The sequence below is a fragment of the Chryseolinea soli genome (assembly GCF_003589925.1).
GTDB classification, from domain to species: domain Bacteria; phylum Bacteroidota; class Bacteroidia; order Cytophagales; family Cyclobacteriaceae; genus Chryseolinea; species Chryseolinea soli.
Window position 1 is genome coordinate 7,781,744 of sequence record NZ_CP032382.1, and the last position, 57,671, is coordinate 7,839,414.

The 57,671-nt window shown below is 52.0% G+C and carries 41 protein-coding genes, 1 pseudogene and 1 riboswitch (2 of these 43 running past the window's edge); of the genes and pseudogenes, 14 read left to right on the plus strand and 28 right to left on the minus strand.

Annotated features, from left to right (window positions below; translation table 11 throughout):
* On the minus strand, positions 1–2,694 hold the 5' portion of the coding sequence (locus D4L85_RS32440) for a ThuA domain-containing protein (protein WP_418219847.1). The gene continues 1,032 nt to the left of window position 1, outside the view; only the first 2,694 of its 3,726 coding nucleotides appear in the window; its start codon is at positions 2,692–2,694; its stop codon lies beyond the left edge, outside the window.
* Positions 2,695–2,793: 99 nt separating this feature from the next.
* Here D4L85_RS32440 and D4L85_RS32445 point away from each other — a divergent pair, with 99 nt between their 5' ends.
* A complete protein-coding gene (locus D4L85_RS32445) occupies positions 2,794–3,156 on the plus strand; it encodes a hypothetical protein (protein WP_119758257.1) in 363 nt (120 codons plus the stop codon).
* A 7-nt stretch (positions 3,157–3,163) separates the two neighbouring features.
* Here D4L85_RS32445 and D4L85_RS32450 read toward each other — a convergent pair whose 3' ends face one another.
* The 3 genes from D4L85_RS32450 to D4L85_RS32460 form a co-directional block, all read right to left on the minus strand.
* Positions 3,164–3,916, minus strand: coding sequence for an NUDIX hydrolase (locus D4L85_RS32450; protein WP_119758258.1), 753 nt, complete (start codon positions 3,914–3,916; stop codon positions 3,164–3,166).
* Positions 3,917–4,538: 622 nt separating this feature from the next.
* Positions 4,539–6,068 (minus strand): alpha-N-arabinofuranosidase, encoded by a 1,530-nt coding sequence (locus D4L85_RS32455; protein ID WP_119758259.1) that lies wholly within the window; start codon positions 6,066–6,068, stop codon positions 4,539–4,541.
* A 98-nt stretch (positions 6,069–6,166) separates the two neighbouring features.
* Positions 6,167–7,066 carry a hydroxypyruvate isomerase family protein gene (locus tag D4L85_RS32460; RefSeq protein ID WP_119758260.1) on the minus strand — a complete coding sequence of 300 codons (900 nt, stop codon included), beginning with the start codon at positions 7,064–7,066 and terminating at the stop codon, positions 6,167–6,169.
* A 471-nt stretch (positions 7,067–7,537) separates the two neighbouring features.
* Between D4L85_RS32460 and D4L85_RS32465 the strand changes: the two genes are divergently transcribed.
* Together D4L85_RS32465 and D4L85_RS32470 are read left to right on the plus strand one after the other, a co-directional pair.
* Positions 7,538–7,957 (plus strand): OsmC family protein, encoded by a 420-nt coding sequence (locus tag D4L85_RS32465; RefSeq protein ID WP_160144145.1) that lies wholly within the window; start codon positions 7,538–7,540, stop codon positions 7,955–7,957.
* A gap of 244 nt (positions 7,958–8,201) precedes the next feature.
* Positions 8,202–9,542 carry an AGE family epimerase/isomerase gene (locus D4L85_RS32470; RefSeq protein WP_119758261.1) on the plus strand — a complete coding sequence of 447 codons (1,341 nt, stop codon included), beginning with the start codon at positions 8,202–8,204 and terminating at the stop codon, positions 9,540–9,542.
* A 426-nt stretch (positions 9,543–9,968) separates the two neighbouring features.
* Here the strand turns inward: D4L85_RS32470 and D4L85_RS32475 are convergent, their stop codons facing one another.
* The 3 genes from D4L85_RS32475 to D4L85_RS32485 form a co-directional block, all read right to left on the minus strand.
* Positions 9,969–10,826 carry an alpha/beta hydrolase gene (locus D4L85_RS32475; RefSeq protein WP_119758262.1) on the minus strand — a complete coding sequence of 286 codons (858 nt, stop codon included), beginning with the start codon at positions 10,824–10,826 and terminating at the stop codon, positions 9,969–9,971.
* Positions 10,827–10,900: 74 nt separating this feature from the next.
* The gene (locus tag D4L85_RS32480) at positions 10,901–12,223 is read right to left on the minus strand and encodes a Gfo/Idh/MocA family protein (RefSeq protein WP_119758263.1); all 1,323 of its coding nucleotides are present in this window, start codon (positions 12,221–12,223) and stop codon (positions 10,901–10,903) included.
* Between the two features lie 78 nt (positions 12,224–12,301).
* Positions 12,302–12,958, minus strand: a complete 657-nt coding sequence (locus D4L85_RS32485; protein ID WP_119758264.1) for a GDSL-type esterase/lipase family protein — start codon at positions 12,956–12,958, stop codon at positions 12,302–12,304.
* Positions 12,959–13,105: 147 nt separating this feature from the next.
* Between D4L85_RS32485 and D4L85_RS32490 the strand changes: the two genes are divergently transcribed.
* A complete protein-coding gene (locus D4L85_RS32490; protein WP_119758265.1) occupies positions 13,106–14,032 on the plus strand; it encodes a polysaccharide deacetylase family protein in 927 nt (308 codons plus the stop codon).
* A 24-nt stretch (positions 14,033–14,056) separates the two neighbouring features.
* On the opposite strand, the gene D4L85_RS32495 is transcribed toward D4L85_RS32490, so the two are convergent.
* From D4L85_RS32495 to D4L85_RS34965, 13 genes and pseudogenes are all read right to left on the minus strand, one after another.
* Complete coding sequence (locus D4L85_RS32495; RefSeq protein WP_119758266.1) at positions 14,057–14,518, minus strand: hypothetical protein; 462 nt, start codon at positions 14,516–14,518, stop codon at positions 14,057–14,059.
* A 129-nt stretch (positions 14,519–14,647) separates the two neighbouring features.
* Complete coding sequence (locus D4L85_RS32500; protein ID WP_160144146.1) at positions 14,648–15,865, minus strand: hypothetical protein; 1,218 nt, start codon at positions 15,863–15,865, stop codon at positions 14,648–14,650.
* Positions 15,866–15,923: 58 nt separating this feature from the next.
* Positions 15,924–17,168, minus strand: a complete 1,245-nt coding sequence (locus D4L85_RS32505; RefSeq protein WP_119758268.1) for a glycoside hydrolase family 99 protein — start codon at positions 17,166–17,168, stop codon at positions 15,924–15,926.
* 11 nt (positions 17,169–17,179) lie between these two features.
* A complete protein-coding gene (locus D4L85_RS32510) occupies positions 17,180–18,736 on the minus strand; it encodes a RagB/SusD family nutrient uptake outer membrane protein (protein ID WP_119758269.1) in 1,557 nt (518 codons plus the stop codon).
* A 6-nt stretch (positions 18,737–18,742) separates the two neighbouring features.
* On the minus strand, positions 18,743–21,856 hold the full coding sequence (locus D4L85_RS32515; RefSeq protein WP_160144147.1) for a SusC/RagA family TonB-linked outer membrane protein: 3,114 nt from the start codon (positions 21,854–21,856) through the stop codon (positions 18,743–18,745).
* A gap of 40 nt (positions 21,857–21,896) precedes the next feature.
* Positions 21,897–23,897, minus strand: coding sequence for a glycoside hydrolase family 97 protein (locus D4L85_RS32520; protein WP_119758271.1), 2,001 nt, complete (start codon positions 23,895–23,897; stop codon positions 21,897–21,899).
* 220 nt (positions 23,898–24,117) lie between these two features.
* Positions 24,118–25,674, minus strand: a complete 1,557-nt coding sequence (locus D4L85_RS32525) for a DUF6377 domain-containing protein (protein WP_228450703.1) — start codon at positions 25,672–25,674, stop codon at positions 24,118–24,120.
* Between the two features lie 103 nt (positions 25,675–25,777).
* Positions 25,778–26,467, minus strand: a complete 690-nt coding sequence (locus D4L85_RS32530; protein WP_119758272.1) for an NUDIX hydrolase — start codon at positions 26,465–26,467, stop codon at positions 25,778–25,780.
* Positions 26,468–26,503: 36 nt separating this feature from the next.
* The gene (locus D4L85_RS32535) at positions 26,504–28,192 is read right to left on the minus strand and encodes a sodium:solute symporter family transporter (protein ID WP_119758273.1); all 1,689 of its coding nucleotides are present in this window, start codon (positions 28,190–28,192) and stop codon (positions 26,504–26,506) included.
* Between the two features lie 52 nt (positions 28,193–28,244).
* Positions 28,245–29,735 carry an L-arabinose isomerase gene (araA, locus tag D4L85_RS32540; protein WP_119758274.1) on the minus strand — a complete coding sequence of 497 codons (1,491 nt, stop codon included), beginning with the start codon at positions 29,733–29,735 and terminating at the stop codon, positions 28,245–28,247.
* Positions 29,736–29,781: 46 nt separating this feature from the next.
* Entirely contained in the window at positions 29,782–30,483 is a 702-nt protein-coding gene (locus D4L85_RS32545) for an L-ribulose-5-phosphate 4-epimerase (RefSeq protein ID WP_119758275.1), read from the minus strand.
* Between the two features lie 27 nt (positions 30,484–30,510).
* On the minus strand, positions 30,511–32,205 hold the full coding sequence (locus D4L85_RS32550; RefSeq protein WP_119758276.1) for a ribulokinase: 1,695 nt from the start codon (positions 32,203–32,205) through the stop codon (positions 30,511–30,513).
* Between the two features lie 147 nt (positions 32,206–32,352).
* Positions 32,353–33,011: pseudogene (locus D4L85_RS34965) on the minus strand (HAD family hydrolase).
* A 531-nt stretch (positions 33,012–33,542) separates the two neighbouring features.
* Between D4L85_RS34965 and D4L85_RS32565 the strand changes: the two are divergent.
* The 3 genes from D4L85_RS32565 to D4L85_RS32575 all read left to right on the plus strand — a co-directional run bounded on the left by D4L85_RS32565 (position 33,543) and on the right by D4L85_RS32575 (position 37,070).
* Entirely contained in the window at positions 33,543–33,929 is a 387-nt protein-coding gene (locus tag D4L85_RS32565; protein WP_119758278.1) for a hypothetical protein, read from the plus strand.
* Positions 33,930–34,125: 196 nt separating this feature from the next.
* The gene (locus D4L85_RS32570) at positions 34,126–34,464 is read left to right on the plus strand and encodes a PadR family transcriptional regulator (protein ID WP_119758279.1); all 339 of its coding nucleotides are present in this window, start codon (positions 34,126–34,128) and stop codon (positions 34,462–34,464) included.
* On the plus strand, positions 34,461–37,070 hold the full coding sequence (locus tag D4L85_RS32575; protein ID WP_228450704.1) for an ABC transporter permease: 2,610 nt from the start codon (positions 34,461–34,463) through the stop codon (positions 37,068–37,070). Before D4L85_RS32570 ends, D4L85_RS32575 begins: the two co-directional genes overlap by 4 nt.
* Positions 37,071–37,116: 46 nt before the next feature.
* Here D4L85_RS32575 and D4L85_RS32580 read toward each other — a convergent pair whose 3' ends face one another.
* The 4 genes from D4L85_RS32580 to D4L85_RS32595 form a co-directional block, all read right to left on the minus strand.
* Positions 37,117–39,102: an alpha-L-arabinofuranosidase C-terminal domain-containing protein gene (locus D4L85_RS32580; protein ID WP_119758280.1), complete on the minus strand. Its 1,986-nt coding sequence runs from the start codon at positions 39,100–39,102 to the stop codon at positions 37,117–37,119.
* A gap of 367 nt (positions 39,103–39,469) precedes the next feature.
* Complete coding sequence (locus tag D4L85_RS34595) at positions 39,470–39,940, minus strand: hypothetical protein (protein WP_160144148.1); 471 nt, start codon at positions 39,938–39,940, stop codon at positions 39,470–39,472.
* A gap of 128 nt (positions 39,941–40,068) precedes the next feature.
* Positions 40,069–40,178, minus strand: a riboswitch (SAM riboswitch).
* 155 nt (positions 40,179–40,333) lie between these two features.
* Positions 40,334–41,890: a hypothetical protein gene (locus D4L85_RS32590; RefSeq protein WP_119758282.1), complete on the minus strand. Its 1,557-nt coding sequence runs from the start codon at positions 41,888–41,890 to the stop codon at positions 40,334–40,336.
* Positions 41,891–42,146: 256 nt separating this feature from the next.
* Positions 42,147–43,040: a PIG-L deacetylase family protein gene (locus D4L85_RS32595; RefSeq protein WP_119758283.1), complete on the minus strand. Its 894-nt coding sequence runs from the start codon at positions 43,038–43,040 to the stop codon at positions 42,147–42,149.
* 284 nt (positions 43,041–43,324) lie between these two features.
* On the opposite strand from D4L85_RS32595, the gene D4L85_RS32600 reads away from it, so the two are divergent.
* Both D4L85_RS32600 and D4L85_RS32605 read left to right on the plus strand, forming a co-directional pair.
* Positions 43,325–45,754 carry an ABC transporter permease gene (locus tag D4L85_RS32600; RefSeq protein WP_119758284.1) on the plus strand — a complete coding sequence of 810 codons (2,430 nt, stop codon included), beginning with the start codon at positions 43,325–43,327 and terminating at the stop codon, positions 45,752–45,754.
* A gap of 88 nt (positions 45,755–45,842) precedes the next feature.
* Entirely contained in the window at positions 45,843–47,276 is a 1,434-nt protein-coding gene (locus tag D4L85_RS32605; RefSeq protein WP_119758285.1) for an arabinose isomerase, read from the plus strand.
* Positions 47,277–47,346: 70 nt separating this feature from the next.
* Here the strand turns inward: D4L85_RS32605 and D4L85_RS32610 are convergent, their stop codons facing one another.
* Positions 47,347–48,258, minus strand: a complete 912-nt coding sequence (locus D4L85_RS32610) for a pirin family protein (protein ID WP_119758286.1) — start codon at positions 48,256–48,258, stop codon at positions 47,347–47,349.
* A 213-nt stretch (positions 48,259–48,471) separates the two neighbouring features.
* On the opposite strand from D4L85_RS32610, the gene D4L85_RS32615 reads away from it, so the two are divergent.
* Positions 48,472–49,194 carry a CHAD domain-containing protein gene (locus D4L85_RS32615; protein ID WP_119758287.1) on the plus strand — a complete coding sequence of 241 codons (723 nt, stop codon included), beginning with the start codon at positions 48,472–48,474 and terminating at the stop codon, positions 49,192–49,194.
* A gap of 24 nt (positions 49,195–49,218) precedes the next feature.
* On the opposite strand, the gene D4L85_RS32620 is transcribed toward D4L85_RS32615, so the two are convergent.
* Positions 49,219–50,988, minus strand: coding sequence for a family 2A encapsulin nanocompartment cargo protein cysteine desulfurase (locus tag D4L85_RS32620; RefSeq protein ID WP_119758288.1), 1,770 nt, complete (start codon positions 50,986–50,988; stop codon positions 49,219–49,221).
* A gap of 53 nt (positions 50,989–51,041) precedes the next feature.
* Positions 51,042–51,962, minus strand: coding sequence for a family 2A encapsulin nanocompartment shell protein (locus D4L85_RS32625; RefSeq protein ID WP_119758289.1), 921 nt, complete (start codon positions 51,960–51,962; stop codon positions 51,042–51,044).
* Positions 51,963–52,382: 420 nt separating this feature from the next.
* On the opposite strand from D4L85_RS32625, the gene D4L85_RS32630 reads away from it, so the two are divergent.
* Genes D4L85_RS32630 through D4L85_RS32640 form a run of 3 tightly spaced genes read left to right on the plus strand, consistent with a single transcriptional unit; the run spans position 52,383 to position 54,853 of the window.
* Positions 52,383–53,267 (plus strand): SMP-30/gluconolactonase/LRE family protein, encoded by an 885-nt coding sequence (locus D4L85_RS32630; protein ID WP_119759038.1) that lies wholly within the window; start codon positions 52,383–52,385, stop codon positions 53,265–53,267.
* Between the two features lie 31 nt (positions 53,268–53,298).
* Entirely contained in the window at positions 53,299–54,051 is a 753-nt protein-coding gene (locus tag D4L85_RS32635; protein WP_119758290.1) for an SDR family NAD(P)-dependent oxidoreductase, read from the plus strand.
* A gap of 49 nt (positions 54,052–54,100) precedes the next feature.
* Positions 54,101–54,853, plus strand: coding sequence for an SDR family NAD(P)-dependent oxidoreductase (locus D4L85_RS32640; RefSeq protein WP_119758291.1), 753 nt, complete (start codon positions 54,101–54,103; stop codon positions 54,851–54,853).
* A gap of 6 nt (positions 54,854–54,859) precedes the next feature.
* Here the strand turns inward: D4L85_RS32640 and D4L85_RS32645 are convergent, their stop codons facing one another.
* Positions 54,860–57,316: an outer membrane beta-barrel family protein gene (locus D4L85_RS32645; protein WP_119758292.1), complete on the minus strand. Its 2,457-nt coding sequence runs from the start codon at positions 57,314–57,316 to the stop codon at positions 54,860–54,862.
* A gap of 293 nt (positions 57,317–57,609) precedes the next feature.
* On the opposite strand from D4L85_RS32645, the gene D4L85_RS32650 reads away from it, so the two are divergent.
* A protein-coding gene (locus tag D4L85_RS32650) for a sensor histidine kinase (RefSeq protein WP_119758293.1) crosses the window boundary here: on the plus strand, positions 57,610–57,671 show its 5' portion. The gene runs 1,126 nt beyond the window's last position; 62 of the gene's 1,188 nt are visible here — the first part of the coding sequence; it begins with the start codon at positions 57,610–57,612; the stop codon falls past the right edge of the window.

A 57,671-nucleotide genomic window follows, 5' to 3' on the forward strand; every position in this document is an offset into this window, starting at 1 on the left:
ATACGTTGGTCCAATAGATTTTTTGTCCACGCTATGGCAGGCCTTACAATCCGCTCCCTCAATCAACTTCATCCCCTTAACGACGTTCGCCGACGCATCCGCAGTCCGGTGCCCTTGCGCGATCTCGACTTTGTCGAATCCTTCCGCCAGGTAGTCAATGTTCACCACAACCTGGTCCGCCTTGATCTTACCATTGGCAATGCTTCCGTCCTCCTTGTCCTCAACCATGATTTTATAATGGTAGGTCCGATCAGGGAAATAGAATGATTTGTTTTCCTTCCCGATATCAAACTTCAAAACCGGAGGCTCGTTTCCTGCCGCTAATTCCAATGATTGCGTAGATACTCCGCCCTTGCCATCGATTACGGTTAATGTTGCTTTGTAAATGTCAGGTTTAGCCAGCGACAGTTTTGCAATGGGACCCGACAGTGTTTTATTATAGCCTGTCTTTGACGTGACCTTCCATGAGAAATTTAAGGAGTCGCCGTCCGCATCCTTTGTCCCTTCGGAACTGAGCGTTGTGGTAAATGGGATGGAGCCACCTAATTGATCAGCGGTTAACTTGATCTCAGGCTTTCTGTTTCCTCCATTGTATTCGATCTTCACCAGTCGCGCATCGTCATTGGCAGTGAACCAACCTGAACCATATTCGAGCATATAGAGATCTCCGTCAGCGGAAAATTCCATGTCCATGGGATTGCTGAACCGATAGCTGGGCATGAACCTTTCCATGGAAACATAGTTTCCCTCCTTGTCAAGCGTTACGGACATGATCCATCCTCGCATCCAGTCGTAGGTAAATAATTTCCCGTCGTAGTATTTCGGAAAGGATCGCTTGGCCAATTTGAAATGTTCGGAATAGAAAACCGGGCCGGCCATAGCATTCCGCCCACCTGTACCGACGAGTGGAAACTCCTGGGATTCTGCATACGGATACCAGATGAGCGCCTTTTGCGCGGGGGGAAGCTCACTGATCCCTGTGTTATTCGGAGATGTATTGATGGGTTTTGAAGGATCCCATTTTTCAAGGGACTTGTTCGCAGTGAAGTCGTATTTGTAATACGCTTTGTTATCTCCAACAAAATAGGGCCATCCGAAATTCCCAGCAGCTCTTGCCTGCCCTACTTCGTCCTGCCCTGCCGGACCTCGTGTAGCATCCGGATCATTGGCATCGGGGCCTACTTCACCCCAATAGACAAACCCGGTTTTCTGATCGATCGAAATCCGGAAAGGATTCCGATGTCCCATAGTATAGATCTCGGGTCTGGTTTTAGCCGTTCCTTTTGGAAAGAGATTCCCCTCAGGAATGGAATACGTCCCATCTGCCTTGGGTTTGATGCGAAGTATTTTCCCTCTCAGGTCATTACTATTGGAAGAAGATTTTTGCGCATCCCAGGGAGAGCGGTCGGGTCTTTCGTCACTTGGGCTATATCCGTTTGATCCATGTGGATTGGTATTATCCCCGGTTGATACGTAGAGATTACTTTCTTTATCAAATGCAATGGATCCCCCGGTATGACAACACTGCTCACGTTGCGTGGCGACGGCGAGTAACACTTTCTTTGAGTTTAAGTCCAGCACATCTCCAACAAGAGTATAGCGTGTCAAGATATTTTGTGATTTGACCGGATCAGAATAATAAAGATAGATCCAATGGTTCGTGGCAAAGTTGGGATCTTTACTTAAACCGAGCAGTCCGTCTTCCGACTCCGATACTTTGCCGTCACGGTCTTTATACTTTGTGCTGACGGGAATCGTAGCAATGGTCTTTAATTGTTTGGTTTGCGTATTATACAACCGCACCGCGCCATGACGCTCAATAAATAGTATCCTTCCGTTATTCAGCACACTCAACTCCATGGGTTCATTGAGCTTCTCTTTCAATATGACTTTCGAGAACCGGTTTTCCTCCGGTTTTGATTTTTCGTAATCTAACGTCAGCCCTTTTTCACCGATGGCGTACTGTAATCCCGCCCACAGGTGATCAAGAAACAAGGGTTCCGAAAACGTTTCATCCGTATGCCCCATGGCTGTATAGAATGACCGGCCTCCATCAAAATCATGATACCAGCTCATGGGATGATGATCACCATTCTTTCCACCTTTATAGGATTTTTCATCGATCCCGATCAATACTTTAATAGATGGATCGATTTGTTTGAAGCTGTAGAACTCATCCGTCCGTTCAAATTCATCCGGCATGCCCTTCGTTGCCCAATGATCTTTTTCCACCACATAAAATTTTCCCTTTTGCACGTTTTCGGGATTGGGGTGATCGAGAAAAAAAGCACCGGCTAAGCGACCGTACCAGTTCCACTCATATTCACAGTCCGTGGCCGCATGAATCCCCACATAACCACCGCCTGCCTGAATGTATCTTTCAAATTCAGTTTGCTGTTCAGGGTTCAACACGTCACCGGTGGTATTGAGCCAGACCACGGCGTTATATCGCTTTAGATTATTGGCAACAAACTGATGCGCGTCTTCCGTAAAGTCCACGTCAAACCCTTTTTCATCCGCCATTTTTTTTATCGCCACCTTCCCCGCCTCAATGGATGTGTGCCTGAATCCATCGGTTTTACTGAATACCAGGACTCTTGGCTTATCTTCCATTCTATCGCGAAATGAAAGCAGCAGTGCCATCATCGCCACCAGGGCCATGGGCAACAAGGATCGAAATCGGGTTATTTTCATGATGTTTAAAATTTCTTATCCGAAGACTTTGAAATACAAGTATAGCCTAATTATATTTATTGCGCAAATTGACGCAATACAAAACGTAAAAATTACACTATGAAAAACCCAGCGCTATTACTTTTCCTGTTGTTCGCCATCAACAGCCACATTGTTTATTCCCAGGACAAGCCTGATTATTTTCTAGGAAAATGGGATGTCCTTGTTCAGGGATTACCTCAAGGGGATGCAAAATTCACCATTACGTTTGAAGAGGCGGATGGGAAATGGTCTGGCAAAATGACGGATAAAGAAGCAAAAGAGACCCCCTTCACCTCAGTTGAGCTCGGTGAGAATTCAATCCGGGCAAACTTTACCGCTCAGGGATTTGATGTATTTATTAAGCTTGCGAAGGCAGAGAATGATACCCTAACGGGAACCATGATGGACATGTTCAATGCCTCCGGTACGCGGATTAAATAAAGGGGGGCTAAATAGCCCATACAATCCCCTCTTTCAACGCTCTGTCATAGTTCTTCTTATCGAATGAATACAGTTTGGGGGATCGGTGCTGACCGATCTTCCTCACTTCCTTCGTATCCTTAATCAATCCCAGGCTGACGAGCTTCCGGGGAAAATTCCTTCGGTCCAGTTTCCGCTTCAGGAGCGTCTCATACAGAAACAGGATCTCTGGCAACGTGAATTTCTTCTCCAGCAGTGTATAGCCTATCGGCTTGTGATATAGGTTAATGCGAAGATGATGCAGGGCCGTTTTAATGGTATCATTATGATCAAACAATAAAGGAGGAAGCCCCTCTACGTCATGCCATTCATAGCGATCAATTAAAATATCCGGCTCGAGCGTGACCTTTGAAAACTCTACCAGCGCATAATATCCTACCGAAATGGTTCGTCCGGACAGCCAGCTTTTTGCGATCGAAGGATGTATGGCGTTATTGTTCACACGATAAGGCGTATCGCCGAAAACATGAAACTGCTCAAGGTAAACATCATCCAACCCTGTTTTCTCTTTTAGGATCCGGAGGGCAGCCTGACTAATGGGTTCATTCTTCTTTATAAATCCACCCGGAAGTCCCAATCCGTTTAACCCTTTCCAGCTCCCCAGCAATATCTTTAACTGTCGCTCGTGGTACCCGAAAATGACACAATCAATCGTGATGTTTGACAGGTATTCTTTATCTCCCTGTTTTAAAAAGCGCAGCAGTTCTTTTTCTGTTTTCATTTTTACCAGTCAGCTTTTAAGCCATCGCAAAATCATTGGGTCACTCAAATTAATAAACTCAACGCGTTATCCAATGCGCAAATATGCCCAATTTATTGCGTTATAAACGCCAGAATAGTGTAATGCGGAAATTAACGAGTGGGACTTGGTGATGGGAACGCCGCTTCTTTGTTTATGCGTTTCTAAAAAGCTTCCCACACCTTCAGCACTTTTAGCCGAGCTAACCGAGGTTACGCGCCATGAACGCTCGCATTCCATATGACAATGTGCGGGTGGCGCAATTCTTTAGATGGTTGCCTATACCCCAGGCTAAAGCCTGGGGTTATTCAGCTTCGTTATCGGAAGTGCTCTTTACTCATGTGAACTTGCCCTTTAGATCCTTGCTGCGGAGCTTCATTGGCAATGGATTGTTGCCGCAAATCGGAGACCGGTATTGCTCTAAACGAAATAACCCCAGGCTTTAGCCTGGGGTTATTGAATTCCGCGAACATCAGCGTGTCACAGGAACGCCAAATCGATCTTCGCATTTCTTGACACGCCAGCTCGTAATTTCATCGGGAGCTGAGTTTTCTTAACGCTAGCGGATAATGTTCAGTAGTGGGAACACTCCCCCCGGTATGTCCTATTTCGCAAGCGTAATCACCACCAGCGACTTCGAAGGGATCTTCAACCCCACCGACTCGCCACTCTTCTTCACTCCCGCAAAAGCAACCGGCTTCAACGCCGAAGGCTTTTCGAACGTGTTGTGATCCGTGAACTTTTCCGAAGTTAGGATTTGTGCAGTAGCCTTCAGGCTTTGTGTTCCCGGAACATCCACCTGAAGATCGATCGCGTTTGTCGGGTCGATGTTTACGATGGTGAGGTGGATGTTGCCGTCCTTGTCACGGGAGGCGGAGGCGTTCAGGGCCGGTAGTTTTTCGGTACCGAAGACGTAGTCTTTAGTGTTGACCGCCAGCGGGATCAAGGCAGCATCCTGGTGTACCTGGTAAAGATCGAAGACGTGATACGTCGGAGTGAGCAGCATCTTTTCCTTGTCGGTGAGGATCAGGGCTTGCAGCACGTTCACGGTCTGGGCCAGGTTGGCCATGCGGACGCGGTCGCTGTGGTTGTTGAAGATGTTCAGGGTGGAGGCGGCGATGAGGGCGTCGCGTAAGCTGTTTTGCTGGAAGAGGAAGCCGGGGTTTGTGCCGGGTTCAACGTCCGTCCAGATGCCCCATTCGTCTACCGCCAGGGCTACACGTTTTTCGGGGTCGTAGCGGTCCATCACGGTGGAGTGCTTCGTCACCAGTTCGTCCATGCGCAGGCAGGCTTTCATGGCGGAGAAGTATTCGTTTTCACCAAAGGTTGTGGCTGAGCCCTTCTTGTCCCAACCGCCAGCGAGGGTGTAGTAGTGTAGCGAGACACCCCACATCATGTTGAGGGGAACGTTCTTCATGAGGGTTTCCGTCCAATGGTAGTCGAAGGAGTTGGCACCGCCGGCGATCTTCATCAGTTTGGCGTCGCCGTAGTTGCGGGCATAGGTGGCGTAGCGGCGATATTGGTCGGCATAGAATTCGGCAGTCATGTTGCCGCCGCAGCCCCAGTTCTCGTTGCCCACACCCCAGAACTGCACCTTCCATGGTTTTTCGTGGCCGTTTTGTTTACGCAGTTCCGCCATGGGACTCACGCCGTCGAAGTTGAGGTATTCCACCCACTTGGACATTTCTTCCACGGTGCCGCTGCCGAGGTTGCCGCAGATGTAGGGCTCGGTGCCCAGCATCTCGCAAAGGTCGAGGAATTCGTGGGTACCGAAGCTGTTGTCTTCAGTCACGCCACCCCAGTGGGTGTTGACCATCTTCGGCCGGTTGGCGCGCAGACCGATGCCATCGTTCCAGTGGTATTCATCGGCGAAACATCCGCCGGGCCAGCGCAGGTTTGGGATGTGGATCTTTTTCAGCGCATCCACGATGTCGGTACGGATACGGCGTGTGTTGGGGATAGTTGAATTTTCGTCCACAAAATATCCTCCATAAATACAATGTCCCAGGTGTTCTGAAAAATGACCGTAGATGTGGCGGCTGATGGTGTATTTGCTAAACTCCGGACTCGCGACGATCCGGTTTTCTTTCGCGCCTTGGGCGGCTGCGGTGAGGCCACAGCAAACCAATGCCATGAACGCGAGGGTGCGTAGAGTGCTCATAGAGGAAAAGTTGTTTTTTAAATAGTGATTACAATGATAATATGACGAAGTATACCCCTGGCGTTGCGTACTTACGCCACGTCGCAGATTTGCACCCCTTGACGCAAGGACGCGATCTTGTCTTCACGCTTGGGGATGAATTCCTGCGCCACATACCCTTTGAAGCCGGTTTCCAAAATGGCTTTCATAATGGCGGGATAGTTCAGCTCCTGTGTGTCGTCGATCTCGTTGCGTCCGGGAACGCCGCCGGTGTGGTAGTGGGCGATATACTTTTGATATTTTTTGATGGTGGCGATCACGTCGCCTTCCATGATCTGCATGTGATAGATGTCGTAGAGCAACTTGAAGCGATCGGAACCCACTTTATCGCAGAGGGCCACGCCCCACGGGGTGTGATCGCACTGGTAGTCGGGGTGGTTCACTTTGCTGTTGAGCAGTTCCATGACCATGGTCACTTTATATTTTTCGGCAATGGGCATGAGGCGTTGCAAGCCGATGGCGCAGTTCTCGATTCCTTTTTCGTCGTCAAGGCCATTGCGGTTGCCCGAGAAGCAGATGATCTGGGTGAGGCCTGCCGCGGCGGCTTTGGGAATGACCTCCGAATAGCTCTTCACAAGTTCGTCGTGTAAGGCGGGGTTGTTAAAGCCCTCAGCGATGCCTTTGCCGGCGCCCCACGGTAGGGCTGAGGTAAGACCGTATTTTTTCAGGACGGGCCATTCTTCCGGGCCGGTCAGTTCGATGGATGTGAGGCCGATGCTGTTGGCGGCTTTGCACAGGTCTTCGAGCGGAATATCGTTGTAGCACCAGCGGCAAACGGAGTGGTTCACTTTGCCTTTCAGGTTGCTGTCCAGTACGGCTTCGGCGGCCGACAAGCGGTGGGCCAGGGAAGCACCGGCTACGGCCATGGCGGTCGTGCCTGCCATCTTCTTCAAGGCACTGCGGCGGGAATAATTTTCTGCGTTGTTTTTCATAATGCTCTCTGGTCTGGTTCGATCTCTTTCTTATAAGTCGTATGGGTCGGCCTATCCCCTAACCACGCTTGAAAATAGGCCTTTCCGATTAGGTGTCAATTTTACACTATATTATAAAAAAATCCCTGGAAAACGATTGCAACCGTCAAAAAAAGCTTTGTGAACCGCTTTCCGGCACCGCATTACCCTTCTGATCGCCAGCGATTTGCCATCCTGCAACGCGTAAATGATATTTTGCGAAAATGTCGCAGACGACCGTATACCACCGGCCCTCGCGACACGCCGGTCGTGGATAACCCCTCCTGCTTGAACAAGGACGAATCTCGCGCGTCACATTTCTCCTGTGTTATTTTTCTCCCGTCAAATTTTCAGGCGAACTGAATTTGCTATCTTCGCCGACATTGAAACAGGCCGGTTATTATTCGCCGGTAAATATTCATCGCTCAACAAAACAAATAACCCCATACCGCTATGATCAAAAGAAGAGCAAACGCCGTCTGGAACGGCTCCGGCAAAGACGGCAAAGGAACGGTCAGCACGCAGAGCACCGTATTGAATAAGACACAGTACTCCTTCAACTCGCGCTTCGCCGAGGGCGTTGGTACCAACCCCGAAGAACTTCTCGCCGCTGCACACGCCGGATGTTTCACCATGAAACTCAGCTTTGTGCTCAACGAAGCCGGCTTCACCGCCGACGAACTGTCTACCGACTGCGTGATCACCCTCGATCCCAACACGGGCACCATCCCCACAGCGCAACTGACGTTGAAAGCGAAAGTACCCGGCATCAGCAAAGAGAAGTTCGACGCCGCCGTGCAAGACGCCAAAGCAAACTGCCCCGTGTCCAAACTTTTCAAAGCCGACATTACCATCGAGGCAACCTTGTTATAGACCGATTTTGCTTACGCCGAAAGGCCTCTGAAACCGTTCCGCGAAAACGCGACGTTTCAGAGGCCTTTGTCTTTTTTGATGGCGCTCCATTCATCACCGGACCGTTACAGCTTCAGCCCGCTTTCGCTCCATCAATCTGTCCCGACGTTCCGCTCGTGGAGTAATGGTCCGCCGAACGGTATGCCGGTCTCCCACAATACCGGAAAGTCGTGTATATTCACTTCCCCTAACCCGGAACTGACGCATGAAACCTATCATCGGAATTCTAGCCATCCTGTTGCTGGTGCGCTGTGGCACGCCAAAGCCATCGGACGACCGTGAAGCCATCGCCGCCGCCATGGAAAAATCACTGCGCACCGAAACGTTGGACAAATGGTATCCCCTGGCCGTCGACACTTCCTACGGCGGCTTTCTCAGCACCTTCACCTTCGACTTCAAACCCACCGGCGACCAGGACAAAATGATCGTGACCCAGGCGCGCCATGTGTGGACCAATTCAAAAGCCTCCGAGCGCTACCCGGATGTGAAACAATACAAAGAAAATGCGCGACACGGCTTTTTATTTTTGCACGATGTGATGTGGGATAAAACGTACGGCGGCTTTCATACACTGGTGGACCGCGCCGGTGCTGTGAAGTCAGGTCCTAACGAGGAGAAAACGGCGTATGGAAATGCTTTTGGTCTCTACGCCTTATCGGCCTATTATCATGCCTCGCGCGATACAGCGGCACTGGCATTAGCAAAGAAGTCGTTCGCCTGGCTGGAAGCCCATAGCCACGACCCCGCACGCAAGGGATATTATCAACACATGAAACGCGACGGCACCGTCATTCAACGCGATGCCTCCGTGCCCTCTACCGCCGAAACAGGTTATAAAGATCAAAACAGCTCCATTCACTTGTTGGAAGCGCTGACGGAACTATACTCCGTATGGCCCGACGCCCTGGTGCACGAACGCCTGCAGGAAATGCTCTACCTCATCCGCGACACCATCGTACAACCCAAGGGCTATCTCCAACTCTTCTTTCTCCCCGACTGGACCCCGGTGACCTTCCGCGACTCATCCGAAGCCAGCGTGCTCAAACACCACAACCTGGACCACGTTTCGGCGGGCCACGACATTGAGACCGCCTACCTCATGCTGGAAGCCTCCCACATTGCGGGCAACCAAAACGACACCACCACCTTGCGCATTGCCAAAAAGATGGTGGACCACGCCCTGCAAAACTGCTGGGATCCCAATGGCGGCTTCTACGACGAGGCCTACTACTTCAAAGACAAACCCGGCATCACCGTCACCCGCGACACCAAAAACTGGTGGGCCCAGGCCGAAGGCATGAACACCCTCCTGCTCATGGCCGATCTCTTTCCCGACGATGAACATCAGTATTACGAGAAATTCAAAACGCAGTGGAAATACAATGATACCTATCTCATCGACCACGAATACGGCGATTGGTATGAGGCTGGACTAGATAAGGAGCCCGATAGAAAGAAAGGATTGAAAGGGCATATTTGGAAAGCGACGTATCATCATTACCGGTCGATGGCGAATTGTATGGATCGGTTGCGGGGGAAGAGGTAGGAGTCAGGAGTCAGGAGCCAGGAGTCAGTAGCCAGTAGCCAGGAGTCAGTAGCCAGTAGCCAGTAGCCAGTAGTCAGTAGCTAGTAGCCAGTAGTCGGTACTTGACATTCGCGCTCACCGCCCGTCGCCCTTGTTGGTGTTCTTCACCAACAAGAATTCCTTCCACTCATCGCTCCCGAAGCAAACAATGCTTTTCCAATCATTCCGAAAATGAAGGAAGCAACAAGGGCGACGAGCTAAATATTAACCTCACCGCCCTTGTTGGTGTTCACCAACAAGAATTCTTCCACTCATCCCTCCCGAAGCAAACAATGCTTTTCCAATCATCCAAAAATGAAGGAAGCAACAAGGGGCAACGAGCTAAATATTAACCTCGCCCCTACTGACTACTAGCGCTACTGATTACCAGCTAGCTGGCTCCTTATCTCAATACTGATGAAACGAATCCGATACAAACGAAAGGACTGTCGGTAATGCTGCTCTCCAGTACGTCCACGTATGTCCGCCATCATGGATGCGGAACTCGTGGGGGATTTCTTTTTTGCGCATGGCGATGTGCACTAACGAGTTGCCTTCAAATAAAAAGTCATCATCGCCAATATCGATATACCAACGGACGGCTTTCTTCTGATCGTCGGGCATGGCTTTGATCAACTCCAATACACTTTGTCGCTTGTAGTACGCTTCGATCTCGGCGGCCGTACCGTTTAGATTATTCCGCTGCTCCAGATAAGCTTTCGTATCCTCCAGCGTCAACGGACCGGTTGCTGCGCTCAGTGGGCAGGCCGCCGCAAAAAGCTCCGGGTGGTGTAAGGCGTAGGTGAACGATCCCCCTCCTCCCATCGACAAACCCGCTACCGCGCGATAGTGTTTGTCTTTTTTGATCCGATAGGTCTTCTCGACATACGGCATCAATTCCTGGAAAAAGAAATCCTCATAACGCCACTCATTTTTCACGTCGTTGGCATAGCCACGCTGGCCGGTGTTGGCGTCGGGCATGACAATGATCATGGGCGTGGCCTTGCCTTCTGCGATGGCTTTGTCGGTGATGTTCTGTACTTCACCGAATTGAACCCATCCCGTTTGGTCGTCGCCGCCGCCGTGCAGGAGATACAGCACGGGGTAGCTGCGTTGGGATGATTCATAATCGGGGGGAAGGTAGATGGCAAACTTGCGATCGCCCTTCAGGATCTTGCTGGGGAACGAAAGGTTATCAAACACTTTGCCGGACTGTGCCAGGAGCAGGGTCGGTAGCAGTGCCAACAGGTAAAGGAGTTTTTTCATAGGGATCTGGTTTATGGAACGGAATATGCGCAACCGCTTTGGGTCCTACAACGCCAAAGGTTATGAGCGGCATATCACAACGTCATTTCCCAGCCCTTTTGATATTCCCGCTTCCAGAGTTGCAACGCCTTCGGATTGTCCTTGATGTGTCCGTTGGATGGGTCGCAATACAACGTCCCGCCCGTACGATAGGCGATGTTGCCCAATTGTGGCAGCAATGTCGATTTATGACCTTCGGAAATCGGTGCGTTCAGCTTCGTCTTGCCCCGCACGCTTTCAACAAAGTTTAGCAAGTGCATGCCATCCAGTCGCTCGCCCATACCCATGGTGTTGACCATGTCTGCCTGTTGCAGATCCGTCTTCACTTCTTTGACAAGTTTGTTTTCGGGGTCAAAGATCTTGTAGTCATCTCCACCGGGAATGACCATCGTTCCTTTTTCGCCATAGAAGATCACGCCGCGGCCTACGCCTTCTACGGGGAAGTTGTTGCAGCTGCGTCCCTCCCAGGTCATCGCCGTGTTGTTGGCAAATTCGAACGTGATGGTTTGTGTATCCGGTGTCTCCCAATCGTCTTTATACGCAAAGCGGCCACCGCCCGACACCACCTTCGTGGGATAGTCCACGCCCAGGCCCCAGCGCATCACGTCGATCTCGTGTGTGCCGTTGTTCAATGCCTCGCCGGTGCCCCAGTTCCAGAACCAATGCCAGTTGTAGTGCACGAGATTATCCTTGTAGGGTTTGCGTGGTGCGGGGCCTTGCCAGAGTTCAAAATCCAACGTAGTGGGTACGGGTACGACCTTTCCTACGCCGATCGGCTTTCTTCCGTTGGCATACCATCCTTTGGCAAAATATACGCGGCCGATCGCGCCATCGTGCAGGGCCTGCATGGCTTCCATCACCTTGGGAAACGAACGGCGCTGGCTGCCCATTTGCACGAGCTTGTTATATTTTGCCGCCCCAGCCACCAGCATCTCACCTTCGGCTGGGTTGTGTGCGCAGGGTTTTTCTACATATACGTTCTTCCCGGCCTTCAGGGCCAGCATCGCCGCAGGGGCATGCCAATGGTCAGGCGCTGCAATGACGACGGCGTCCACATCCTTTATTTCTAAAAGCTTGCGGAGGTCTTTTATGCCCTGGGGCTTTTTGCCGGAGATCTTTTCGATCTCGGCTTGGGTTTTGGCGATCACGTTGTCGTCTACGTCGCAGATGTAGGCTACGTCCACGTTGGGTAGTTTGGCCAGCATGGAGGATAGGGCCAGGCCGCGGCTGTTGGTGCCGATCATGCCGATCACCACTTTTTCGGCGGGCGATCCTTGAAAACTAAAGACACTGGGGGCGATAAAAATGCCGGCCCCCGCGAGGGTGGTTTGTTTGAGGAATTGTCGGCGGTTGGTCATGGTGAGATGCGTTTAAAATTTAATGTTGACTCGCACAAATCTTGTTGGTGAAGAACACCAACAAAGACGGGTGGAATTTTATCCTTTCAGTAAATAGGGGCCGAGTATCTTTTGCCAGATCGCATAGCCCTTGCTGTTCATGTGCAGCATGTCCTCCCGGAACAATTCTTTCATGGGAAGACCATCCTTGCCCAGCATCGCATCGTATACATTGACAAAGGATGCGTGTTTGTCCTTCTTTAGGTATTGACGTATCAATTTGTTCGCCTCCACTACAACGGGTTGAAATTTTTGCCGGCTCGGGCTGGGTTTTATGGAGACGAAGACGACAGACACATCGCCCAGCGTGGTGCGAATGTCGGTAAACAATTGTTGGAAACGCTTCAGCACCATCGGGGCCGTCACGGTGTCGGAAGCCGCGATATCATTTTCGCCGCAATAGATCACGATCTGTTTGGGTTGATAGGGAAAGATGATGTCTTTTTCATAGCGGATCACATCCGGCAGCGACGAACCGCCAAACCCCCGGTTCAGGATGGTGCGGCCCGGAAAATAGGTTTGTACATCTTGCCAAATGGTGAACGACGAACTTCCCACAAACAGGATCGGACGCGCCGGCGGAGCGCTCAGGCTGTCTTGTTTCTTAAAGTTGACGATATCGTCGTGGAAAGGCTGCGCATAAATAAAGCTCGTCAGGAGTAGTACATGGGCCAGCAGGGCTACGATTTTTTTCATGGGCGAAGAATAGGGGTTTATCCGTAATGAAGGTAGTGCATTCGCTACAGGTTTGCGAAAAAATTATGCAGACGGTTCCTCGTCCTTCTTCAAAAACCGGATTAAGCCTTACTTTTACCTTTACACAGATTCATTTAAATACCCCTCATGAAACTATACGTTCTGCTTTGCTTCCTGTTCCTCTCCACGGCTTGCGTTGCGCAAAAAGAAGTCGCCTTCACGCTGGACGATGTTCCGAACGCGGGCCTTTACAAACAAGACGGTTTCCGTTCGCGGCTGCTTGAAAAGATCGATGCGCTCGCGCTGCCGGTAGCCATCTTCAGCAATGAAGCCAACCTGTACAATACCGCGTTTGCGGCCGAGAATTTCAAAGGCCTGGAGAAATGGATCCTGGATAAAAATATCACGGCGGGCAATCACTCGTTCAACCACATCGGATACACCGCGTCAGGGGCTGCGGCGTTCGAAGAAAGTGTGTTGAAGGGCGAGGTCATCACCGCCAATGTTTTGAAGCGCCAAGGGAAGACCTTGAAGTATTTCCGTTTCCCGTTCAACGACATGGGACCCGACAGCGCCGCGCACCACCACATGCGCGCTTTCCTGGAAAACAAAGGCTACACGCTGACACCCTTCACCATCGAAAATTCTGACTGGGCCTACAGCGCCCTATACGAAGATGCTTTACAACACAACGACAAGGCGAAAGCCCAACAGATCGGCTCAACCTATGTCAGCACCACGCTGGCGCTGTTCGACTATTTTGAAACGCTTTGTCAGCAAAGGTTCGGGCGCCCCATCAAACACATCTACCTCTGCCACGACAACGCCCTCAACACCGACTACCTGCAGGCCTTGGTGGATGGCCTGCGCAAAAAAGGCTACACCTTCATCACCCTGGACAAAGCCCTCCAGGACGACGTGTATAAACAACCCGAATACTATTTTGGAAGCGCCGGTTTCAGCTGGATCTATCGCTGGGAGGCCGACCCCGAAAAACGCAAAGCCCTGCTCCGGGCTGAACCGGAAAATGAGGAAATGGTCAAAGCCTACGAGGCGTTGCAAAAGAAAAAATGAGCGCACTACGCGTCGCCCGAAGGATCAACCCGCATTCGCCACCATACGCGTCAGCTGCTCGATGCGGCCTGCGCCGGCAATGGAATAGTTGGTGAACACCGGGTTGTTGGTATACCACAAGACCGCTTCGTCCTGAATGTTGGCACGGCTGACCACCTTGGTGGGGCCGAGGATAATTTCCGACTTGCCCTTCACGGCAATGCAAACCGCTTCCTTACATTCGAGCTTGCTGAAATCCAGCACACAGTTGCCCTTCACATAATCGATCACGAGCCTGCGACAGGAACCGTGAAACGTGATGCACCCATCGCCCACCACCTGGAAGGTGACGGAGCTGCGGACGCAATAGATCATACCGCTCAGGTCAAACGATCCCTTCGCGATGAATTCAACATCGCCGAAATTGCCGATCAGCAACGAGTCGTTTTTGTGAACACCTTCGAATTGTATTCTTCTTGCAGGTAGTGGTTGTTGTTTTATGCGCATACATGCGGAGTTAAAAAAAGTTATTCTCAAGTTTATCCGGCAACATTTGAAGCCGGGACGCTCCCCTTTAGAGCATCCCGCTTCAAAGCGAATAAGCGGTTAACCTTATTCTGTTTCACACTTTCACGATCACTTCGTAACAATCGTAACCGTGTTGGTGTTGGTCTTTCCGTCTACCGAAAGCGTAATGTCATACTTGCCTTCGGTGGCGACATAAAAGTTGTGGTAGTCCTTGCCGGCGGCCGTGGCATCTTTCACTTTGCCATCGGTGATGGCAGAACCATTCGTCGTGGCCATACTAAAGTCGACCAGGTAAGAGCCCTCCCATTTTCCATTTTCCAGGAACACGAATTCGCGATCGCCGATGAGGCTTACGTCCGTCCATTTCCAGGTGTAGATGGTGCCGGACTTGGTTGGAGTCTTCAGGTCAAAGCCGTTGTCCCAGTTCGCTTCGACATCGCCAACTTTGTAGGCGTTTCCAAACAGACCCATTTTTGTAGCGCTGAAATCGGTGAGCTTGCTTTCCGACCAGGTGTCGGTGGCGGCCGTGTATTTCAGTTTCACCAGGATATTGCCACCGGCGTGGTTGGGTATATTGGAAAGGAAAAAGCCCAGGTCGTTCTTGCCCGAGGCCCAGGCAGCCGCATAGTCTTCCACCCCCAGGCTCGACATGACGGTGGTCACGCCGTCTTCATTGTAGGCGTGCCAGCCATCGTTGAAGCGATAGCGATAGCCGGCCGCGGCCTTCAGCTTGACCGTGCTTTCGAATACAGAAGAGTCTTTGGATACGGACTTCTGAGCCAGGTTGGTCGCCGTAGTCCAGTCGCCCGGTGTGGCGTCGCCAATCATGTTGGCTTTCACACGCATGATCACAAAATTCTTATTGTTGATGTCAACATAGGCATAATACAATCCTTCATCACCCACCGCGATCTCGGCAGCATCGGCCACCAATGTTCCGTGGATCACCATGTCGTTGATGGGCACATTTTCGATGTCTGTTCCCAGCTCTTTCTTGCCGCCGTTTTCAGCGCCATAGATCGTGCCCACGCCGCCTACCACCTGTGCAACTTTGATCTTCGCACCGGCGCCGATATACATGAATTTTCCGAATACGCCGTCCTCTGACTCCACGCCGGGAGCTTTGCCGGGATCAAGTTGCGCTACGTTCATGCGGGCCGCGGGCTCAACCGCCGAGGCAGCAACGGTATTGGTACCATAAATATAGACGCCATCCAACTTAGGGATCAGCTCTTCCGGCTCGGCGTCGTCTTTGCTACACGACACGATGATGAGCGGGAGGGCCAGCGTCAACATCAGTAAAAGTTTTAAGGATAATTTTTTCATAGGTGTTCAGTTTTAGTTTTGATCGTTAAGGTTCAAATCGTAGGTGCGGATAATGTTTTTATTCCAGCGAATCCAACAGCGCCCGCGCCTGATCTACTTCCAGGTTCACGAGGTGTTGAAAAGTCTGCTTCAGCGTGGCCAGCGCGGGTTTGTTGCCCTTGTATTTTATTTTTTTCAGATAGTAGGAATACACCAGCTCCAACTCGGCTTTTGTATACGACACGCCTGTGAAAGCCTGAAGGATCTCCAAGCATTTGAATTGATCCTCCACCGTGGGCTCGAGGATGGTGCCTTCGCCAAAGTCATTCCAGGTCACCAGCTGCAAATATTTCAGGTCATATTCCGTCGCTTTGTTCAAAGTGTTCTGAAGTGTTTGCCCGTTGTTGAAATCGACGTAACCATAGCTGGTGCCTGTGCCACCCTCCGAATAGAAATCGTGGAAGCGCGGATATGCCGAACCGAGTTTCAATTTTCCTCCCGATGCTTTTCCGTAGAAAGCCGTGAGCTGACTCAGCGATGTATTGAAGTCCACCCACGAAAATTCTCCGCCACCCGTCGAACCGGTCAGGGATGCATGATCCCACAAGGGCAGAAACACAGGCGCTTGTGTGCCTTTAAAGATTTCCGTCCACTGACTGGCTGTTTTAAAATAGCGGGGCCCGAACGTGAGCAACAAGGGCTTTCCGTCGATGGCGATGTGGTTTTTCCTTGGATAGTAGTTTTCGTTCAGATATTTCATGTCGGCTTGCGCCGCCTGCACCGCGGTGAGATCTGTTTTGGCTTCCACGTTCTGCGCGGTATAATCTTCATACACCACCCCAAACTGGAGGCCCACACTGTCGAGCTCCGCCACCACGGCATTCGTAGCGATGGCATTCACCTTGTAGTCATAGACACTGTGCGTGCCATACCAGTCGATCAGCAACCCGTCGACGCCCGCATATTTCATCAGCAGCAAATGATAGTCGATCACATCTTTGTCTCGCGAGTCATACGGGCCGATGAGCGGGTAGTAGTGCGACGCGATCTGTCGTTGGCCACCGGCTTCGATGATATCGGGGTTCTTGTTGGCCATCGTCCAGTGTGAGCCCCAATAGCCGGCAAAGGGCTTGCTTTGAAACCAGGGCATGTAGTGCATATACACTTTCATGTCGTTAGTTTTTTGTACCGATGGTGGTCCCGTCACTTCTTTTTCCGGTTCCGGATCGGACGAGCTGCAGGAGAACAGCATGGCCATCACCAGACTCATCGTTAGCATCACGTGGCGCAGGGGATATCTATATTTCAGTGTACTTCCAGTCATGATCGATATCGTCAATAGCCCGTGCTGGGCACCATTTTTGTATTGTTGTCCACCTCCTGCAGCGGTATGGGGTAGTAGTAGTCTTTGGCGTTGTACACGATCACGCCTTGGGTCTTATTCAGCGTGTTGTACTTGTTTACTTCCTGCTCCACGATCTTCCAGCGCACGATGTCGTACCAGCGATGGCCTTCGCCAAAAAGCTCGCGAAAGCGCTCCTCGCGTATGGAATCCTGGAGTTGCGTCCCTCCTAACCCAACGTAGTCCACACTCGGCTCCGAGGCATCGGGCGAGAAACCATAGGCACGGCGGCGCACTTTGTTCATGTATTCAGAAGCCTGGGCATCGTCTCCAAGTTTGTTCATCACCTCGGCGTACATGAGGTACACATCGGCGAGACGCATCAGGAGATAGTTGGTGCCGCTGTTCCGGTTGGTGGTGAGCACACAATAATCCTTGGGCACATATTTCCGGAAGCTGTGACCCGTGTAATTGAATTGGCTTATTCCCGCCGGGGTCATGGCGCCGGTCTCGTCAGCAGCAAGATCGTCGGGGGCATAGGTGCAGATCTTCAGGCGTGGGTCGTTGTGAAATCTGAAGATGTTCACACCATGCGGCGTGCAGTTGCTCCAGCCTCTGCCGGGAGGGGCCAGCACCAGCGCAATGCCGGAACCCAGGCCGTTCTCCCAAATATTTTGCTGCATATCGACGGTATAGTTCAGCTCGAACAGCGACTCCCGGCCAAATTCATTTTTGCCTTGAAACAAATCGTCGTAGCGTTCAAAGGGCACCAGCGCATATTTGTTGCTGGCAAACACCTGGTCGAAGTATTGTTTTGACTTTTCATAGTTCTCCATGTAGAGATACACCTGACCGAGGTAGCCCTCCACGGCAAACTTGGTGACGCGTGCAATGTTGTTGGCATCCCAACCCTCGGGCACCAGCGACTCTGCGGTTTCAAAATCCTTGATGATCTGCGTATATACTTTTCCCACGCTGGCCCGCGGGATCATCAATTCGTCCCGGGTCTTTGCCACCTTCAGGATCAACGGCACAGCAAGACGCGTACTGTCTACCGCATAAGACTCCTCACCCCAAAGGCGCACCATGTGGAAGTAGGCCAGCCCCCGGAGAAAATGTGCCTGGCCGACGATCCGCTTCAACTGTGCGAGTTGGTCTGGGGTGGCCTTGCCGCTGGTTTCATAGGCCGGGGCATTCCCGATGATATCGTTCGCGCGGGCCACAATGCGGAAGAATCCCCGCCACGCGATGTACACATTGCCGTCGATCGAGGTTACTTCGTTCCGGTTTTGTGCATTCCAATAATCGGACTCGTGTGGCAACGCCAGCAAGGTTTGCACATAGAAGGTTTGACCGAAAAGATCCAGGTTCTTCACCGCATCGTAGGTGGCATTGAGCGACAGGTCGAAGTTCTCGATCTTCGTATAAAAGTTGTCGGCGGTGAGTTCGTTCTGATTGGTTAGCTCCAGAAAATTATCCGAGCAGCCCGTTGCCATGGCGGCAAGACCGGCTAAAAAGAAAAAGTATACAATGACTTTCCTGCGTTTCATATCGTCTTAAAATTGGAGTTCAAAACCACCGGTAAACGTGCGCACCTGCGGGTAGTATCCGAAGTCAACACCACGGCTCAGGTTGGAGCCGGCAATTTCCGGATCGAGGCCCGAGTACTTGGTGAAGGTGAGCACGTTGTTGCCATTCACATAAAAGCGGAGCTTCTTCATGTGCCACTTCTCCAGCAGCCGCTGCGGCACATTGAAACCGATCTGGATGTTTCTCAACTTCAGGTATGATCCATTCTCCACGAAATAGCTGGAAGGTTTGCCCCAGTTCTGGTTCGGGTCGCTGGCAATGTTGCGCGGGTTGTTGGTGTGATGATCCGGGGTCCATGCTTCGAAGATGTCGGTGGTGGTGTTGTCGTCGCCAAAGAAGTTGCGCGTGTAGGCTTTGCTGGCGTTGAAGATGTCTACGCCCTGCACACCCTGAAACTGAAGGGCTACATCAACGATGCGGTTGTAGGTCACGCCGATGTTCAGCGCATAGGTCATCTTCGGCCAGGGATTTCCAATGAACGTGCGATCGTGCTCTGCGGTGACTTCACCATCCGGTCCCCCGTCCGGACCGCTCAGGTCTCGATACATAAAATCGCCGGCGCCAGTGCCCGCTTCCTGGTAGGTACCATCGGCTGCCCAGGAGTTCACGGCGTAGACATCGTTGGCAGAATTCAAGATCTGTTGCACCTGGTAGCCATAGAAACTCGACACAGGTTTGCCGGCTTGCGTGCGTGTCATCCCCCCGATCTGACCGCCGCCGCTACCGCTGATGAGCGCGCCGTTGCGATCGTCCGACAATTTTGTCAGCACGTTCTTCATGAACGAGGTATTGCCGGTCACATTGATATCAAACTTTTTAATGCTGGTGTTATATCCTAGATCAATGTCGAAGCCGGTATTGCGCATGGTCCCCACGTTGACCTCAGGGCTCACCGGATCGAAATTATGCACCGCGATACCTGACGAAGACGGTATTGGCACCTGGTACAACATGTCTTTGGTATCCTTGATGTAATAATCTACACTGATCGAAAACTTATTCTCAAAGGCTTTCAGATCCAGCGCCACGTCGTGCATGACCACCCGTTCCCAGGTCACATCGGCGTTGGTAAAGCGGCTGATAAAGAAGCCGGGGACTTTGTTGCTTCCGTTCAGATCGAATGCATAAGTAGAGAACTGCGACGTGTAGGTGGGCAGGTAAATAAAATCCCGGCTGTTGTTGGACCCGATCGATCCGCTGTTGGCACGCAGCTTTAGGTTGGTGATGTAGGGCACATTCTGAAAGAAACGCTCCTGCGAAATTCGCCAACCCGCCGACACCGATGGGAAGGTTCCCCAAATGTTCTTCATCGCAAAATTCGGCGCCGAGGCATCGTGGCGTATATTTGCCTCGAGCAAATACTTCTCATCATAACTATAGTTGAACCTCCCAAACTGCGAGACGAGCCGCGACTGATTCACGTTGGCTTTGTCTGTCGTGGCGATAGCGCCTGTCGCCAGGTTGATGCTGGAGGCCATGTCCACCGGGAAGCGGTTGCCGATCACGTTGAAGTGCCGTGAATCGTACTTCATGGCCTCATAGCCGCCCATGATCTTGAAGCTGTGTTTTTTTATCGACCGCGCATAGGTGGCCACTAGGTTACCGGTGATGGTCTGGTCGTTTCCTGAACTATAGATTAGCGCCGCGATCGGGTTGGAGAACGATCCGTAGTTAAAGGCTTCATCAAATTTCTGCCCTAAATAATTGTAATAGTTATAACCTACCGTGCCCCGGACCGTCAATCCGTTTAACGGATTTGCTTCCAGGTACACGTTTCCGTCTACACGGCTATACGTGCGCGTCTCGTGTTGTTGATACTGGGTTGCCACCGGATTAGGGCCTTGAAAATAAACGGGACCTTTTCCCCATCCCCCAAATTCATTGGTCGCATCATAGATCGGCATGATGGGAATAGAGCGATAGGGAACGCCTCCTGTAACGTTCTCGTTGTTGTTACCGATGGGATTCTCGATCACGCGCGAAAGCAGCACGCTTTCTCCCATCTTCAACCACTTGGTCAGCTTCATGTCGGAATTCAACCGCATACTATAGCGCTTGTAGTTGTTGTCGATGAGAATGCCATCTTCGGTGTCATGTCCGAACGACAGGAAGAAATTACTTTTGTCATCCCCCTTCGACACCGAAAGGTCATAGGTCTTCACCACCCCGCTGCCGCCATAAAACGCCTTGACCCAATCGGTGTCGTCCTGGTAGTTGTCCCAGGCCGGTTCCGGATTCTGGCCCGCATTGAGGCGGCTCTCCTTTTTGTATCTCACAAAATCCGCGCTGTTGAGTAAGGTCGGAAGGTGAATGGGGCTGCGCTTGCCCAGGGAAGTTTTGAAGTTCACCTGGAGACTGCCCTTACCGCGCTTGGTCGTTACCAGGATGACGCCGTGTGCTGCGCGAATCCCATAGATCGCTGAGGCAGCGGCATCTTTTAATATCTCAATGGATTCCACATCGTCCACATCAAACTGGTTGCCCGGGCTCATGCGAATGCCATCGACGATCCACAACGGCTCTGTATTCCCAATAGAACCCACACCGCGAATGTGAATGGTGGGGGCCGCTCCTGGAGCTCCCCCGTCGCGTGTCACGTTCACGCCGGCGGCCATGCCTTGCAACGCCTGGTCCAGGCGCAGAACGGATTTGTTTTCCATGTTATCGACGTTCACCGACGAGATCGCGCCGGTAACATTCGAACGCTTCTGCTCGCCATACCCCACAACGATCACCTCATCCAAAGCCCGCACATCCTCCGCCATCGCGATGTTGACGACCGTCTGTGTGCCCAGCGGAACTTCTTGCGTTACGTATCCAATGGAACTAAACACCAGCACGGCTTCCGTATTCACGGTGAGGGTGAAGCGGCCGTCGGCGTCGCTTAGCGTGCCGGTAGTGGTTCCTTTTTCATAGACACTCACTCCGGGAATGGGCTCTTTGTTTGGTGCCGTCACCCGGCCGGATAGGGTCCGCTTTCCTTCCGCATCCTGCGATTGCGCCGGAAGGATGATGAGTGACAACACCAGCGTCATAAAAAGCACGGCTGCGTCGCGTATACTTTGTAAAGGTCTTTTCATAGGCTCGTCGTTTTTTATGGTCGTGCAAGTCATGTTATCATCAATTCTTCTCCTGGAAGCGAATGGCCGTACCACCGCCCGGGGCCAGGATTAGGGTGAGCGTTGACGCGGCATCCACCTCCTTTTGGAAAATGTCGATGGGAAGCGGGTTTGAGGTCATGTCCGCATCTTTGCCATCCTGGTAGATCGTGGCGACGTATTTCTGCTCGGGTTTGAGGAAATCCAGTTTCACTTCCAGCGTTCGTTTGTCTTCGTTGGTAATGCTGCCCAGGTACCAATCGCTGCTGTTGCGGTCCTTGCGCACTGTGGTCACGTATTTGCCGATCTCGGCGTTCAACACGCGGGTCTCCTCCCAGTCCGTGGACACATCTTCGATAAATTTCAAAGCGGGTTTGCCTTCATAGTTGGCCGGCAGGTCGGCGGCCATTTGCATGGGGCTGTAGATCACGACATACAAGGCAAGTTGTTTGGCGAGCGTGGTGTGCACACGGTGGGAGCCGTCATTCTTGAAGGTGATGTCGAAGATACCGGGCGTGTAATCCAACGGCCCGCCTAGACAACGCGTAAAAGGGAGTATCGTCGTGTGCGAGGGCGGATTGCCTGTACTCCACGCCTCGTATTCCGTGCCCCGCGCGCCTTCGCGGGTCATCATGTTCGGATAGGTCCGGCGAAGGCCGGTGTCTTTGATGGGTTCGTGAACATCCAGCATGATGTGATACTGGGCGGCCAGCGTCATCACCTTGTGATAGTGACGCACCATGAATTGGCTTTGATGACGTTCACCCGATGGCGTGCGGTTCACATAGCCCGTCTTCACCCGGTGGATGTCATACGTCTGGCAAAGTTTGAACGCATCTTCCAACTGGCGCTCATAGTTGGCCACGTTGCCCCCGGTTTCGTGGTGCGCAATGAGGCCGATGTTTTTCTCTTTGGCATAACGGCTCACCTCCTCCAGGTCATAGTCCGCATAGGGCTTGGTAAAGTTGAAATTGCCCGACTTGGTCCAGTCGCCTTCCCAGCCCTCGTTCCAACCTTCCGCCAGGGAAGCCGAGAGATGATGCGCGGCGGCAAAGTCAATGAGCGCCTTCATGTTTGCCGTAGTGGCTCCGTGGTGAGGTCCTCCCTCCCAGGTCTGCGTTTTCAGGTGCATGCCCCACCAGATCCCGTTGTACTTGCCGGGTTTTATCCACGAAACATCGCCGATGACGTTGGGTTCGTTCAGGTTTAGGATGAGGTAGGACGTGGCGAGGTCGCCGGGTTTGTCGGCCAATTGCACGGTGCGCCACGGCGTTTGCAGGGGCGCCGTCGCCTCCACGCGGTTGCCATTGGCCCACGGCACGAGGTCGCATTTCAGGGTGAGGTTGCCTTTGTTCAGCAACGTCATCGAAGCGTAATCCACCAGGGCGGCTTCGTGAATGCTCACATACAGGTCTTTGCCCGCCATGGTCAGCGGCGTGTGCACGGCCTCCTTCAGCTCGCTCACCTTGTTGTTTTTGAACAGGTACTCGCTGTCCATGTCGTCGCCAATGGCCGGGATCCACCAGGCCGACAAGTCGTCGTGGAGGGCGAACTCGGTGAGTTCATCCAGGATGACAAAGCTTTTCAGGTTGGGTTGCTCGGGGATCACGTAGCGAAAACCAAGACCGTCGTTGAAGACCCGGAAGACGATGTCGAGTTTGCGTTTGAGTCCTGTGGTTTCTTCCAGCGAAAGGGTCAGGCTGTTGTATTGGTTTCGGATGGTCTTCACCTCACCCCAAGCCTGCGTCCAGGTCTCGTCGAACGAACCGGTTTTGGCGGAAACGATCTTGAAATCCTTGTTCAAGGCGGGCAGGTCTTTGAGCACAAACCCCAGGGCAGAGGGTTTTATGATCGCAACTTTATGGCGGAAGACGCTATAGAACGGGACGCCATGCTTCAATTCGAATTGAACCGTTAACTGGCCGTTGGGGGAAGCGACCTCCACCGGGCGGTCTTTGCTGTGGCCGGTCAGGGCCAGCAAGGCGAACAAAAAGATCAGTAATACGACGTAGAATGCCTTCATGGGTTGAGCGTTAGGGTTTGTGCAACGAGCGAAAAAATGACTCCCGCTATCGTTTGCGTCAGCTCAACAAAGCACGCGTCCGGAAAAGGATGGATGAATTATTCCACTAAAAATGTAAATAAAAGTGGATGCTATAAATCGCTACAAAATTGAATATCAATCGTTTGCAAAAAACTTCGTGCGATCAAAATATAAACCTATGTGAGTGTTTTGGAGGGCGCTAAACCGTTTGGATCTCCATGATCTTCTGCTCAAACTTCTCGTTGGGCACGATCGACTTGCTCTTGACCCGGGCTTTGTAGTTGTAGATGGTATTTATGGAGTAGTCGAGGATCTTCGCAATTTTTTCGGTGTCGTGGATGCCCATGCGGATCAGGGCAAAGATCCGCAACTCCGTGTTCATCAACTGCCCTTCTTTCAACACGATCCTGTCCTCCTCTTTAAAATAGGAGTTGAACACCGTTATAAAATCCGGGAACAGCTTTAGAAAAACTTTGTCGAAACTGAAGTACAGCTCCTCCCGCTCCTTCTTCACGTTGATATTGTTGACAATGAACTTGATGTCTTCCAGCTTTTTGGTGATCAACTTCATTTCCACGGCCTTTTTAAACGCCTCGATCTTGCCCAGGTATTCCGAGTTGATATTAAAATAATAGCCGATGTACTCCTCCTTGATGGTATTAGCTTCCAGCAGCGCCTTTTCCGTCCGCTTCAATTTTTCCAGCTGCTTGTAAATCACCACCGCGAAAACAATCACCAGGATGGCCAGCACGGTCAAGGCCGTGGAGTAGATCAGCCAACGCCGGCGTTGCTCGTCTACGTTGTGAACCTTGGCCGCCGCGATCACGGGCAAGATAGAACCCACCTGCACTTTGCGCTGGCGGGCGCCATAAAAAATGGCGTCGTCCATGGCTTGCTGAATGAACGTGTAGGCATTCATCAGGTCTCCCCGGTTGTAGAGTTGCTCGGCCAGGCTCGACATGGCTGCCGTTTCTTTTGTGGCCGATATGATGTCGGCAATGGCGGCCTGTGCCAACAGGTGGATAGCCTGGTCGGGTTCGTTGCGGGAAATGTAGAAGTAACTGAGCGTGGAGGCCGTTACGGCCAGTTGGTGTGGGGTGAGCTTGTACTCGTTCAACAACTGATTCAGGTTGGCCAGTGCCTCGCGGGTATTTTCGTTCTTCAGGTTTTTCAACCCGCTCAAATACACAAAATTGTAATCCGTGGGACGGCACAAGGCCTTGGCCGAATCAACATACTTGTTTCCCAGCGCGGTATAGCGCTGCGTGTAGTACCCGTCGCGGTCGAAGTCTCCCAAATCATAATACGTCCGGGCTAGGATGGCGTAATAGTCCACCCGGATGCTGTCGGGCAACCCTTGCACCCGCATCCGGCTCAGGGTGTCGATGGTTTCCTTGAACATGCCCGACGAAAGCAGGATAAATCCCAACTTGACCCGGGCATAGGAGATCCGCACGGGATCATTCATTTTGTAGGCGAGCCGTTGCAGCTTCTGGATGTTGATGAAGGCCGAGTCGTAAATGAAGGCCTTATATTCTTCGGAAATTTCCTGCAGCAGGTGAAACCGGGTCTCATCATCCCGGGTTGGGGTGCGGTTTAATTGTTGGTGGAGTTCTTCCAGGCGGGTCAGTTTGGTTTTGGTGTACTCCTCCTTCCGGTCGATCGTCTTGTTCAGCCGGGTCAACAGGCTGTCGGAAGGGGCCGCCATCGCTACCGTTGTCAACAGCATCCACCCCATGAGAAACCACACTTTCATAAACGGAAAACTTTACCAATCTAAAATATAACAAAAAATTGCACGACGGTATAACCCGGCAGGGAGGACTTTTAAAATTGCCCCGCGAGAAGCGAGGGTGAGGCTACACGAATTTTACGCCTTCACGGTGGAGCTTGCGGTACTTGCTCTTGTCGAACACATAGTAGAACGCTCCTTTTTTGGATGACACTTTTTCTTTTTCGTCCAGCTTGTTCAGGATGCTGAGCGAAAGGATCTTCTTGGTGAAGTTGCGTTTGTCCAGTTTGCTTTCGTAGATGGCTTCGTAGAGATTTTGCAATTGGGGCAGGGTGAACTTCTCGGGCAACAATTCAAAACCGATGGGGTGATTGGCGACCTTGGACTGCAACCGGTCCTTTGCCGTGGCCACCATTTCTTTGTGATCGAACACCAGGGTCGGGATCTTATCTAACGGAAACCACCGTGCCTCGTGTTCGTTCTGCAACTGCTCATTGTAGTCGGCAATGTTGATGAGGGCAAAGTAGGCGATGGAGATGACGCGCCCTGCCGTGTCGCGGTTCACCTCGCTGAAGCAATAGAGCTGCTCCATGTAGATGTTCTCGATACCGGTGAGCTGCCGCAACACCCGGGTGGCGGCTTCGTCCGTGCTCTCGTCCTGATTCACAAAGCCGCCCATCAGCGACCACTTGCCTTTTTCAGGCTGAAGGCTCCGCTTGATCAACAAAGCCTTTAGGGCCTCGCCGTCGAAGCCAAAGATGATGCAGTCTACGGCGACCAGTATTCTATCGTTGCTCTTGTACTTTCCAATATCCATTCGCCAAAATTTGAATAGGCACTAATATCCTGAATATTACCAAAACTTGACGTACAATGCCATCAATATTAAAATGGTGACCAGGATCAGGACTTGGGTGGACGTTTTCACCTTGAACATCTCCCAGTCGATGGCAAAGGCTTTCGGGTTCACCTTCGGGCCGGCAAGGCTCATGAGGATCATCACGATCATGGTAAAGAGAAATGACAGTCCCATGGCAATCAGGAAGGGGATCTCAAAGCCTCCGCGGCCGTTCGGATAGGCGGTATAAAACAGGGTCTCGTTGCCCAACACCTGGGGCGCAAACTGGTTGAAGAACACCGACAACAGGAATCCCGTGATCACACCGGCCACCGCCGCGGCACCCGTTGTGCGTTTCCAAAACATGCCCAGGATGAACATGGCAAACACCCCCGGGCTAATGAACCCGGTATATTTCTGGATGAAGGTGAACCCCCCTTCCCCGCCAATGCCCAGCAGGTCTTTCCAGGTAAAGATCAGCGCCAGCAACATGGCGCCCAGCACCGTGAGCCGCCCAACCCAAACCATACCCTGCTCGTTGGCATCCGTGCGGATGTATTTCTTATAGATGTCGAGCGTGAAAATGGTGGAAATGCTATTGAGCTTTCCGGCCAGCGACGCTACGATCGCCGCCGTGAGGGCCGCGATGGACAACCCTTTCAAGCCACTGGGAAGAAAACCGAGGATGGCCGAATAGGCTCCGTCTTTGCTCCCGCCTTCCAGTTGGGGAAGGTGGCCGTTCTTATACAACACAAACGCGGCGATGCCTGGCAACATCACAATGACCGGCATCATCAGTTTGAGAAGACCCGCGAAAAGAATCCCCGTGCGCGCCGTCTGGAGGTCGGCTCCCAATGCGCGTTGTGTGATGTATTGATTGCATCCCCAGTAGTTCAAGTTCACGATCCACTGCCCCGCAAAATACATAGCAATACCCGGCAACACGAGATACTTGTTGATGTACTCCTGTGAGGCATCGGGGCCTGGCTTGGACAGGATCATATGAAAATGATCCGGAGCCTCTTTCATCAATACTTTAAAACCTTCTATCGCGCTGGATCCCACGCCAAATTTTTCACTCACCATTACCAGGGCGAGATAGATCGTGGCCAACCCGCCAATAATGAGCACCCCCACCTGGATCACATCGGTATAGCCGATCACCTTCATGCCGCCGAGCGTGATCACCAACGCAAAAATCGCCAGCCCGATCATCAGCATGTGCAACGACTCGCCGCCCACCAAACCGTTGATGGCCACCGCGCCGAGGTACAAAATAGACGTGAGGTTGACAAAGACATACAAGAACAACCAGAACACCGCCATGATCAGCGCCACCGTTTCGTTGTAGCGCGTCTTCAAAAACTGCGGCATGGTGTAGATCTTATTTTTCAGGTAGATCGGGATGAACCACACGGCAATAATGATCAACGCGATCGCGGCAATCCATTCATACGCCGCCACGGCAATGCCCACAAAATATCCCTCACCGCTCATGCCGATGAATTGTTCCGCCGAAATGTTGGAAGCGATCAACGACGCGCCGATGGCCCACCACGTGAGCGAGCCTTCGGCCAGGAAAAAGTCCTTGGTGTCGGTGACGGCTTTCTTCTTTCGCTGGTATACCCAATACCCATACCCGGCAACGATCAAAAAGTAGATGACAAAAACAAGATAGTCTTCAAATACGAGTGCTTTGTTCATGCGGTCGGGAATTAGGGTGATGGTTTGGGATGATCAACTGGGGATTTTGATTTTAGCGGTAATACACTTCGTTCCAGCGAAGCATATTTTTGAAATCGTACAGGTTTGTATTTTTTCCGATCAGCACAAACTCGATGCCCGCCATCTCGGCAAAGTCCTGGAGATGTTCCGATGTCAGGTTTTGGCTGTAGCAGGTATGGTGGGCGCCGCCGGCCAGGATCCAGGCCGCACAACCGGTTGGCATATCCGGGAAGGGTTTCCACAACACGCGGGCCACGGGAAGTTTTGGCAAGTCATGGGGCGGCTTCACGGCCTCCACATCGTTGACGAGCAACCTGAACCGATTGCCCATGTCGATGATCGACGCATTGAGTGCAGCACCCGGTGCACTGTTGAACACGAGGCGAACCGGGTCGGCCTTGCCACCGATGCCCAGTGGATGAATCTCGCACGAAGGCTTTCCGTCGGCGATCGACTCGCAGATCTCCAGCATGTGGGCGCCCAGCACCAGTTGCTGTGCGGGATCAAAATGATAGGTATAGTCTTCCATAAAGGAGTTGCCGCCTTTCAAGCCGGTGGCCATCACTTTCATGGCACGCACGAGGGCAGCCGTTTTCCAGTCGCCTTCCGCGCCAAAGCCATAGCCTTCGGCCATGAGGCGTTGCATCGCGATGCCCGGCAATTGCACGAGGCCATGCAGGTCTTCAAAGGTGTCGGTGAATCCTTTGAAATCACCTTGTTTCAGGAACGCACGCAACCCGCATTCGATCCGGGCGGCATCGCGCAGGGAGGCATGTTTGCCGCCTGCTTTTTGCAACGTATCGGCCAGTGTATATTTCGAAGCATATTCGTCCAGCAGGGCATTGATCTCGCCTTCCGGAACGGCGTTGATCACGCTCACCAGGTCGCCAATGCCATAACCATTCACGGCATAACCGAATTTGATCTCCGCCTCTACTTTATCGCCATCCGTCACGGCCACTTGGCGCATGTTGTCACCAAAACGGCAAAACTTGGCACCCTGCAGATCATGCCATCCGCACGCGGCGCGCATCCACACGTTCAGCTTTTGCTGCACGCCTTTGTCTTCCCAGTGGCCCACTACCACCTTGCGTTCCAGGCGCATCCGCGACATGATGAAGCCAAACTCGCGGTCGCCGTGGGCGCTTTGGTTCAGGTTCATGAAGTCCATATCGATCGTGCCCCAGGGAATGTCGCGGTTGAATTGCGTGTGCAGGTGCAGCAAAGGCTTGTTCAGTATTTTCAAACCACCGATCCACATTTTGGCCGGCGAGAACGTATGCATCCAGGCTACGATGCCGATGCAGTTTGGGGCGGCATTGGCTTCCTGGCAAAGTCTGTAAATTTCTTCCGATGATTTCAATACGGGTTTGAAAACAACTTTCACGGGAATGTCTTTTGCCGCATCCAACGCTTTGGCTATTTGCTGGGAATGCTCCGCTACTTTTTTCAGCGTTTCTTCGCCATATAAATGCTGGCTGCCGGTAACAAACCAGGCTTCAAATGTCTTCAGGTCCTTCATGACGGGCGGTTTATTTTCTATTGTTTGAATTTTAAATTGAATGGTATCAGGACTGACCGTAGTAGGAGTCGGGTCCGTGTTTGCGTTCGAAATGTTTTCTAATGAGCGAATCCTTGAGCCGGGGTGCCTTTGGATTGATCTGTTCTGTGTAAAGGGCCATTTGAGCGATGGATTCCAATACGGCACTGTTGTAGACGGCCTTTTCGGGCGTTTTTCCCCAGGTGAACGGCGCGTGGTTACCCACCAGCATCATTTCAATTTCTTCATAACTCAGCTTGCGCTCGTTCAGGCATTTCATGATCTGATAACCCGTTTCGAATTCATAGTCTCCTTTGATCATGTCGTCGGCCATCGGTGGTGCACAGGGAATATCCACCGTGTTGTGATCGGCGTGGGTGGTGCCAAAGATGGGGATGTCGCGCTGCGCCTGGGCCCAGGCCGTGGCATACGTGGAGTGCGTGTGCACAATGCCCCCGATGTTTTCCCAATGTTTGTACAACACAGCGTGTGTTTTTGTATCCGACGAAGGTCGAAGTTTTCCTTCCACGGTCTTCCCATTAAAATCGACGATCACCATACTCTCCGGTCGCAGATCTTCATAGGGCACACCGCTGGGCTTGATAGCAAAAACACCCAACGCCCGGTCTACCGCACTCACATTTCCAAACGTAAAGATCACCAGTCCCAGCTTGGGCAGCTGCAGGTTGGCCCGGTAGGCCGATTCTTTTATGTGGTCGTATTGACTCATGCTTTAAAAAACTAAATTTTAACGGATCTATTTTTTGTATTCTACCGCTAATGGAAGCTCTTTGTTTTCCAATACGGCACCCAGATCCAGATACTGTTGATAGCGCTTGGCGTATAATGCTGCCGCTGTTGCATTCGGTTTATACTCCTGGTCAAACCCTTGCCCCATGGCGTGCATGGCATCTTCCACTTTGGGATACAGCCCGGCAGCCGTGGCAGCAAACATGGCGGCTCCGGCAGCGCAGGTTTGCTCCGACCGGTGGATGCGCAACGGCATGTTCATCACGTCGGCCATGACTTGCATAATATAGGGTGATCGCCTGGCGACACCTCCTAAACCAATGAGACCTCTTACGGGTACATGCTCATCATTGAAGCGATCCACAATTGCCTTGGCTCCAAAACATGTCGCCTCCACCCAAGCCCGGAAAAGCCGGGGTGCGTCCGTGCCCAGGTTCAGGCCGGTCATGGCGCCTTTCAGCAATTGGTTGGCATCGGGTGTTCGCCGGCCGTTCAGCCAATCGACACCCAGCTCACCGGTTTCATCCAACGGCAAGGCTAGGGCCTGGCGTGAAAGCTCGGGGATGATCTTGCCGGAGAGCTCTTCGCTAAGCTTGTCGGCGAGCTCGGGAGAGATCAACGACGATGACTTCAACAAGGCTTCCAAGGGCCAGAGCAATAGATCTTTAAACCATGCATAGGTGTCACCGAATGCGGATTGTCCAGCTTCCAATCCCATCATGCCGGGAATAATGGAACCGCTCACCTGTCCGCAAATGCCGCGCACGAGTTTGTCTTCCATGTCCTGCAGAGGAACAACCATCATGTCGCAGGTCGATGTGCCCATCACTTTGCTGAGGTGGTAGGGTTCTATTTGTCCACCGACCGCACCCATGTGGCAATCGAAAGCGCCAACGCTCACCACGATGTCCGCATTCAAACCGAGACGTATGGCCCATTCTGCGCTGAGCCTTCCTGCAGGCTTGTCGGCTGTATAGGTTTCTTTAAAGAGACGATCGGTAAATCCTTTCAACAAGGGATCGAGGGAAGAGAAAAATACATCCGGGGGAAGTCCGTTGTATTCGGCTGACCATAGCGCTTTGTGCCCTGCGGAGCAAACGCCGCGCTTCAAGGCGTGGACGTTGTTGCCGCCCGTGAGCAGGAAGGGAATCCAGTCGCAATGCTCCACCCAGGAATAGAGGGCGCCTCTCACCGCGGTGTCGGCACGCAACACGTGAAGAAGTTTTGCCCAAAACCATTCGGAAGAATAGATGCCGCCCACGAACTGGAGATAGTTCACATCGAAGCCCAGAGCATGTTGGTTGATCTCGGCGGCTTCTTTAACGCTGGTGTGGTCTTTCCACAACACGAACATGGCGTTGGGATTGTTTTCAAACCCCGGTGTCAGCGCCAGCGGTGTTCCAATTTTGTTTACCGCCACAGGTGTCGAACCGGTGGTGTCCACCGCGATGGCCTTGACGTTGGCCCGCACCGTGGGACCGGCCTGTTGCAGACACGCTTTGACGGTGGCCTCCAGTCCTTCTATATAATCTTGCGGGTGCTGACGGAATTGGTTTCGCGAGGGATCGCAGAAAAGTCCATCGCGCCAGCGAGGGTATGCATACACAGAGGAGGCCATCTCTTCGCCTGTCCGTGCGTCGGCGATCATGGCGCGAACCGAGTCCGTTCCATAATCCAGCCCAATAACATATGCCTGGTTCATTGTCATTCAATCGTTTGAATGACGAAAGATACACTAATTTTATAAGTGTAAAACAAACAATTAATAAAAAAATGAAAAGGAATGGGCTTTTGCCGGTCCCTACCCGCTTCCTAACAACCGGCAAAAAGGGCCGGAAATAACTGGACGTTACGGGTTTAGGTCGGTCAGTCGCGGGTCGGTATAGTCCTTAATGACGAGCAGCACGTTGGGATATTGTTTAAAATCCTCCCCCTCGTGGATGGTGGTGATGGCCACGGCTTTCATGCCGGCATTCAGAGCAGCCTCCACACCTTTTGGAGCATCTTCGAACACGACACAATTTTCGGGTGCCACGCCTAACTGCCGCGCTACCTTTAAGAAGACCTCGGGATCCGGCTTGCTTTTTTGCACGTCGGCTGCGCTTACGATCGCTCCAAAAATTTGACGGATCTTCAGATTGTCCAACGCGAAGTCAACATTGACCGGCGGCGCCGCCGAACCGATGCCCATTTGATGTTGTTCTTTTGCGCGCGCTCCAGAAATTGAGGTAGGCCTTGGATCAATTTAAGATGCGGCTTATAGACGGTTTGATATTCACGTTCTTTCTCCACGGTGATGGCCTCCACTTGTTCCGGTGTGAAGTGCCCCACACCAAAAATGCGACCGAGAAATTCGGGATTTGTACCGTACATCTGCAGCTTTACTTGCTCCCGGCTAAGTTGGGCACCGAGTTGGTTCACTACGCTGTGCCAGACGTCGAGGTGGAAATGCATGTCGTCAATCATAGTGCCGTTGAGATCGAAGAGGATGGCCTGGGGAATTTTCATGCGGCAAAATTATCATTTTTCACCGCAAAGAAAGACCCTCCTTCACTAAAGCTTCGGCGGGCAAGCGCTAGTCAGCGCAAAGGGTTTCGGAATGAGGTTGGCACATTTTTTTGATACTTCATTTTGTTGAAAGGTGAAAACAATGATGCAACTATGCTAACCATGAGGTTTAATCGGATGGACAAACCGGGCGAAGTACCGGTGCCGGGGAAAGAGCCGGAAATAAAACCGGGAAAAGAGCCCGAACCGAACGTATGGCCCCGCAAGGAGCCGGAGATAAAACCGGAACACGAGCCTTTGACAACACCTCCGCCGGCTCCGAACGAAATACCGAAGCGTCCGGATGTATGAACGCGTGTTGTCGAAATTCCTCACAAGACAACAGTTTGTGAAATACTCGCTCACGCACAATGCAAGCGTGGCGGATTTTTTATCCTATACACTCGTTCGCGGACCTTCCAGTATACTTTTCTGCTGGCATGATTTTACTGTGATGTTTAGAAAAACAACTTCATCAAAAACAAACACGTCATGAAAAAGATAATGTTAATCGCCGCCGGTGCTTTGCTGTTTAGCATCACGGCCACCTATGCGCAGAACGACACAACCGGCACAAAGCGGAACGCCACGCCTCCGGCCGCTTCACCCCAACCCAGCCCAACGCAGCAGCCGCAACCAGCAGCCACGCCACAGCCAGGACAGAACTATCAGAAGGATATGACCCCGATCAAACCTGCAGACATTCCATCGGGCATGCGGCAAACCTTGCAAGATCCGCAATACAAAGGCTGGGAGAATTCCCCGATCTATAAAAGCAATTCCAACGATGGCTACATACTCCAAATGAATACAGGGGGACAACCACAGTCTTATCATTTTGATTCCGAAGGAAAACTTGTTCCAAATCCAAAACCATAACACAACGTTGTATCACCAGCATCGGCGCATACGGATAAGCCCGTATGCGCTTTTATTTTAGATCCCCACCGGTTGTCCGCTATTCGTCCGCAACCGAACAACCTCTCTCCTGCCGTCATCGCTTTTTGGTCTGAATTCGCATCCGGCAAATTCTGGCATCATTATTATTCCTACATTTAGGAAAATAACTTTTTCCATGAAGAAATATCAACTGGGCGAATTTGAAGAGATCGTCATGCTTACGGTTGGCATTCTGTATAACGAAGCCTATGGCGTATCCATAAAAAAAGATATCGAGACGCGGCTGTCGCGAAATGTGAGCATGGGTGCACTCCACACCGCGCTTACGCGTTTGGAAGACAAAGGCTATCTGAAAACGTTCGACGGCGAAGCCACCGAAGAGCGGGCCGGCCGGCCGCGAAAATATTACCAGATCACGGCGCTTGGCAAAAGAGCCATGGAGTATTCGCGGAACACGCGCGAAGAACTGTGGCGTGCGATCCCGAAAATAGCGCTGCAAGTAAAGATCGTATGAGCCGCCCGCGCCCACCCCAACTCTTCCTTCGGTTCTTCCGCTGGTACTGCAAGCCCCGGCTGTGCAATCACCTCGAAGGCGACCTGATGGAATTATATAACGAGCGCTGTGCAGCTTGGGGGAAGCGCAAGGCTGATCGGAAATTTGTCGTGGATGTGCTGCAGATGTTCAGGCCCGGCATCATCCGTCCACTGCGCGATCATCAACCCATAAATCATTACAGCATGTATAAAAGTTACTTCAAGATCGGGTGGCGAAACCTGGTAAAAAACAAAGGCTATTCCTTTATTAACATTGGCGGCCTGGCGATGGGGCTCATGGTGGCGATGCTCATCGGGTTGTGGATCTACGACGAATTGTCGTTCGACACCTATCACGAAAACTACAACGACATCGTGCAGGTCATGCAACACCAAACCGTTGATGGCGCCGTGATCACACAACCTGCCATTCCCTGGCCGTTGGAAACCGAGCTGCGAAACACCTACGGTGCCGATTTCAAATACATCGTGTTGGCCACGTGGATCAATTATCACGCGCTCAGCCACGACGAAGAAAAGATCACGAAGTTGGGCATTTACGTTCAGCCCGATTTCCCCGAAATGATCTCCCTGCACATGATCGCCGGCACGCGCGACGGCCTCCGCGATGCGAACTCGGTTTTGGTTTCCGCTTCCACCGCCCGCGCGTTGTTCGGCACAAGCGACCCGCTCAATCAAACCATTCGCATCGACGGCCGCCATGATGCGAAAATCACCGGCGTCTACGAAGACCTTCCGCACAATACTACTTTCCGCGACTTTCAATTCATCAGCACGTGGGATCTTTATGTGACCACCGAACCGTGGATAAAGCCCTCGGCCACCAACTGGGGGAACAACTCGTTCCAACTGTTTGCCCAACTCAATCCGCATGCCGACATCCATGATGTGTCGAAGAAAATTGAAAATGCAAAGGCCAAAAACTCAAAAGAAGAAGCCGTGCTGCATCCCCGCATCTTTCTTCATCCCATGCGCGATTGGCGCCTGCATTCCGAATGGAAGAATGGCGTTCACAGCGGCGGACGGATCCAAATGGTTTTGTTGTTTGGCGCTATTGGTGTCTTCGTATTGTTACTCGCCTGCATCAACTTCATGAACCTGAGCACAGCCCGTTCTGAAAAACGCGCCAAGGAAGTCGGCATTCGTATGACGATGGGCTCTGTGCGCCGTCAATTGGTCTATCAATTTCTGAGCGAATCGTTCCTGGTGGTGACGCTTGCCTTCGCCATCGCGCTGGCGCTTGCGGGCGCGTCACTTTCGTGGTTCAATGAACTGGCCGATAAACACATTGTCATCACGTGGCTCAACCCGGTGTTCTGGTTGATCAGTGCGGGGTTCATTTTTGTTACCAGCTTATTGGCGGGCTCCTATCCCTCGCTGTACCTGTCATCGTTTCAGCCGGTCAAAGTGCTCAAGGGGACTTTCAAAACCGGGCCGCGGGCTTCGCTGCCGCGCAAGGTGTTGGTCGTGGTGCAGTTCACGGTGTCGGTTGCCCTCATCATTGGCACTACGCTGGTGTATCAGCAAATTCAATTTACAAAGAGCCGGCCGGCGGGCTACACGCGCGAAGGACTTGTTTCGATCCAAATGAGTGGTCCGGAATTCTTTGGCAAATTCGATGCCCTCCGGACGGCGCTCAAACAAGCGGGGACCATCGAAGACATGGCCGAATCGTCAAGCCCCATCACCGACGTATGGTTGAACAGCAACGGTTTTACGTGGAGCGGCAAGGATCCCGGTCTCGCCGAAGATTTCGGGGCCATCTTTATCACCGCGGAGTACGGGCCCACCATTGGCTGGAAAATGAAAGAGGGAAGAAATTTTTCACGCGATTTTCCCGCGGACTCCTCCGCGGTGATCATCAACGAAGCGGCGGCAAAATATATGGGGATAAAAGATCCCATCGGCATGGAAGTCACCTGGGGCAGCGACCGGTTGCATGTGATCGGGATTGTAAAAGACATGATCACTGAGTCGCCGTATAAGCCCGTGCGCCAGACCATTTACTTCATGAACGATCGCTACACGAACTGGATGCTGCTCAAGCTCAACCCCGCACGAAGCGCCCACGAGACCCTGGCCGAAACAGAGGCCATCTTCAAAAAGATCATTCCCAGCACACCGTTCGAATACAAATTCGTGGACGATACGTATGCCGCCAAGTTCGACGCCGAAGAACGCATCGGCAAGCTGGCGTCGTTCTTCACCGTATTTGCCATCTTTATCAGCTGCCTGGGTTTGTTCGGTCTCGCGTCGTTTGTGGCAGAGCAACGCACCAAGGAGATCGGCATCCGCAAAGTGCTGGGTGCCTCCGTGGCCAACTTGTGGCGGATGCTTTCGCTTGACTTTGTTGCCCTGGTGGTGGTGGCGTGCGTCCTCGCGATTCCGGTTGCTTATTATTTTCTACAGGAGTGGCTGCTCAGTTTCCCCTACCACACCGAGTTAAATTGGTGGGTCTTCGCGGTTTCGGCCGGTGGCGCGATCGCGTTGACGTTGATCACAGTCAGCTATCAAGCCATTCGCGCCGCGGTGGCCAACCCGGTGAAGTCTTTGCGATCGGAATAATACTTTCCTATAACCCCAGGCTAAAGCCTGGGGTTATTATGAATACCTAGAGTGTTGGAATCTTCAGCACGGAAAACGAACGCGGTGGCAGAACCGTCTTCACATCCTTGCCTTTCCACTTCAGGGGTTGTTCTTCGGGATGGATTTGTGTGGGGTGCTCCAGGTTATTCACTTCGTCGGGATTTCCTTTCAACACCGTCAAAGTCCCGGCTTGTGAAATTTTTCGTACGCCGGAGAGTTGAAGCGTAACGGTCTGTGGTTCGTCGCCTGCGTTCACCAGTTTGACTAAAATGGTCTTGGCGTTTACATCGGTCGCGGCCGATGCATAGAGTCCATTCTTGCCGGCCACGGTTTCTCCTTGTGCGGTCACCGGCAACACGTGCGTGCCTTTGTTGGTGGAGAAAAGTTTTTGGACATAATAGTTGGGTGTGCCATAGGCGTTGAGGTTGTCGAACCAGATCAGGTCGGGCGTCCATTGCCAGGCTTCCACGTGGGCGAACAGCGGCGCATACGAAGCCATGTGCACGAGGTCGGCGTTGCGTTCGAGGCCGGTCATGAAGGCCGCTTCGGATAGGGCGCAGCGCCAGTTGTTTTCATTTTTCGGGCTCACAGTCGCGACACTTTGTGCGGCATATTCGCCGGCAAATATTTTTGGTCCCTTGCGGTCGTAGGCATCATAGCGGTTGGCGTTTTTCAAAAACCATTCGGGACTGCTGTAGTAATGCTCGTCTACGAGGTCTGCTTTCAGATCTCTCAATTCCTTTGAGGCATAGTCGAAAAGTTCACCGGAAGGTGCAGGGCCGGCGGCGGAAACAATTTGAATGTCGGGGTACTTGGCTTTGATGATCGCCGAGAACACGGCGTAGCGCTCGATATACTGCGGACCCCACTGTTCATTGCCCACCCCAATGTATTTCAGGTGGAACGGCGCTTCGTGCCCCATGGTCTTGCGCAGTTTTCCCCACGGCGAATCGGGGCTTCCATTGGCAAACTCGATCAGGTCGAGAGCATCTTGCACATAGGTATCCAGTTGGTTGATGGGCACGACTTCGGCGGAGTTGAATTGGCACGCCATGCCGCAGTTGAGAATGGGCAAAGGTTCGGCACCCACATCTTCGGCCAATTGAAAATATTCAAAGAAGCCGAGGCCGAACGTTTGAAAGTAGTCGGGCGCAGGACGGTGCGTGAATTCTGTATTCCAGCGGTTCACGATCATTTCGCGTTGCTCGATATCGCCTACCGTCTTTTTCCATTGGTAGCGCGTGGTCAGCTCGCGGCCTTCCACGATGCAGCCGCCGGGGAATCGGATGAAGCCGGGCTTCATGTCGGCCAGCAACTGCACAAGGTCTTTGCGCAAACCACCCGGGCGATTTTTCCAGGTGTCGGTTGGAAACAAGGAGACCATGTCGATGTCGACGACGCCTTTGCCTTCGAACCAGATGTTCAGCAGCGCTTTGGGTTCTGTTTCAGAAGCCACGATCGTTGCTGTGTATTTCTTCCATTCGCCACCGGCTGGGCTAATACTGGTCGTCCCCAAAATTTTGCCACTGGCATCCACGAGTTCCACCCGCAACGCGGGGCTTCCCTGCTGTTGACGGGCCTGCACCGAAAATGTGTAGGTCGCACCTTTCTTTATGCCCATGCCGCGAAAGCCTTCGTTGGTGAGGCCATAGCCTTTGTCGGCCAGAACGTTTACGCGGGCGATCCGCGGGTTGGTGTCGCCGCCTTCATGCAGGATGAGCACGCTCCCGGCGTTGGTGGCAATGGCGAACTTGTTGCTATTTTGCTCCTTCCATCCCATCAGCGGCTGGGCGAATTCAAACGAGCGGTTCTTCACCAGTTCGGCATAGAGTCCGCCATCGGCCGCAAAATTGATGTCTTCGAAAAATATTCCCCACATGGTGGGCTCAATTTTCGAGAGTGGTTGATCGACTTTTACATTCAGTACCGTCTGTGCTTGCAGGGATAAAAATGAAAAGCCTGATAAAAACAGAAATGCCGATAGCCGGAGGAGCGCCTGGGATCGTCTCATATCATTTTTTTTTAGCGTATGAATCTTTTGAATACGATCTCGAATTTAAAAATACATTTGATAAAATGTATCATTTACACTTATTTATTTACAAATGTTCAGGATAGGGTGTCAATGGAGCGTGTTGGCTCGGAACTCATGTTGAATCGCCTCACCTTCGCTAAAGCTTCGGCGAGCAAAGAAAAGGCCCTCCTACGCTAAAGCTTCGGCGGGCAAGCAAAAGTTTCTTTCTGCGTTGACTTTGCTTGCCCGCCGAGATTTAGCATAGGAAGGTGAAAATTGAAGAATAGAACATGGACATTCGGGTGATCGCCTCGCCGTCACCGGTATCAACATCCATAAGAAAGAGTTGGAAACTTCAGCCGGGCTAGATCACGGCTTGTTGCTCGGCATACACTTCATCGCGAAGTGCTTTGTAGTGATTTTCGAAGGCGATCACTTTCTTCAACACGGCTTTGAATTGAATTTCTTTTTGAAGCAATGCGTGGATATGGGCCAGGAAAGTATTCAACGTGTCAAGTTGTGCGGCTTCAAGATCGATCTCGAAAGATCTTTCATCGCGGTTAAACACAAACTTCAGCTCCTTGGAGCGGTTGAATTCTATCAACCCCTTGATCAAAATAAAGTGGGCGGCAAACGCTTCTTTCACCTGAAAGGCCAGGCTCACCCGGTCGTTGTACCCAAAGGCGGTCGAGGGAATATAAAAACCATTCTCTTCGAAAACGAAATTCAGGTTTGTTGAAACGGCTTCAACACGTTTAGCAGGAGCAAAAGAAACTTCTGCTGTGGAGATATACAAAGATTGTTCGGATGACAATACCGATGCGGTCTGTGACATGGTCGTAAGATTTTTTTGTTGTTGTGAATCGATTGAATAAAGCGGAGGTGGACTGGCCGTCAACAACAGCAACAACACGTTTGTGAGAGGAAGGAGAGATTTTGAATGTTTTTCATGGCTTTTGTACTTATTTATATTCCCTAATCATTTAGGCAGAATTTAGCACCTTTTCCCCGGTGATGAGGCGAGGTTGCAATAGGTTCAACGAGTCTGCTCTCTCCCCTATTCTTTATAAATATGAAACAAATGTAGGCTATAAATCTATTAAGTCAATAGAGTTTGTGGAATTATTTAAAAATTATTTTTCCGCGTCCCAAAAGGGCTATTTATCAGTATGTTACAAAAACGAACGCGCTTTAAAAACCTGGAAAGCAGTCGACTTTTTTGTTGGGCTTACGATTTTGAGGGCTTCGCTTCCTTCGCGGTCTTTGGCTTTTTCTTGATGGGGAACTCAAATCCAAAACGCACATTCAGCACATCGGCATAGGGACTTTTGTGATGGGGATCGAAAAGGCGCACCATGATCAAGGCTGTGCCCTTCACATTTTTGATGAAGCGATATTCCTTCTTCATCCCCGTGAACACACCCCACACCCACTCGCGGCTGCCCGCATCGGGAATGGCAACGCGTGTCAGGGGCGGCACAAAGGTGTTCATGGTCTCCACTTCGAGGCGGGGAGAAAATCCTTTCCAGAGTTTGAACTCGCCATAGACGCGCGGACCATATACGCGGGCGGAGTGATCGAAGTAATTTCGTTTGGTGTTGTAGGCAACCCGTTGGTTCCACCCCGCGCCGGCCGTGATACGACCGGTGAAGCGGTAGCCTGCATACGGATTGAAATCTACCATCAAGTCCTCACCCTTCTTTTGCATTTGCATGGCAATGCCGGGGAGCACGCGCTCATACCAGGGTTTGCCACGCATTTCGTTCGGGCGCTTTTTGGGAATGTCGCTGAGGCTGTTCAGGCTGCCGTATTTCTGTTTGTATTTGGACACCATATCCATGGCCTCCTGGAGTTGCTTCTCCTTGCCGGCGAAATGGTTCACGGCTACCTGTTTCACTTTGGTAACGGCCTCTTCTTTCATGGCGTCGGGGTCGCCGGCCTTGCCTGCCATATCTTTGTATTGGTCGAGTGCCTTCGTTTGTCCTTCGAGATCTTTTATACCCGACAGCTCTGCGGCCTTTGTCTCGGCGGTCTTCGACAATTCCGCGGTGTTGCTCAAGTCGCCGCCGGCCACAGCCTTTACTTCCTTCAATTGGGTAGCATACTCACCGGCCTGGCCAGTCACCTTCGACACTTCACCCATTTGGCTCGTCACGTTCTGCAACTCGCCCACTTTGGCGGCGTCTTGGATGCTTCCCAGTCCTCCGGTTTGAGGAAGGTCCACGCCGCTGATCTTGTTCAGTCCATCGATCTTGCCCAGCGAGGTGCCCCCCACAGCAGGCAGGCCAAGTTCAGAACCAGGAATTTGAAAACCATCTACCTTCCCGGTCACCGCCGACACTTTGCCTTTCAGTTCGGGTGGGAGATCGAGTTGCTTGAGCTTGCCGGTGGTCTTTCCTTTTAAGGCATTCAATTTTTCGTTGAAGCCGGCTACGGTCTTTTCGCGCAGTTGGTTTACGCTATCCAGCGCATGGGTTACTTTGCCCGTGGGGAGATTCAGTGTGGTGAGACTATCCAGCCGGTGTTGCAATTTGTTCTGTACAGAATCCAGCTTGCTGATGGGGCGTTGATAAATGCCTTTCAAACTGTCGGCACCGTGATAGAATGACGATTGTATGGAATCTACTTTATGATGGGATTTTTGAAGCAGTGTGTCTTTGGGAAGAAACTCCCGGAGGCTGTCGGTGGAGGGAATGCGGTTTAGCAAACTGTCTACGGACGCTTGCTGTCCATACCCAACCGTTAGTCCCAGGCAGGTAAAGATTAAAATAATGCACAACCTCATCGGAAATAAAATAATTCGAAAAATCAGGAATTTTAGGGAGGATTCCTAAGTGAAAATGGGGTGAAATCATACTTGTATTCGCGACCGTTAGAAAACTGTTTAAACAGGGTTTTCACTTTGGTTGTCGCTGGAAAATGAATGGAAATGGCTGCCCTTTATTGATATGGCTCGAAGGAATGCTTGTTGGTGGGACACCAACAAGCGGGTGTTACCCCTTCTTTTGGGAGAACACCAAAATGATGGGACTGCGGGCCGGCTAGGGCATTTTGATCATGGGAAATAGGCGGCGTATTTCTTCGGGGGTTGGTTGGGTGCCGTATTCGCATATTTCGAATGATTCGGCGTGTTGGGCGGCTTGGGCTTTTTCTTTTCCGTAGCCGGTCTCCAGGGTTTTGCGCGCTTCGGGGGTTATTTTCCGGGTGTAGCGTGTGGCCAGCCATTTGATTCGTCCGGGCCCTTCGGCGGGTACTTCGGTGGCGTAGTTGCCAATCCAGGGAAGCCATTCGTATACCTGGGATCTATGGGCATCGAGGGCGTTTACTTTTTTGTCGAACACCGCGGTGATGTCCACAGAGATGTCGGGGCGGAAGGGATTGGGGCGTTGGAAGTAATCTTCAAAATAGAGGAACACGGGGTTCTTGCGCAGCGCCGGTACATCAGAGGCTACGTTGGGCACGCCTACCATGAAAGCGGCGTCTTGCACCAACACACCCGTGTAGCGATGGTCGGGGTGATAGTCGTTCGGACGGGGACTGATCACTACATCAGCGTTCCACTCGCGGATCTCGCGGATGATCTCTAGTCGCACGTTCAGCGTGGGCAACAGCTCGCCGTCGTGGTTGGGCAGTATGTGATAGGCCGCGATCCCCAATCGACGGGCCGACTCTTGTGCTTCTTCGTAGCGGCGTTTCGCCAGCGGGCCGCCACCGGTCGTTTGATGACCAGCATCGCCGTTGGTCACGGCCACAAATTTCACGGCATAACCCATCGCAGCAAAGAGCGCTGCGGTGCCACCACCCTTGATATCACAATCGTCGGGGTGCGCACCAATCATGACGATTCTTATAGGTTGCGGGGTCTGTGCGAAACCGGTGATGGTGATCAGTAGGAACACCGGTACGATGAGGAAGTTAAGTCTGTGACGTTTCATACGGAAGGGGGTTATCAATACCTGTTCGTAAGTAATGTTACAAAAGAATTGCCTCGTATCCTTCGGTGCTGTGCCTTATTTTATGTTCGGTCTGGAAAACCTTCGAACGCACTTTTTACCACACGGCCTATCCAGGCATAAGGTTGTTCCGCGCCCTGTGCGAAAGATACCCGTCGCGACGTTGTGGTTGACAGAACGGATGTGTACCTGCTAATTCGCTATCTTTACTTAACAGGTCATTGCACCTGAAAAGAGGAATATTTTTCAGACCAATCCGAACCTCCATGATCCGATTTTACATCACCCTGGCGTATCGCAATCTGCGCAAGCATATGGGATACTCATTCATTACGATTTTTGGGTTTGCCCTGGGTATTGCCGGATGTCTCATGATCTGGAAATACGTTGCGTTCGAGCTCAGCTATGACCGGTTCCACAAACATGCCGACAACATCTACCGGACGACGTTCACAGAATATGGAAAAAATCAAAAAGACGATTGGTTTGCAACATTCGGTTATGGATTGGGGCCCGCTCTCCTGAACGAAATACCGGAGGTAGAAAATTATGTGCGCATCCATCCGCTGTATGGAAGCGCTGCGTTGATCAACTTTAAAACTCCGTCGGGTGAGTCGGCGCTCTTCCAGGAGAAGAGCGCCTATTTTGTGGACTCTTCCTTTCTGGACGTATTCACCTATGACGTGCTGCTGGGCGACGCATCCCACGCGCTGGACAACCCCTCTTCCATGGTGATTACCGAATCTCTCGCCGCGCGTTATTTTGGCAAACAAACAAACCCCGTTGGGCAAACGGTGCATGTTCGCATGAAAGATTGGGGTGACGGCGATTTTGTCGTGACCGCTGTCATAAAAGACGTGCCCCAAAATTCGCAACTGCAGTTCAACATGCTGCTTTCCATGCATAACCTATTGCAAATAGAATACTACAGAGACCCCAGCGCCGCATGGACTGCTACGGATTTCGTTACGTATGTAAAATTGACAGACAACACGGATGTGAAATCCCTGGAAGCCAAAACAAAACGCTTCATGGACAAGCATACGGGCACAGAACCGCTGGGCGTGACACTCTCCTACCAGCCGCTTGTCGATGTGAATTTTTCACCCGACCTGAATCAAGCCCATGGCCACTTGAACACGCTCTATTTTTTTCTGCTGATATCACTCTTCATTCTTTTCATTGCCTGGATCAACTACGTCAATCTCTCCACGGCCCGCGCCACCGAAAGAGCGAAGGAAGTAGGCATCAAAAAAGCCATGGGTGTGTTAAAAAGTCAACTGGTCACCCAGTTCATGTTCGAATCCTTGCTCATCAATTTCATCAGCGTCGCACTGGCGCTAGGTTTGGCGGTGCTCCTGCTACCCGTGTTGAGCACGATCGTGGGCAAGGACATTTCGTTCGATTTCACTCGCCCGTCGCTGTGGGTCATGCTTTTTGGATTGTTCTTCTTTGGGTCTTTTATCTCTGGCGTCTATCCCGCGTTTATGCTGTCGTCGTTTAGGATCACGGACGTGCTAAAGGGTAAAACAACAAAACCCGGACGAAGCTTGTCCTTGCGTCAGGCCCTGGTCGTCTTTCAATTTACGGCCTCGCTTCTTTTGATCGCCGGAACCTTTATCATCTACCGCCAGATGAACTTCATGTTAACACGCGACAAGGGATTGAACATGGATCAGATGTTGATCGTGAACGGGCCTCAGATCTGTTGCGACGAAGCAAGCGATCAGCGAATGCTCTCCTTTAAAAATGAACTGCTGAAAATTGCCGCTATAAAAAGCGTCACCTCTTCCGGGGCCGTACCGGGAGGAGGATTTAGCTTTACCACGGGCATGGTTGTCGTGGGAAAGGAACACGAAAAAGAAGTTCGTGAGGCGATCCATGTGATTTGGGTCGACACTGACTTTATCCAGACCTATGGCATGCAAGTGATCGCCGGTAGACCCTGGAATCCCGATGCCGTTTCCGATCTGAGCGCTGTGTTTATAAACGAAGCTGTCCTCGATCGTTTCGGATTGGGCACTGCCGAACAAGCCCTTCACGAAAAGCTGGTCCTTGGAGACGGTCCTCCATTTTCCATTCAGGGTGTTATCAAAAATTTTCATTGGAATTCGCTCAAAACCGGATACGTGCCCATCCTCTTCCGGCCCCAGCAAGCCAACTACAATTTGTTCTCCATACAACTGCATGCAAACCCACACGAGGCCATCGCGCAAGTGCAAAGCATTTATCAGGATTACTTCCCTGGAAATCCGTTTGAATATTATTTTCTAGACGATTTTTTCAACCAACAATACAAGGACGAAAAGCAGTTTGAAAGTATCTTCATCTTGTTTTCAATACTCGCCGTGAGCATAGCTTGTCTGGGCTTGTGGGGGCTGGCGTCGTTTACCATGGCACAACGGTCGAAAGAGATCAGCATCCGAAAAGTATTGGGGGCCACCGTCGCCAGCATTCTGTCATTGCTGTCCGGTCAGTTTGTCAAGCTCCTTTTCATCGCCAGTTTGATCGCGCTACCCATCGTCTGGTACGGAGCCACTGAATGGATCGATCATTTCGCGTTCAAGATCGGTTTGACGTTTGATTTGTTCTTTGTACCCTTCCTGGTTTTATCAATCGTTGCCCTTGGCACGGTGAGCTTTCAAATCGTGCGCGGAGCAAATACCAATCCGGCGAATGTGCTCCGGTCAGAATAGACAAGGATTTTATTGCCATCCTTTTCAAGAAAATATTCAATCGGCTATAAGAGTAAAGTAAAGCATTCACGAGTCAAACATTCACCACATGACCACTAAAAGCTATCACTTAAAAATTGGATTGTTCGGAATAGGCCTGCAAGCCTACTGGGAACAATTTGAAGGCCTGCAGCAACGGCTGGAGGGCTATGTGTCGGTCGTGCATAAAAATATCTCGTCCACCCGCCATGAGGTGATCAATCTGGGGTTGATCGACACACCCGAGAAAGCGCTGGAGGCCGGCCATACTTTTCGCGAAAAAGATGTGGACATCATTTTCTTGTACGTCACCACCTATGCGCTCTCGTCGACCGTGTTGCCCGTCGTGCAGCGCGCCAAGGTGCCGGTGGTCATTCTCAATCTCGTTCCCGAGGCCTCGATCGACTATCATCGCTTTAACCACCTGACCGACCGGACGCAGATGACCGGCGAGTGGCTCGCGTATTGCTCACCGTGTCCCGTGCCGGAGATTGCGAGCGTCTTTCAACGGGCCAGGATCCCGTTCTATCAAGTGACGGGCACGCTCCATGATCCGGCGATCTGGGAGGAAGTAACGGACTGGGTAGATGCCGCACGGGTGGCCCACATCCTGTTTCACAACCGGCTGGGCTTGATGGGCAATTACTATGGCGGCATGCTCGACATCTACTCCAACCTTACCCTGCACTGCGCCACCTTTGGCGGACACCTGGAGATCATTGAAGTGGACGAGCTTTCGTCGCTCCGCGAATCCATTGGCCCGGACCTGATAGAGCGGCGGGTCGCTGATTTCAACAGCGCTTTCGATGTCCAACCCGATTGTTCAAAAGACGAATTGATTCGCGCGGCCCGGACCTCGGTGGCCCTGGATCTCCTGGTGGAACAACATCAGTTGGGGTCCCTCGCCTATTATCACAAAGGCACGGGCAACGCCGCCAATGCGGATACAATGAGTTCGATCATCCTGGGAACCTCGCTGCTCACGGGCCGTGGCATTCCCGTTGCTGGGGAATACGAAGTGAAAAATGCACAAGCCATGAAGATCATGGACAGCTTTGGCGTGGGCGGTTCGTTCACGGAATATTATGCCATGGACTATGTCGACGATGTGGTGTTGATGGGGCACGATGGCCCGGGCCACATTGCCATTGCCCAGGGAAAGACAAAAGTGAAACCGCTGCACGTATATCATGGGAAAGTGGGTAGCGGGTTGTCAGTGGAAATGCGTGTAAAGCAGGGACCGGTAACGCTGCTGTCGGTGGTTGAGAAAGTGGATGGGACGCTTATGCTCTTGTGTGCCGAGGGAGAATCGGTGGATGGTCCGATACTGGAGATCGGCAACACCAATAGTCGCTATCGTTTTTCTATCGGTGCGCGGGATTTTGCTGAAAATTGGAATCGTCATGGTCCCGCGCATCATTGTGTGGTGGGGGTAACACATATTGCCGATAAGCTAAAAAAATTGGGTGCGTTGTGGGGTATTGAGGTCGTCCAGGTGTGTTGAATTTTAATAGATAACCGGATAGCATCCGATTATCTATTCATAAAACGACATCAAATAAATTGATATTTCATTATGACAGCGCCTGGGGCGGCGGACTACCGGCGGCCTTGGATTTGTCTTCGGGAAGGGGCACAAATTCATGGTTGTCGTTTGGAGGGAGAACGATTCTTCCCGCGGTCCAGTCGGCTTTCGCTTGCTCGATGCGCTCCTTTCGCGACGAAACAAAATTCCACCAGATGAACCGGTCCCCCACGGGCTCACCGCCCAAGAGCATGAGCGTGCTCGCTTCCTTGGCGATCAGTGTGGGATCGACACCTTTGGTGAAAACCAGCATCTGGCCGGCCGTGTAGGCGCGTCCTGAAACTTCGATACTGCCTTTCACGATATAGACGGCGCGTTCAGTGTGTTCTTTCGGTAGCCCAAACGTTGCGCCAGGTTGCAACACGGCATGCAGGTAAAGCAATGGCGAGTGGGTCTTTACATTGTTGTTCAATCCGTAGGCGTCGCCGGCGATCAATCGCATCCATACGCCCGTGTCGGTATAGATCGGCAACTGTTCAGGCTTGTAGTTATCGAAGGTGGGATTGGATTCTTCGTCTTTTTCCGGCAGGGCCACCCACGTCTGGATCATCTCGAAGCCACCGACGAGGACGGAGGGATCTTCAAATCTTTCGGAGTGCGCAATTCCCTTTCCGGCCGTCATCCAATTCACTTCGCCGGGGCGGATCACTTGCTGCACGCCGAGACTGTCGCGGTGGGTGACCTCGCCATTAAACAAGTAGCTGACCGTGGATAGACCGATGTGCGGGTGGGGCAACACGTCCATCTTGGCGACCGACTGCGGTTGAATGCTCACCGGGCCGGCGTGGTCCATGAAAATGAAAGGGCCCACCATCCGTCGCATTCGAAAGGGAAGAATTCTTTTGACCTCCATTCCGGGAGCGATAGCGGCTTTGCGGGCTTCAATGACGATGTCGAGCATGATGGATTCGGGTTCTGATTTTTCGAAGGAAATTTATTTGCCTTTCAAAGATACCGTTTTAAGTAGATACCGCTCAAGCGCTAACGATTTGTGTTTCCACGCATACTGCGGAGATTTTCTTTTTGAATACATGAACCCGTGAACAAACTCTTTTTGTAACTTGTTATTGCCCAAGACACAGGGACCCGCCCAACGGTCCGCCGAGCAAAACCCATGAAACGGTTAAAAAAATTTGCTTACAAGCCCTTCCGCGCCCTTACGGAACATCTGAAAACCGTGCCGGTCAATCACGACACCGAAACCCTGCACCAGGTCCGTATCGACATAAAAAAGATAAAGGCGGTCCTGAACTTGATCCATGAGACCCGGAAGAAATTCAGGAATCATAAACGTTTTCTTCCCTTCCGCGCCATTTTTCGAAAGGCCGATGCCATCCGGCAATCCGAGGTACTTACTTCGCTCCTGACAAAGTATCCCGAGGAAGGTCTACAACTTCCTCCCACGGAGCATCCACCGCTGGAAACTTTTGAATCGAAAGTCCCCAACTACTTGCAAACCGTAAAGGCGCAATCCGAAAAACTCAAACCTTATCTAAAAAAAATCAAGGACCGCGACATCGGTCGTTATCTCAAACATCAATACAAGAAAATACAAAGCAAGCTCTATCCTCATCTCGCGTTAAAAGACATTCACAAAACCCGAAAATCCATAAAGGCGGCTTTATTTATTGCCGGGTCCACCGATCACTTAAAAAAGAAAAAAGAAAAATTTTACGACACGTTGCAGGAAGCCATCGGCAATCTTCATGACAAACAACTCTTACTGCAGTTGCTAAAGAAAAATGACAACGACCGTCATCATCACCGTGCCCTCCGCACGGCCTGTGCACACGACATACGCCAGATCCGGGGTCTTGCCGCCGGTTTCTATGGTTAACCCCACATCGATTTGATACCTGTATTACCTTCTTTTGGCGGACCTCAGTTTGTGTAGCACGGCGACTAACGCGTCGACGTCGGCGCAGGTGTTATAAAACGCCAGCGAAGGACGAACGGTGCTCTCCACCCCAAACCTGCGCAAAATGGGCTGTGCGCAATGGTGGCCGGTTCTCACGGCGATGCCTTCTTTGTTCAACGCCTGCCCTACTTCGTCGTTCGTATAGCCGTCGAGCACGAACGACATGACACTGGCTTTGTCGGGGGCCGTGCCGATCAGACGCAAACCCGGAACCTGTTTTAACAGTTGTGTCCCATAAAGCAAAAGAGCGTGTTCGTATTGGTTGATGAGGTCCATGCCGATGCGGCTCACATAGTCGAGGGCAGCGCCCAGGCCCACCGCGTCGGCGATGTTGCCCGTGCCGGCTTCGAATCGTCCGGGGGCCTTGTGAAACTCGGTGTGCTCGAAGGTCACGTCCTTGATCATGTTGCCTCCGCCCTGCCAGGGTTGCATCTGGTTTAGGATCTCTTCCTTTCCATAGACTGCACCGATGCCGGTGGGTCCAAATATTTTGTGACCCGAGAAAACAAAAAAATCGGGGTTCAACTGTTGCAGGTCGACTCGCATGTGCGACACCGACTGGGCACCGTCGAGCAAAACCTTCGCGCCTGCTGTGTGCGCCATGTCGATGATGACCTGGGCCGGTGTTACGGTCCCCAGCGCGTTGGATACCTGCGTGAACGACACCAGTTTCGTTTTGCTGTTGAGTAGCTTGCCGTATTCGTCCAACCGGATCTGTCCATCGTCGTCGACGGGGATCACGCGGATCTTAAAGCCCTTTTTTTCGGCGAGCAATTGCCAGGGCACAATGTTGGCGTGGTGTTCGAGATGACTGAGAATGATCTCGTCGCCGGCATTCAGGTTTTGATCGCCCCAGCTTTGCGCAATGAGGTTGATCCCCTCGGTTGTGCCACGGACAAAGATGATCTCGTTGGGCGAGCCTGCATTGAGGAAGCGCTGTACTTTTTTACGCGCCCCTTCAAACGCATCCGTAGCACGGGCCGCCAACTCGTGGGCGGCGCGGTGGATGTTGGAGTTTTCGTGTTCGTAAAATTCGCTGATGCGATCGATGACGAACTTTGGCTTTTGCGTGGTGGCCGCATTGTCGAGCCAGACCAATGATTTTCCGTTGACCCGTTCCTTTAAAATCGGAAAATCACCTTTGACGCGATTGATGTCGAAAGGAGGCCGCACGATGCCGACATCGCCAGGCATGGGCGTTGGCGTGCTGTCGTTTAGAAAATAAAATGACGTCGGATGCATGCCCGGGAAAGGATTAACGGGCAACTGCGGTGTGGCCATGAAAGAATTGATCTGGCGAAGCACCTGGTTCAATTCCTGCTCGAAGGGTTGTTCCGATTGAAAAGGCAAGCGGTGCGATGATTTGTTGCTTGCCGATTCCGTGCTATAGTTTCCGCTGGGGTTCTGCAAAGACGGCGACCGGCCACTACCGGCAACTGACTTTGGGATCTCGCCATTGTAAAAATGGGGATCGGGCAAACTGGTTTGCGGATCCTTGATGTCAAAACTTTCCGGGTGATTGATCTGGGAATTGGACGTTCCTGCCGCCGGCGAAAAATCGCTCACTTGGTTTTCGGCTACCGGGTTCGCCTGGGCAAACCGTTGTGCCGACTCCATGGACGGGTCGCCCGCCGGTGCAGCTTTAAAATACTGATTGGCCAGCCGCTCCAGTTCCCGGACGTCGGGCAGATTATCTTGATTGAAATTGTTCATGACCGTGTGTTAAGAAATGGGACAAACGCCATTCACCAGGGACAAAAATTCCCTCAATATTTGTATTCGTGGTACTTGGTGATGTCCACGTCTTCCAGCACGGCGATGGCATCGTCTACCAGCACAGCGATGGAACAATACAAGGCGATCAGGTAAGAGGCAATAGCCTTATCGTTGATGCCCATGAATCGCACCGACAATCCCGGGGTTTGCTCGCCGGGCAGGTTGGGCTGATACAGGCCGACCACACCCTGACGTGCTTCGCCCGTGCGGAGCAATATTATTTTTGACTTGCCATTGGTGATCGGGAGTTTGTCGCTCGGGATCAGCGGAATGCCGCGCCACGTGATGAATTGTGAGCCAAACAACGAGACGGTTGGCGGCGGAACACCTCTGCGTGTACACTCGCGACCAAAGGCAGCAATGGTCAGTGGATGAAGCAAAAAGAAGCCCGGCTCTTTCCACACTTTGGCCAGCAATTCGTCCAGGTCGTCGGGCGTGGGGGCGCCGGTGCGGGTTTTGATGGTCTGACTTGCCGGCGTACTGCTGATCAAGCCATACTCTTTATTATTGATGAGCTCGCTTTCCTGGCGCTCTTTGATGGCTTCGATGGCCAGCCGGAGTTGTTCACTGATTTGATTGTAGGGCCGGCTATACAGATCGGACACACGCGTGTGCACATCCACCAGGGTGTTGACGGCGCTGAGGTTATATTCACGCGGGTTGGCATCGTAGTCCACGTACGTGTGAGGAAGCACGTGCTCGTCGCGCGTGGAGCAATCCACCTCGATGTTTTGGGCGTCCTTCACTTTGTTGAGCCGGTACACGCCCGACTCCACAGGAACCCAGCTCATGAGGTGCGTCAACCAGCGCGGTGTGATCGTTACCATTTGAGGCACGGTGCGGGTGGCAATGGCCAACTGTCGTGCGGCTACATCATCGAGGGCGGTTTGATTTTTGATTTTCTCTGCCATATGCTTTTCAAGTTTTCGGAGGTATTGCTTTTTTATTTATGGGATGATTTGTTTTTCAATACACAGTCTTGCGTCCACTAAAAATACTCTACGATCGATCTCCTAAAGAATCAACAAGCCTTTTACGGTTCATGCTCCCTTGATGAAAATGTGCGGTGTGCACGTCATTCGTCAAGCGGCATTACGAAGAACAAAATGAAATTTGATGGTACCCGTTTTCAATAGGATCAAATAGGTGGGACTTGATCCTGACATTGAAGCGGCGGGAATTAGTATGCACTAATTCTCCAGTAAGGTAAATATTAAATGGCGGATAAAACAAGGGTTTGCTCAAATTCAAATCATCGCGTTGAAAAGCAAATTTCTAAGGCGATGGAAAACCTCGCCACCGATTATGAAAAATGGGCTATATTACCATTCATGAACTCCCCCGCCCCTAAAGTTGTCATTGCGCACACCTGCCTGCTGGGTGAGGGGCCGGTTTGGGATGCTTTGCGAAAGACGGTTTGCTGGGTTGACATTCTCAACGGCGAGGTGCACGAATTTTCGACCGTCACGCAACAGCATCGAAAGATCGATGTGAAAGACATGGTGGGTTCCATCGCCCTGTGCAACAACGGCGAATACATCGCCGCCCTGAAAACGGGGTTGGCCTTTGTTCATCGGGACAGCGGCCGCATCCGGATGCTGCATCATCCCGAGGTGCATTTGCCCGGCAATCGTTTTAACGACGGCAAGTGCGATCCCGCGGGCAGGTTTTGGGTGGGCACCATGGCCCTTTCCGAAGCGCCCGGCGCCGGCAGTCTCTATATGATCGATAAAAACCTGGCGCATACAAAAAAGATCAGCGGCGTCACCATTTCGAATGGGATGGCGTGGACCGGCGATCATCAAACATTTTATTATATCGACACCCCCACCTATGAAGTGGTGGCCTATCGATACCATCATCCGTCGGGGGAGATCACGGACCGCAGGGTAGTCATCAAAATCCCCAAGGACGATGGCTTTCCGGATGGCATGACCATTGACGCAGAAGGCATGTTGTGGATCGCACACTGGGACGGTTGGCAAGTTACGCGGTGGGACCCGCGAACGGGTGAGAAGCTTTCGCATATCGCTTTGCCCGTGGCCCGGGTCACTTCCTGTACGTTCGGCGGCGAGCGTCTGCAGGATCTCTATATCACGTCGGCAAAAACCGGTCTCTCGGAAAAACAATTGGAAGAGCAGCCCTTGGCCGGCGGGCTCTTCGTCGTGAAGCATTGCGGGCAAGGCGTGGAGACGGCCGTATTCGAATGTCAATGATTTATTCGATCTCAATAAACCTATAATTAGTATGGAACGATTCAAATACCAGGTCGCTGTCGTTTCCGGCGGTGCCGAAGGTCTTGGCAAAGGCATTGCCGACCGCCTCGCCTCCGAGGGTGGCACGGTTGCCCTATTCGACATCAACCAAGCCCTTCTGGACAAAACCGTGACCGAATTCAAAGCCAAAGGCCACAACGTCTCCGGTCACCTGGTGGACGTCGCTTCGGAAGACGCCGTGCGAAAAGCGATGGAGGAAGTGGAAGCAACGTATGGACAGATCGACATCATGGTCAATTGCGCCGGCATTGTCGGGCCCACCAGCACGAACATCACCGACTATCCCACGGAGGCCTTCGACCGGATCTACAACATCAATCTTCGCGGTTCATTTTTAATGACCAAGTATGCACTTGTGGCCATGAAGAAAAAAAATTATGGCCGCATTCTTTTGATCGCATCCATGGCCGGAAAAGAAGGCAATCCGTTCATGGCCGGCTACACGGCGATGAAAGCGGGTGTGATCGGATTGGTGAAAGGCATCGGCAAAGAATATGCAGAGACCGGCATTACCGTGAACGGGCTGGCACCCGCCGTCATCAAGACCGCCATGAACGATCAGACCGCGCCGGAACAACTCGCCTACATGATCGGCAAGATCCCGATGAAACGCCTGGGCACCATCGAAGAAGTGGCCAGCATTACGGCCTGGATTGTTTCCAAGGAGGCCAGCTTCAATACCGGCTTCCTCTTCGACGTGTCTGGTGGAAGAGCAACCTATTAAAATCACGCCACACTCACTGTTAAAAATTCTAACGCTTCAAAAAGCTAGCATGAGGAAAAAAGTAATCGTACTGGGCGCCTCTTCCGGTATTGGAAAAGCAACGGCCCAACGCTTCGCCAAGGAAGGTTGGCAAGTGATGGGTGCCGCACCGGAGGCAGTACTTCTTCAAAACGCCGTGAACGATCTGGAAGGCGAAGGTCACCAGGCTGTGCTCCTGGATGTCACGTCGGATGACCACATCGATGCATTGAAAGAACACGTGCAAAAAAAATTCGGCCACTTCGATGTACTCATCAACAGCGTCGGCATCTCCAAAGGCCAGCCCTTGCTCGCGCCTGATTTCGATGCCTGGGACCGGTCGTTGCAAGTCATGCTCTATGGCGCGGTCAAAGTGTGCCGGGCCTTGATCCCGTTGATGAACGACGGCGGCAGGATCGTTCACATCACCTCCATTCACTATGAACGCGTAGCACCCGGCAGTTCGTCGTATGGCATGGCGAAAGCGGCCATCACCCAATTCACCCGTTCACTGGCCGTGGAGTTGGCGCCGAGAAATATCCTGGCAAACGCCATTGCTCCGGGATTTATTTTCACACCCATGTCCATCAAGGGCGACGGCAAAAATGAATTGGACAGCGAGTGGTTCAAGGAAAATTACGTCAAGCATAATCATCTTCCGCTTAAAAGAGCCGGCCAGCCCGAAGAAGTTGCCGGGGTGGCTTATTTTCTTGCAGGGCCGGATGCCTCCTATATCACCGGCTCCGTTGTCACCGTGGATGGGGGCTTGACGATCACGTTTTAGCGTCCACTAGTTTTTCCTGATCCTTTCTCTTTCGTCTGTGGATACCGCGTCGCGGGAGCCGCGGCTTTTCATTTTCGTATTCCCGAATGTCTTGGAGTACGTGAGTTTCACAATCCTGTAGTTCGCCGACTCCGCCTTGTACGTGTATTCCGCTTTTAATGAAAAAGCCTCTTCCGTAAGCGTTCCAAAAAAGCCATTCACGCGCATGGATTTAAAAATATCGGTCACGGCCAATTGAACGCTGCCCCAATTGTGGCGAAGATCTTTTTTAAGTCCGGCGTTCAACATGCCAAAGGGTCTTATCTTTTTCGAACCTTCGTATTGCGATGAGTTATACCATCCCGAAACCTCCAATGAAAAATTTGCCGGAAGTGTGAAGGTCTGGCTGCCGTTGAGGGTGTAGGCAAAATACGTCTTTCTCAACTTCTCTACCGTGTGGTCGAGCTTGAACTGGCGGAGTCCACCCACGACGCTATAGCTCATGCTCCACCAATTATTGATCGTGAACGGAAGATTCGCCTGAAACGTGAGATTGTTTTGATAGGCCATGTTTTGAGGCGCCAGGTACATGAGGTCACGCGCCGGACTTTCTTTTTGTTGATACAATATGATGGGGTGATCGTCCCGGCCGGCTTGCAGCGAGAACGAGTAGCCATTGTAGGTATATCCTATTTTTAAATTGTTGCTGATCGTCGGTCGCAGCGAAGGATTGCCCGTGGAGACGGACATCGGGTCGTTGTAGAGCAGATAGGACGCCAGGTCGTTGTAGGACGGCCGGGTGATGCGTTTGGTGTAGGAAAATTGCAACTCAGCATGATCATTCAGTCGGCGCGTCAGGAACACGCTGGGAAAAAGTTTTCCCAGTTTCCGGTCGATGTTGTTTTCTTCTTTGTCGGCGTTGGCGCGGGTATGCGAATATTCATAGCGCAACCCAGCGATGAGCCGCACCGCCGGTGCAACCTGCGCCTCCACCGACGAGTAGGCGGCTGCGATGGTCTCGCGCATATCCGTATCGTTGGTATACCGGGCACTACCCGTCCATGCGCCGTCGGTGTAGGTTTCTATTCGCGACAGGCTCGAGCTTGCCGTCAACGTTCCTTTCAGGCCCGCTTCAAATTTGATGTTGTGCCATTGCCGTGTATAGTCTGTCTTAAACACCCCCACCTGTATGGGCGATTGCGAAACGCCGCGCTGCCGGTTTGAAAAGATGTTGCCGCTGGGCTGCGCTTCACGGCCCTCGCGATCCAAAAAAATTGTGTTGATCTCGGTTGGGCTCTCGTTGCTATAGCGGAGATAGTCCAGGTCGATGTTTAACTTTTCCCCTTCGCGCAGCGGCTTGTCCAGGTAGAGATTGGTCACCAGGTTGCCCCAGTGCGCTTGCCCGTCGATCGTGGCGTGCATGACCAGCAAAGAATCCGACGCGAGGATCGTGTAGTTGCCATGGTTATAGATGTTGCGCGGGCCGCGGCTGGTGTTATAGGTGGCGCTGCCGCCGAGGGTTGCCTTCGGGGCGTTGATATCAAAGCCTAATGTAGCGTTGTGATTGTTCGTCGTACCTTTTGTTGTGCTGCCCACATCAACACTCAACTCCCCTCCAAAAGCCGGCATGTTCTGTGTGCTTTGCGCCACCCAGCCGTCGCGGGTGCGGTCGTGCAGAAAGGAATACGATCCATAAAAATTTGCTTTCCCGGTGTTGTGAGAAACACTGACGCTTCCATTTCCCTTTTCTCCCCAGCCCTGTCCACCCGTAACCGAAAATGACCCCGTCGTGCCGATCTCCTCATGTTTCTTGATCACAATGTTGATCATCCCGGCCGTTCCTTCCGCGTCGTAGCGCGCGGGTGGCGAGGTGATCAGTTCAATTTTCTCGATGTCGTTTGCACTCATGCCGTTTAGCATCGCCACCACTTGCGCCATGGGGAGGCGTATGAGTTTGCCGTTGATCATCAGCATGACGCTGGTCTTTCCATTCAGGGCAAGGCTGTTGTTGCGCATGTCCACAAACACGCCCGGCGATCGCTCCAACACTTGCAAGGCCGAGCTCCCTTTGGTCATCACGCTGTTTTCGACATTCACCACCGTGCGGTCTACCTCTTGCTGGTATAAAGGCCGTTCGGCTTGCACCACGATCTCGTCTAGTTGTTGGGAGTCTTCTTCCAGTACCTGGACACCGAAATCCCTGGCCTCGTTGGCATTGATCTTGAAGACAGGAACGTTATCGGTCTTGTAGCCCACCAAACTGAATCGAAGAAAATAGTCACCGGCCGCGACGCCGTCGATCTTGTATTCTCCCGTTTCGGTAGCCACGGCGCCCTTCGCGAGCGAACTGTCGGCAGCGTTCAGGAGCAGCACATTGACAAAAGGAAGGGGCTGCTTGTCGGGGGTCGTAACTTTTCCCGACACCTGGCCCTGGGCATATTGAAGCAGACAAAGTAACACGGAGGTGAAGAATAGCAGTTTCATGGGTACAGCTTTTAGATTCCGTTTTCATCGGATGAAGCAAAACAATGCGGAGCCGCACACCTTTTAAAGATTATTTGCTGAGGAGTTCAATAAAATTGCTGAACTGCGAATTCCTGTTTAAAGCGGCTTTGGAGGAGAAAAAATAGCAGGGATGCCTCTCGTCAAGTTAATCCGTCCTTTGATCAGCTTTTTGATGCGCCTTGCATTCGGCCGTGGTCTTCCCGGATAATTTTGTCTAACTTTAAAAACTGGCGCCGTCTTTAGCGCGTTTTGAGGAATGTAATCTTACGGGCGTGACAAACTATCCATCCAAGTTCGACTGGTTTTTTAAATACAAACTTTACCACATTCCGTT

Coding starts and splice junctions, on each gene's coding strand:
- D4L85_RS32630 (WP_119759038.1), top strand. CDS start 52,383: ATGAACTCCCCCGCCCCTAAAGTTGTCATTGCGCACACCTGCCTGCTG.
- D4L85_RS32465 (WP_160144145.1), top strand. CDS start 7,538: ATGATCAAAAGAAGAGCAAACGCCGTCTGGAACGGCTCCGGCAAAGAC.
- D4L85_RS32550 (WP_119758276.1), bottom strand. CDS start 32,205: ATGAACCAGGCATATGTTATTGGGCTGGATTATGGAACGGACTCGGTT.
- D4L85_RS32635 (WP_119758290.1), top strand. CDS start 53,299: ATGGAACGATTCAAATACCAGGTCGCTGTCGTTTCCGGCGGTGCCGAA.
- D4L85_RS32530 (WP_119758272.1), bottom strand. CDS start 26,467: ATGGATATTGGAAAGTACAAGAGCAACGATAGAATACTGGTCGCCGTA.
- D4L85_RS32610 (WP_119758286.1), bottom strand. CDS start 48,258: ATGCTCGACATCGTCATTGAAGCCCGCAAAGCCGCTATCGCTCCCGGA.
- D4L85_RS32470 (WP_119758261.1), top strand. CDS start 8,202: ATGAAACCTATCATCGGAATTCTAGCCATCCTGTTGCTGGTGCGCTGT.
- D4L85_RS32500 (WP_160144146.1), bottom strand. CDS start 15,865: ATGAAAAAATTATCCTTAAAACTTTTACTGATGTTGACGCTGGCCCTC.
- D4L85_RS32595 (WP_119758283.1), bottom strand. CDS start 43,040: ATGAAACGTCACAGACTTAACTTCCTCATCGTACCGGTGTTCCTACTG.
- D4L85_RS32615 (WP_119758287.1), top strand. CDS start 48,472: ATGAAACGGTTAAAAAAATTTGCTTACAAGCCCTTCCGCGCCCTTACG.
- D4L85_RS32515 (WP_160144147.1), bottom strand. CDS start 21,856: ATGAAAAGACCTTTACAAAGTATACGCGACGCAGCCGTGCTTTTTATG.
- D4L85_RS32570 (WP_119758279.1), top strand. CDS start 34,126: ATGAAGAAATATCAACTGGGCGAATTTGAAGAGATCGTCATGCTTACG.
- D4L85_RS32490 (WP_119758265.1), top strand. CDS start 13,106: ATGAAACTATACGTTCTGCTTTGCTTCCTGTTCCTCTCCACGGCTTGC.
- D4L85_RS32600 (WP_119758284.1), top strand. CDS start 43,325: ATGATCCGATTTTACATCACCCTGGCGTATCGCAATCTGCGCAAGCAT.
- D4L85_RS32520 (WP_119758271.1), bottom strand. CDS start 23,897: ATGAAGGCATTCTACGTCGTATTACTGATCTTTTTGTTCGCCTTGCTG.
- D4L85_RS32475 (WP_119758262.1), bottom strand. CDS start 10,826: ATGAAAAAACTCCTTTACCTGTTGGCACTGCTACCGACCCTGCTCCTG.
- D4L85_RS32455 (WP_119758259.1), bottom strand. CDS start 6,068: ATGGCATTGGTTTGCTGTGGCCTCACCGCAGCCGCCCAAGGCGCGAAA.
- D4L85_RS32445 (WP_119758257.1), top strand. CDS start 2,794: ATGAAAAACCCAGCGCTATTACTTTTCCTGTTGTTCGCCATCAACAGC.
- D4L85_RS32640 (WP_119758291.1), top strand. CDS start 54,101: ATGAGGAAAAAAGTAATCGTACTGGGCGCCTCTTCCGGTATTGGAAAA.
- D4L85_RS32485 (WP_119758264.1), bottom strand. CDS start 12,958: ATGAAAAAAATCGTAGCCCTGCTGGCCCATGTACTACTCCTGACGAGC.
- D4L85_RS32505 (WP_119758268.1), bottom strand. CDS start 17,168: ATGACTGGAAGTACACTGAAATATAGATATCCCCTGCGCCACGTGATG.
- D4L85_RS32450 (WP_119758258.1), bottom strand. CDS start 3,916: ATGAAAACAGAAAAAGAACTGCTGCGCTTTTTAAAACAGGGAGATAAA.
- D4L85_RS32510 (WP_119758269.1), bottom strand. CDS start 18,736: ATGAAACGCAGGAAAGTCATTGTATACTTTTTCTTTTTAGCCGGTCTT.
- D4L85_RS32565 (WP_119758278.1), top strand. CDS start 33,543: ATGAAAAAGATAATGTTAATCGCCGCCGGTGCTTTGCTGTTTAGCATC.
- D4L85_RS32460 (WP_119758260.1), bottom strand. CDS start 7,066: ATGAAAAACAACGCAGAAAATTATTCCCGCCGCAGTGCCTTGAAGAAG.
- D4L85_RS32525 (WP_228450703.1), bottom strand. CDS start 25,674: ATGAAAGTGTGGTTTCTCATGGGGTGGATGCTGTTGACAACGGTAGCG.
- D4L85_RS32575 (WP_228450704.1), top strand. CDS start 34,461: ATGAGCCGCCCGCGCCCACCCCAACTCTTCCTTCGGTTCTTCCGCTGG.
- araA (WP_119758274.1), bottom strand. CDS start 29,735: ATGAAGGACCTGAAGACATTTGAAGCCTGGTTTGTTACCGGCAGCCAG.
- D4L85_RS32590 (WP_119758282.1), bottom strand. CDS start 41,890: ATGAGGTTGTGCATTATTTTAATCTTTACCTGCCTGGGACTAACGGTT.
- D4L85_RS32605 (WP_119758285.1), top strand. CDS start 45,843: ATGACCACTAAAAGCTATCACTTAAAAATTGGATTGTTCGGAATAGGC.
- D4L85_RS32580 (WP_119758280.1), bottom strand. CDS start 39,102: ATGAGACGATCCCAGGCGCTCCTCCGGCTATCGGCATTTCTGTTTTTA.
- D4L85_RS32495 (WP_119758266.1), bottom strand. CDS start 14,518: ATGCGCATAAAACAACAACCACTACCTGCAAGAAGAATACAATTCGAA.
- D4L85_RS32545 (WP_119758275.1), bottom strand. CDS start 30,483: ATGAGTCAATACGACCACATAAAAGAATCGGCCTACCGGGCCAACCTG.
- D4L85_RS34595 (WP_160144148.1), bottom strand. CDS start 39,940: ATGTCACAGACCGCATCGGTATTGTCATCCGAACAATCTTTGTATATC.
- D4L85_RS32645 (WP_119758292.1), bottom strand. CDS start 57,316: ATGAAACTGCTATTCTTCACCTCCGTGTTACTTTGTCTGCTTCAATAT.
- D4L85_RS32620 (WP_119758288.1), bottom strand. CDS start 50,988: ATGAACAATTTCAATCAAGATAATCTGCCCGACGTCCGGGAACTGGAG.
- D4L85_RS32480 (WP_119758263.1), bottom strand. CDS start 12,223: ATGACCAACCGCCGACAATTCCTCAAACAAACCACCCTCGCGGGGGCC.
- D4L85_RS32535 (WP_119758273.1), bottom strand. CDS start 28,192: ATGAACAAAGCACTCGTATTTGAAGACTATCTTGTTTTTGTCATCTAC.
- D4L85_RS32625 (WP_119758289.1), bottom strand. CDS start 51,962: ATGGCAGAGAAAATCAAAAATCAAACCGCCCTCGATGATGTAGCCGCA.